The following is a 57,671-nucleotide window of genomic DNA, read 5'->3' on the forward strand; positions in this document are numbered from 1 at the left end:
GTATTTTGGAGGATTTCGACCGGAACCGACCGACGAGACACTTCAGGATCTGCAAGAGACCGTTTGCCGCGAAGGGGCACACCTTGGCCTGGCGACCGACGGAGACGGAGGCCGGTTTGGCATCGTAGATGCCGACGGCACCTTTGTTCAAGCCAACTACATCCTGGCCCTCTTGTTGGATTATCTCATTCGCAGTCGGCAATGGACCGGTGGAGTTGCCCGCTCGGTTGCCACCACCCATCTCATTGATGCCGTGGCAGCACACCATGGACTCACCGTCCACGAAACCCCGGTCGGATTCAAATACCTCGGCGAATTGCTTGCGAAAGGGGAAGTGGTGTTTGGCGGGGAGGAAAGCGCCGGAATGTCCATCAAGGGCCATGTACCGGAAGCAGATGGGATCTTGGCCGGGGCGTTGGTCGCAGAGATGGTGGCCTTTACGGGACAGACCATTCAGGAGTTACTGAATGACCTTTTTGATCGAGTCGGCGCTACGTTCACGACACGACAAGATCTGCCGATGGGCGACCACCTCAAGACACAGGTCAAGCAGGTCTTTGAACATCCACCATCGGAGTTTGCCGGAGCCGAGGTCATCCATGCCAATAAACTGGATGGCTGCAAACTCATCCTGCCGGATAACTCCTGGTATCTCATTCGATTGTCCGGAACCGAATCCCTCGTCCGTTGCTATGGCGAAGCCAAAACCCCTGAACGACTAGAAGAAATTATGCAGGCTGGGCGGGAACTACTGCATTCTCCTCACAATTGAATGTTCACGGGCTTAGAACCCATGGACCTCTCCTCCTCGATACACTGTCATGTTTAGTGAATCAAACTTTATGGACAGGTTATGGCCTGTAGCGTGAAACAGATTTGGTAAAGGGGAAATGAGGTGGGTCAGGCAATTGACCGGAGAAATCCAGACATAGGAGAAAAATTCCGTTTTCAATTCTCTTATGTAGAGGGATCAATAATTTTCAGCCTGGGCATTCCGGATCGATAAAATCCTCGGTCTCGAGTCAACAACGCATCCGCCTGGTGAAGAGCGTGAGCCCCAATAAGAAAGTCAGCCACCATACGATCTCGCCGTCCACCCTTTTGCCGATAATCCTTCCACAATCGCCCGGCAAAAAATGAAGCCTCAACCCCTAAGGGGGAAAATTGCACTCCCAAAGTTTGCAAAACCTCCTGGGCATCGCTCTCAGAAGGAAAAACAGCAGAAACCTCGGCCCACACGACCTCACAAGCGACTAAAGATCCTTGATTAATGCATGAACGAATAGCCTCTTTTGAGTGAACCCCATGAATGGGATCGGCCCCAAAAAGATCAATCAGGACGTTCGTATCAATGGCCGTAATCACTTGGGATCAGGTTTCCCTCGTAATGCCGTCATGGTTTGATCAGTGCGTTGCTTGGTTTTTAATATGCCAAACAATGCTCCCACCGGATCAGACATTTGAGCTTTTGTGGCTACCAGCCTCCCTTTCTCTTCTCGAAAATCCAACACTTGTCCGGGAAGAAGACCTAAACGGTCTCGAAGAGGTTTGGGGATCGTCACTTGTCCTTTTTCAGAGATGGTTGTTTTCATACTTTTATTGTAAGAATTCCTACTCATTTGGTCAAATTACAATACCCGTAGCAAATCCAGAAGAATCACCCTCATGTTCTTCTTCGTTCGTCCAAAATGGTACCGTACCTCACGAATTAAATCAGGGTTTATTCATATAATGGCGAAGGAAACTCCTCTTCGCTTGCTGAGGGGAGCTTCACTTTCTTTCAGCTATTAGAAAAATATTGATTCGAGTGGTATGGAGTAAAAAAGCGGGTGGGCATCCGCCCACCCGCTACGACTCGTTGTGATGAAGAGAAAAAGAATAGAGATGAAGATCCTACCCCGTCAGACGGCGGTTAGCGCCATGGCTTTTTCGATCCTTTTGGCTGTGGCCTTGGCATTGCGGGCTAACCGTTTTTCTTCAACTTTATCGAGTTCATGCTCTATGGCCTGAAAGGCTGAGCGAATGGCTTCTTCAAAGGTTTTTGATTCTTTTCTGGCAGTCACCGTTCGACGCCGGGGAAGCGTCACGACAACCAGCGCCTCCGCGTTATCAGCCCCTTTTTTATGATGGGCATTTTTCGTAAGAGTGACACGGGCATGAATGATGCGGATCGTATCCGTTTGCAACGCCTCAGTTCGTCTCTCAATTTCGGCTTTCCACCGAGGGGTCATGCCAACGTTTCGGCTCTCAATTTTTACATCCAGCGATTGTTCATCCATAGACACTCCTTCTTTGGCTGTTCGTTCAAGCTGTGAAACATCCAACACCTTCCGGCCTGTTTTTCGGATGACGAAATCCTGAGTCAACCCTCCTTTTCTTCTTGTTTCTTACAGTGTAAAAATTTCTCTTTCTTCAGTCAAAGGCCTCATCACGAAATCTGTAATTTTTTTTCTCATTGCAAGACTGATACAGTATATCAGGATAGGTGGAATACCAAGAAGTTTCCACCCTCTCAGCTCAGAGGAGGGCTAGCAGATGTCTATAAATGTAAACGTCAACAGGAGAAATCTTATGAAAATCGGCATGGCATTAGGGTTCGGCGTTCTCGCCAAAACTCTCGGCGTGGCATTGGCCGCTCCCTCGACCCCAACCGGGGGGTCGGATATCACCAAAATCACGAAAACGGATGAAGAGTGGAAGGCGCTGTTAACCCCCATGCAATACCGTGTCTTGCGGCATGAAGACACCGAGCCACCCTTTACCAATGAATATCATCAAAGTAAAGCCAAAGGTATTTACCAATGCGCAGGATGTGATCTGGCGCTCTTTTCTTCCGACACAAAATTCGACAGTGGGACGGGATGGCCCAGCTTTTGGCAACCGATTTCGGAAAAAGTGGTCGAAACCCGCACCGATTGGAAATTGATTTATCCACGAACCGAAGTCCATTGCGCCCAATGTGGTGGCCACCAGGGACACATATTTGACGACGGCCCACCGCCGACGGGATTACGCTATTGCATTAATTCTGCGGCGTTGAATTTTGTTCCGGCGTAGCAAAGCGTTGGTGCACTAACTGCTCGACTGCCGGAAAATGTCGCTCCGGAAGATTTCGAAACCGTTTTCGGCAGTCAGCCACCGCTTCTTCAGCAGACGTATAGTGTCTGGAAGAAGGAAGCAGGTTTTTTGAATACTCGCGCAGTCGCCTCGCGACCATGGGGGCCAAGGTTTCATCCCCGGCCAACGCCTGCGCCGCCGCTTCAATCTTTCCCTGATAGGTGACCAACGCCTGAAATCCAAGACCTTTCAATCGTTGGGTGACGGTGCTGCGATCCCACCCTAAAGCTTTAGCTGTCACCTGCATATCGAATCCATGACGTCGCAGGCATTCCAACACCATGTCATCTTCCAATCGTTCCAGTTCCACCCGACCGTGTCCCTCACCCTTCACTGACGGCAGGACGGGTCTACTGAGATGCAAATCTGCTTCGGTAATGAGGGAACCGTTGGCCAACGCCACGGCCTGGGCCACGGTTTGTCGAAGTTCTCGAATATTGCCTGGCCAGTGATAGGCCATGATCGAATCCAGTGCCCCTTGCGTGAACATCACATTCATTCGATCCTGTTGCCGGGAAAAATACTGTAGGAAGGATTGGGCCAACAAAAGATAGTCTTCCTCCCCTCGTTCCCGAAGAGGAGGCAGAGTCAACACAATACTCCGCAGTCGATAATAGAGATCTTCCCGGTATCGGCCGGCCTCCACATCCTGTTGAAGATTGCAATTTGTCGCCGCGATAATTCGCACATTCACCTGAGTGAGCCGGCTTTCTCCAACCCGGTGAAATGACCCGTCCTCCAGAAACCGCAGCAATTTTGCTTGCAAATCGGATGGGAGTTCGCCGACTTCATCCAAAAAGAGCGTTCCACCATTTGCCGTTTCAATATACCCCTCACGACCAACCGCGCCGGTAAAGGCTCCCTTCACATGGCCGAACAATTCTCCTTCAAATAACTCCGCCCGGATCGCAGCCATATTTACCGACACAAATGGCCCACGACGCCGGGGACTCAATGCATGGGCCGCTCGTGCAAACACCTCTTTGCCCGTACCCGTTTCTCCCAATAGAAGAATGGGGCCCTGGGTTCTAGACGCTTTTTTTAAATCCTGAAATACGCGAAGGACCGCAGGGGCACGGGTCAGAATATGAAGCGACTCACATTCTTGCAGTAATGCCTGATTCTCCCGGGATTCGGACATCTGATGCCCTGCATGCTGCATGGCCGGCACCTGCCGACGAAGATCCTTCAATTCAATCTGCAACCGGTCAATCTGTCGTCGGGTATCTTCTACCTCGGCTTGGGAACACTCCAATTGACGAGACACCCCCCCTTGCTGAGTTTCTAAACCTTCAATAACCGTTGCCGACCGGTGTACATGATCGTGTGCCACATGCAAGCAAGTCTCGAGTTCATGGACATGCTGTTGTCTCTCTGCCAGCTCTGTTTCCAATTGTTGTAGCTGCTGTCGCCCTTGAGTGATCCGCCGTTGGATAATCGACCGGGACCGGGACAACCGCCAAGCCAGCGTTCCCCCTACGGTCATTCCTAAAGCCAAACTTGTACTCAGGATCGGCCACACCCAACCACTATGAAGTCCCCACAGCAGAGCAAGCCCCGCAAGAAGAATAACGGGTAGGCCCATCATCCCAAGGCGGATCAGCGGAATTTCCCGAAGAATAAACCAGGCGAAGAACAGTCCTACGCACACTGTCAGCAGGAAAGCGACCCATACAGGAGTCGTGGAGACCCATCCCTTGGTCAGTACCGCATTGGTCAATAAGACATGAAGAAATTCAGCCGGCACCGCTGATTCCCACGGGGTTGAAAGAGTTGGATTCGTCGACACAGGAGAAAAAAACATCACCGCTTTTCCGCGAAACATCTTGGTTAATTGATCGCGATCTTTACTCTGAATGATGTTCCACACATCCGCAAAGACATACCTGGGAAAGGGTGAAGTGGCCCAACGTCCAACAAACCGGAATTGAGGGTCGTTGATCTTCGGATTAGCTGTGTCCGTTCCTGATAACAACGAGGCCATTACGAGACCGATCGGAGGATGTGGCGATGAACCTGCAGAAAGGGCATGGGACTTCACACCCCTAAACACCCCATCCGCATCAGGTATCACGTCCAGTGTCCCCAGTGCGGTTGCCGCATCGGCCAAGGCGGGAGGAACCGAATACGGGTAGACCACAGACCCGACTCGTTTAGTCACTTCAGCCAGTCGAACCAGTCCAGCCAACCCCCCACATTCCGAGGCTATCGGGGAGGACACATCAATTGAAGGAACGATAACCGCAGCGCCAGCCTCATGAAGGGACAGCAGTGTGGATTCCAACACGGAAAGATCCCATCGTCCTTCCCCACATAACGCGGGACTGGTGCTCTTTGTGACCGTCACCATGACCAGTGAAGGGTCGACAGGTCCAGGGGTCATGTGGGCCAGTTGCCAATCAGTCAACCAACGTTCTCCCTGGGGAAAAAGTGAGGAGACGCTAAAAGCCAACACCGTGCTCGCCAGTGAAAAGGCGAGGGCCAATGTCATGGTCTTGAAACGATCCGTCATTGAGGTCCTAATCATAGAAAATCCAGGAAGTTCCCACTCCCATACATGCAACCCACCTCAGAATTACAACCCCGGCATGACGGTCTGGTCCGGACATCCATTTGCCGCCAATTGCCAGTCTGCGGAAAAACGTTCAGACGATTCAGGAGCAACGGCTCGAACGACCTGACAGGAAAAGGGATCTCCTTCTTTCGCCGTTTGCAGAAAATAATTTCGGATCTGAGGATCTGCCGGAACCAAGCGACCACGCTCTCCATTCACATACCAGGCATGGAGGGTATGTTGGGCAGACTGATCACCGGCCAAGGCCTGGTCGATCACCCATGCAACAACGGGTTCATTCGGCGTCAGGTGGTCCCAGGACCCTTCATCATTGGCCACCTGATTGGACATGGGATGGGGAGGAGCCAACCGGTGAAGATCTTCTCGAATGAGACCAAAGCCGGTTAACACCTCCTGCCGGTCACCGGGCGAAAAGAGATGTCGATGCAGGCCGCGACGGAATTGTGAGAGCTGTTCTCTGGCGGTCTGGGTGAGCGAATCGGCCATCGTGGCCCGACTACTCCGAAACCACCATAACATCGCCAAGGGGATGTTGCGATCCACACCACTGCCATTGGCATACATCGAAGCCAACAGGCTTTGGGCTTCGCCCGATCCGCCTTCCGCCGCCAGACGAAGCGGCTCGACCGCTTCACCGGTCCGGTTCTGAGCACGAAGCACGACCCCCAAATGAAACCATGCATCGACAAATTGAGGCTCAACCTCGACCGCTCGTTGAAAGGCGGCAACAGCCTGAGACAAGTTCCCCGCTTCAGCCTGAGCTTTTCCAATGGCAAAATGGAGGTGTGCCCAGGCCGGTTGCAATCGAGAAGCGGATTGCAGGGCGACCACAGCCCTTTCCCATTGTCGGGTGGCCAGAAGCGCCGAGCCCAACTGAGACCACCCCGGAGCCCATTCAGGACGCTGACCCGTTACCACATCAAATTCAACCGCCGCCTCGTCGACAAGTCCCATGGCAGCCATGGCGACTCCCAAATTATAATGGAGCCATACTCCATCTTTGGCAAAGGGATCCCGGCGTAATGCCTCACGCCAGAGCGAGGCGGCCTGCGCCCAATTTCCCTGACGACTCCAGACAACACCAAGCAGCAATCTCGCTGAAGTCAATCGGGGATCGAGAGAAATGGCCCTTTCCAGTGAAGGAACACTGGCTGATTCGTCTCCTTTCGCAAACAACGCCACACCGATATTGTAATGCGCGGCTACAAGGTCAGGTTGAAGTACTAACGCCTTCCGGGAATGTCCGATCGCCTCGTGATAATTCCCCTCTTGCAAACGGAGTAATCCCAAATTGGCATAGACCTTGGGGAGTTCGGGCTCCAACGCCAGGGCACGCCTCCAGGCCTGTTCGGCCAGAGTATTTTCATGTGATGCATAATAGGCCAACCCCAAGGCTTCATAGGCATGCGCCCAATGAGTTGCGTCATGAATCGTCGCTTGAAAATGGGCCACAGCTTGCACAGGATCTCCTGCAGCCAAATACCCCAATCCCAACGCATAATGGGCTTCAAAAAAATCAGGCTGAAGGCGAAGGACCGCCCGCCATTGCGCCAGGGCCTGCGCAAGGCGACCATCTCGCACCAGAGAGATACCATAGTTATACGAAACCAGGGCTGACAGGTGATACCGCAAGGAGGCCGTGTGAAAATCCAACCGTTCCGCTTGCGACCAGGCCGCAATGGCCCCTTTTAAATCCCCCGTTTTGGCCAGGGCTACCCCAAGATTATGATAGGCATCGGCATAGCCAGGCCGTTGACGAGCAGTCTCCCGAAACTCATCAATGGCCACATCCAGTTCATTCGTGAGAAAAAAATCAATCCCTAACTGAAGATGCGCTTCCGCGGAATCATGAATGGTGGATGAATCCGCTTGGGAGGCATCAGTCACCTCTGCAGAGGAGGGGTAAACGAAAAAAAGCCCCAGCGAGAGGAAAAATCCCAACATCACCGCCCAGACCGTCAAGTAGGCAGGTACCCCTCGATTTACCATCAGTAAAAATTTAGCCATTAGAGATGGGTAAGGTTCAAGAAAACACACGACACCCTCATGAACACCAACTTCAATGTATTAAGAAATCAAGGAAAATGGAAGGGCGCACAGGGAGGATCAGGCCTTTACCGCCATCCCCTGAGAAAAATAGGCGAAAGGCTTCGGAACGCCGGGAAGATAAAAGTTTTCGAGTGCGGAAACTGTCCAACCCTGCGCCTGAATCATCTGAATCATTGGACGGTTTAAATGACAGCCATCGCCAAGATGTTTCCATGCCGGCGTAAGACCATCCTGCCACCGGCGAACCCAACGATCCGGACTTTGTCCATGCTCTAAAAACAACAATTGTCCTCCAGGTCTCACAACCCGATGCAATTCCTGCAGGGCCTTCGAAAGTTGAGGAACGCTGCATAAGGTCATGGTGCTCACAACCGTATCAAAGCAGGCTGAGGGAAAGGGGAGCGCTTCAGCCAGGGCCAGGGCAAGATGAACGGGAATCACCGCCTCAGCCTGAAGCGAGCGGGCCAACGGGATCATCCCGGGGTTGGGATCAATCGCCGTCAAGGAATGGATCTGGGAAGAATAGTAAGAAAAATTGGCGCCGGACCCAAACCCGATTTCCAAAACCATCCCTGACGCCTTTGCAACCAACGCCTGCCGAAAGGGGACAAAACCCGCTTGCCCCATACTCCAATGGACCAGCCTCGGAAACACTCGTCGTGCATACCACCCGCGTTTCATAAGAGACCTTCAGGGCAATTGAATTTGTCTTCTAATTTGCCTTTTCCTAAGCATCAGAATAACGTTTATCCTCCTACAGTAGTCCGACAGCAAGCCCATGTGCCGGAATCCAATAGACGAGATCTTTCAATTTCCCCCGGTTCCTCTAAGAATGAATGACCCGAATGCCAAAGGTCGTTGATAAAGTTTTTACCTCCAGAATGTATACGGTGACAGTGGCATACCTGACCCCATCGATAAGTAATCCAGAGGAAGGGAATGGAGCCTGAAGACCTGACTTGAATGAGTAGGTGCCGGAAGCCCGACTCCTGCTCTCACAAAGGGTCTGTTGAAAAAAGCCGCCAGCGGCGTTCTCGCCATTTTCCCGTGCTCACGTACTAAACGTACGCTCCGCGCGCAAAAACGCCTGCGGCCTTGCTGGACGGACTTTTTTGTACCGACCCGGAGCCTTTGATGAGTCATCTAATCCTGGGCAAATTTGCCCTTGAAAATCTTTATTATTCAACCCTCCCACAAAAGCCCTCACTCATGCCTTCGCTTCATTCCGGTCACCCAAATGAAGGAAGAACTCCCAATTCAGAACCCCAGTTCGAATCTCGACACAATTTTTTGTAAGGGTAGGACTCCTGACAAAGACGATTTAGATGTCGGTAGGATTATTGGTGCCGAAGGCGGGACTTCAAGTCGCAGGAGCGGAAGCCTGTCTCCTGCTCTCACTTAGGGAGCCAGCCCCCTCGTGCCTCCGCTACGCTCCGGTCACCCCATGAAGGGGGAATACCCCCTTCAATACCCCATGTTCAAGCCCCGCTTTTTACCCCATTGAGAGTAAGAAGAGTTTGGAAGTACGAGAAGTATATGAAGTCGGGGAGATTGTTGGTGCCGAAGGCGGGACTTGAACCCGCATGGGTTTCCCCACACGCCCCTCAAACGTGCGTGTCTGCCATTCCACCACTTCGGCACGAAGTAGGCAGATTATGAAACCTCTTGATGTCCTTGTCAACGCGTGAAACGCGGAGTAGAATCCCGGCCATTCTCATTAATTAATTGACCGCCCGAATTAGAGCTCATCATGACCCGCTCGACCTCTTCGCCCGCACCCCTGACTCATTCTCAACACTGGATCGGTGCCTTTTTCGATGTGGATAACACATTGATTCCCGGCGCCTCGATTGAAATCGGATTTTTCCGGTATCTCTGGCAAGACGGTGTCGTGGGTTGGCCGGAGGTATGGCACAGCCTGGAATATGCCATTCGTCACATGCCCCCCGTTTCGTTCAATCCTCTGCGACGGAGGAAGCTGTATCTGATGGGGCATGATGTCTCCCTCATTGAACAGATGGCCAGCGAGTACGTGGAGTTATATGTTGTTCCACGGGTCTCAGCGAGGGCTTTGAATCGATTATCCCGTCATCGGGATGCCGGACATGTCGTAGCCTTCGTCAGCGGATCACCTGAGTTTTTGGTGAAACCACTGGCCGAGGCACTTGGAGTCTCATTGGTATTTGGTGCGAGACCGGAATCCCAGGAAGGACTCTATACGGGCAAGGTGTTTGCCCCGTTGCCCTATGGTGAGGGAAAAGGGCGGTATGTGGAGCGCCTGGCCGCCCGCTTCAATCTGGACCTGACACGTAGCTATGCCTATGGCGATAGCCCTGGAGATTTCCACGCGCTCCAGCTGGTTGGCCATCCTTTTGTCGTAAATCCCATTCGCGGCATGGCGCGCATTGCCCGCGAGCGGGGTTGGCCGATTACACAATGGGCTTAGGAGGCCGCCATCCGGGATGAAACCGACCTGCGTGCTTACGCCAAATTGACCGCTTCTCCGGTCCTTGTTCATCAGAATAGACTTTCTATTCTCCGCACATCATCAAACATATCACTCAACCCGATCCAACCTTGTGACGATTACTCATCTCCGACAGCCACCTAGCGCACCCTTTTCTGTCCCCTCCCCCTCACCCAACTTTTTGAGTACAATGGTATCTGTTGTGTGCTGGAGTTGAGAGTGTTTATGGCCACTTTGCCTTCTTTAAAGATCACCGAAATCTTTCATAGCCTTCAAGGGGAATCCACCCGTGTGGGGCAACCGTGCGTATTTGTCCGGTTAACGGGTTGTCCGCTTCGTTGCACCTGGTGTGACACGGAATATGCCTTTTATGGTGGAAATACCATGCCGATTGAGACAATTCTGGCCCAGGTACAATCATATGGTTGTCCGCTCGTCGAGGTGACCGGCGGTGAACCATTGCATCAACCTGGCTCTCTGGTATTGTTAACACAATTATGCGAGGCTGGATTTCAGGTGATGCTGGAAACCAGCGGGGCGTTTGATATTGCCAACGTGGATGAGCGGGTTTCGATTATTCTGGATGTGAAATGTCCGGGCAGTGGAATGACGGACCGGATGCGGTGGGATACCCTTAGGCATTTGTCTGGAAAAGACGAAGTGAAGTTTGTTTTGAAGGACCGGGCGGATTACGAGTGGGCGCGCGATATCGTGAAGCAGTATTCATTGGGAGACCGCTGTCCCGTCCATATGAGTCCGGTCTTTGGCGTCCTCCATCTTCAATCCTTGGCTGAATGGATCCTGGAAGATCGACTGCCTGTTCGTTTTCAACTCCAATTGCATAAAGTGATCTGGGATCCCCAAACCCGTGGCGTGTAACACTACCACGGCAAGGGGATCTGTTTACGTTTGGGGCGATTTATTTATTGAGGAGGCGTATGAATATTCTTGTGAAGAGTGGTGAAGCCACCGCGACGACAACGGATGTGTTGGTGTGTTTGGAATATGAACAGGACAAAACCTGGAGCAAAGCCGTCCGGCCGGTCGACCAGAAACTCGGTGGACAGTTGAGCGCCCTGCGCAAAAGTGGAGAATTTTCCGGCAAGCCGAATAACACCGCCTTATTACATATCGATGGGAAATTGCCCGCAAAACGCGTGCTTCTTGTCGGCCTTGGAGCACGGGAGACGGTGACCTTGGAACGAATTCGTCAAGCAATGGGGACCGCTGCCAAACGCGCCCGCACCGCCAAAGCCAAAGGGATCGTTTGCGTGATGCCGGACGTGCCAAAGAGCACCGGCCCTATGAATGACGTGGCCCAAGCCATGGTGGAAGGGGTCGTTCTTGGGACTTATCGGTTTAATGAGTACCGCACGGACCGCACGGACGATACTCACTCCTTGCAATCCTGCACCCTACTCACCACCTCCAACGCTCACATGAATGAGGCCAAAGATGGCGCCAAACGTGGCCAAATTCTTGGGGAATCCACCTGTTTCGTCCGGGATTTGTGCAACCACCCCGCGAACGTGATGACGCCCTCCCGGGTCGTCACCGAAGCCAAAAATATCGCCAGGGAGGCCAAAGTCCGGCTCAAAGTGTTGGACCGCAAACAGCAGGAAAAACTCGGCATGGGCGGATTATTGGGGGTCTCTCGTGGCAGTATCGAACCGCCCCAATTTATCATTCTGGAATATATGGGTGGCCCTCGCACCCAAAAACCCATTGTCTTTGTCGGCAAAACGGTAACCTTTGATAGCGGTGGGATCTCCCTAAAACCATCGGAAAACATGGAACAGATGAAGGCCGACATGACGGGTGGAGCCGAAGTGTTGGCGACGATTCGAGCCGCCTCCCGGCTCAAGCTCCCGGTCAATGCGATCGGCCTCCTGCCTGTGACCGAAAACATGCCGGGAGGACGGGCAACCAAACCCGGCGATATCCTTACTATGCTCTCCGGAAAAACGGTGGAAGTCCAAAATACCGATGCGGAAGGTCGGTTGATTCTTGCTGACGGTTTGGCCTATGCCTCCCGTTTCAAACCCGCCTGCGTAATTGACATCGCCACACTGACCGGTGCGGCTGCTGTCGCCTTAGGACAGTTCGCGATTGGCATGCTGGGTAATGACGATCCCCTGAAAGCCGACATCAAAAAGGCCGGCAATCAGGCCGGGGAACGGGTCTGGGAAATGCCCCTGTGGGATGAATATTTTGAACAGCTCAAAAGTGACGTGGCGGACATGCGGAACATCGGTGGGCGGGGAGGCGGAATGATTACGGCGGCGATGTTCTTATCAAAATTCGTTGGGGACCATCCCTGGGTCCATTTGGACATTGCCAGCACCGATTGGGGTACAACCGAACGGCCGTATACTCCTAAAGGTCCGACAGGTATCGGGACCCGGTTGCTCATTCAATATTTGCTGAATCACGTCAATCGCTAGTCGGCAACACATAGCGATGTCTAGCGCTGAACTCGTAGGGCAATTGTGTATGATCGGGTTCGAAGGGACGGAGGTCACTCCGGACCTTCGAGCCTGGATGCAGGAATTCCGACCAGGAGGGATCATTCTTTTTTCCCGCAATTTGGTTGACCCTGCCCAAATCGCACACCTCACGAACGACCTCCAAGCCCTGGCCGATGACATCCCGCTGCTCATCGGCATCGACCAAGAAGGCGGACGCGTCTCCCGCCTTCCTGCAGGCTTTACCATCTTTCCTCCTGCAACCACCGTCGCCCACTCGGGATCCACGGAACTGGCTTACCAGGCGGCTGCCGTGACCGCTAAGGAGTTACGCGCCGTAGGGATTAATATGAATATGGCACCGGTTTTGGACATCCATACGAATCCCTCCAATCCTATTATCGGAGATCGGGCGTTTGGGACCGAACCGGAACAGGTGTGCATTATGGGAGCGGCCACTCTCGCGGGCCTGCACGATCATCGCGTATTGGCCTGCGGAAAACATTTTCCTGGTCATGGCGACACCAGTACCGATTCACATGTGGAACTGCCGGTGGTCCACGCCACACGGGAGCGGCTGGAGAGTGTGGAGCTCAAACCATTTCAATACGCCATTGCTCATGGCCTTCAAGCTATCATGACGGCCCACGTCCACTATCCCGCCCTGGACCCCACAAACCCCGCAACCCTCTCTTCCATGATATTGACAGATATCCTTCGGCAGCAGATGGGATTTTCCGGTGTCATCTTGAGTGACGACTTGGAGATGGGCGCCATTGTGAACCATTCGACAGTCGGCGAGGCCGCTGTGCACTCGTTGCAAGCCGGAGTGGATATGTTATTAGTGTGCAAAACCCGCAGGCTGGCGACCGATACGATTAAAGCCGTCAGTCGTGCTGTTGAATCTCACACATTGGATCAAAGCCGCCTTGAGACGAGTTTGGCCCGTATCGCCTCCGTCAAACAGCAATTTGTCTTCCCCTATCACCCAATCGACATTCCCTCCATCCCTATGACTGTAGGGATTTCCGCCCATCGCCATGTCTTAGCACAGATCCAAGGACAGTTTCGCACCCTGACCTGAAGGCACAGAACTGAGAAGACGGATTTCCGGACGGGCTCCAATAAGGAGTAGGAGGTTCGGCCCGCTTTAGGCCATGTTTTGGATGCCGGCTCCTCTCACCTTCTTAGGTGTGAAAAAGAAGGGCCTGGCCCAATTCTGGACATTCCCTACAAAGATTTGTTTAGCTATCAACCTTACTGCATAAATCGACACATCCAACCATCTATTCTTATTGTTAATGACAAAATTTCATGATTCATTTCGGAAGCAAGGAGCATGGCTATGGCATTGAAAAAAGGTGACATTATCGACGAACGCAAACGATATCCAGATTCTTGTGGACTGGTACTCAAGGTGATGAGCGGTGGGGAAGGGTTTGAAAAAATTCGATGTTGCGGACATGATTTGACCCTGGAAGACGTGGTTCCCTCGTTTAATCCAGAGCGTGGCCGCCGAGCGGGAGCCTTGGCAGTCGGCATGCCACTCGATGAAAAAATGGTTGCCACTGATTCCTGTGGACTTCGCCTAATGGTAATGGCGGGCGGGGAGGGATTTCAGGAAGTCATCTGTTGTGGCCATTCGTTTGGTGCGAAAGCGATTCAGAATTTAGAGTTTGGTCAGATGCGGGGAGAGGACATCAAGCAGGAGCCCCCCCCCACCACCCCACATCAAGGAACCGCATAAGAGGACACATCCAACATGTTAGGGTGGACACCAGATTCAATTAAACAATGGGTCCGATGGATGCAGTTCCTCGACCGGTGGGGCTACATCACCGCCTGCTTGAGTTTTCTTCTTGTGGGCATGCTGGTCTTCGGGTATAGTTGGGTAGCCTATGCTCAATCGGTACAAACCGAGTTTTTGCCAGCGACCATCACTTTACTGAATGACCTGTTGTTCGTCATTATTCTTTTGGAATTGTTTCGCACGGTATTAGGCTTCTTACAAAACGACCGCATTCGACTTGAACCATTCCTGCATGTGGGGATCATTGCTTCTGTCCGAAGAATTCTCACCGCTGGCGCTGAATTCTCGCACCAGGAATCTGTCCCTGAAGACATGTTTCGTCATTACCTCATGGATATGTCCCTGCATGTCATCGTGATTTTGGTCCTCATGATTGCGTTATATCTTCACCGAAAATCCGAGCTTCCGGTAGAACCTCTTCTCAACAAATAGCCCTTCCGAATTCCAGAAAAACTCTTTTTCGCCTTTCCCTTCTCCAATCATAGTATTGTCATACATTCCTGATGAACTTCTTCGGCTCATATTGCATACCGCCGGGGGCTGTGGCAGTATAGCCTCCTTTTTAGACGACAATCTGTAGTGTTGGTATCATGGATTCTCTTCCTGAATTAGTCGGCACAGTCCATATTATTCTGGGCCCTTATCGAGGAAATCCGATTGCACTGTACATGTGCCAGGATGAGTCTACCTGCCGGATTTCTCCTCGTATCTATCCGTGGAATCAAACTGTTGGAACTGGAGAAACCCCCAATAAGGCCGCCGCAGACTTTGAAGCCAGGTGGAAAGAGACCGACTTGGCCGACGATATGTATACCGGCCCTCATTGGGAAGGTGGCATCAAGCCGGAAAAACCTAAACCGGTGCCTGCTCCAAAACCTGCCACTCCTCCTGCACCCAAAACACAGGCCGCACAAGAGACCAAACCCCCTGCACCTAAATCACCGGCCTTGCCGGATCCACCACAACCAAGTCCCGAAGCCGAAGACGCGGCTAAGTAAGAACTCCCAGTCCTTTTATCCGTTTTGAGAGTTCTCTTTCGAATGGATTTTGTGTGAATCAAGCCATAATGCCCTGAACAGGCTATGTTCGTCTGTCGGCAAACTGTCTGGCGGATTGTATTAACGCGGTAAATAGACGTTTCTGAATGGCATCCTGCCGGTATAAAAACTCCGGATGCCATTGAACCCCAAGCCAAAATGGATGACCAGAGGCTTCAATCGCTTCAATGATTCCATCCGGAGCCATCCCAGTAACTTGAAAGGACGACGGAACAGATTTGATAGATTGATGGTGGGAGCTATTCACCGCAATACTTAACCGCTTGGCGATGCGCTGTAGTAGGCTGTTGGGTTCAATGTTAACCAGATGGGCTGTTTTCGTTGCCGATTTGATGGGTCGATGTTCAATTTTCGTCGACAATTGAGACGAAATATCCTGCACCAGGGTTCCTCCCAAGGCCACGTTCATGGATTGCATTCCTCCGCAGATTCCCAGAGTCGGCACCCCCTGACGAAAGGCCAGCTTGGACAGTCCAAGCTCAAGTTGGGCGCGCTCTTCGCTCATTTGCTGAAAAGGATACCGTTGCTTCTCCCCATACAACTCAGGGGCTAAATCCGATCCGCTCCCGGTCACCAGAAGACCGTCCAGCCGTTGTATAAGATATTTCTGTTTCGCCAAACCACGGACCAGGGGAAGCACTAAGGGCACTCCCCCGGCCTCCTGTATTGCCTGAAGGTACCTGGCCCGCAAAAAATAGGTGGGTTCTTTCCCACCCATGTCCTTCCGATTTCCAGGGTTAAAATCCGGTGTAATCCCAATGATAGGTTTGAGCATGCCAGTCGATTCAACTCGGGCGGGGTTGATATTTCGGTCTATAGCGCTTGATCCTCATATGCGGAGACCCCAAGGAATCGAACGGGCTCATTTCCCTTTAGATGGTCAGGAGTAATGACATACGTGCCGTAGAAGCTCGGCTCCCATACAGCTTTGGCGGTTTCAAGGTCACCACCTGTCAATCCATAGGTAAACGTTCCCACAACCCCGCCCAAGATGGCATAGGCAAACTTCACAGGAAAATAAATTACGGTCAGCAAAGCACTCCCGATCCCAAGGGCCGCTTCATTGGTTGGGCTCGATAATTCTTGTTCGGCAGCCAGACTTACCCCTGTGGCACCCAGGCATACTATCAGGGAAAAAGCCAACAACACGCACACCCCGGTCAATTGTTTAAGCACACCTCCCCCAAAAACCTTGGATTGCCGCATAAGGAAAACTCCTTCCTGTTTAATTTTTATGCAAACCTTCTATTTGGTATTTTAAACCTGATTGATGCATTAGTCTTCTGTTTTTAAATACGAAAAAATAAATTATAGCAAATTTGGTACCTTCTATAGTGACGGGGGTTCCTCTTCGGTTTCAACCAGATCCAACTCGATAAAAATCTGCCTCTTGATTTCCTCGGCCTCCCGCTCAACGACCTCATCTGTCTCAGCTATGAGAGCGTCTCCTGACACTTGGATATTCTCCTGCTTGATTCCCTGCTGAATAAAGGCATGAAGCTTATGAAAGCACAGTAACTGCACCAATAAATCATGGCTTTTCTCTCGATAACCTCCCTGCTTTTCAACTGGAACCCCCCTCAGAACACCTTCCAACCATGACGAATGCTGAAGGATTCCTTCGAGCCTGTCTATTTGGTTCCCTTTCATCACCACCTCGACTTGTACCCCTCCTTTCCAGCTGCGTTTTTTGACATTAAACACACAGTGTACTGAATCTGAGGCACCTTCAACGGCTTCAGGGCCGTAAAACAGCGTGATGCGAAAGAGGGGAATTTGGGGTGGTGAGAGTAATGACATTCCTGATCTACTCGTTTCTTTCAAGGGCACAACTAAAAATTAAGAATACGCAAAAACTTGGCTTGAGCATAGTGTTCCAAGCCTACCGCATTTAGGTTGACACTCGTCAATCTTGAAAGATAGAGTCTTTTAAGTCTTAAATTTTCACAGTGTTAAAGGGAGAGGTTTTATCTATGTTCGGAACCATGGGGTTCTCGGAACTCATGATTATTCTGGTGATCATCCTGATTATTTTCGGGGCAGGTCGGCTCCCGCAAATCGGAGAGGGTGTGGGGAAAGCCTTAAAAGGCTTTAAAAAAGAAGTCGCCGATATCCCCTCACCTGTAGACCCCAATGAGTCACTACCCAATATACCGCCAGAACCAGGACAGGTGCAGTCCCAACCAACTACCTCTGTGGGGACTCCGACAAATCAGCCATTTCAGCCTGGTCCTGAACAAACCCCGGGAACCACTGCAGCATTACTTTATAAGGGAGCGGGACCGGAGGTGGTACAGCCTTCGTCTAAATCTGCTGCAACTTCTGGTACTTCTGAAACGACGACAACTCCTCCGTCTGCCCCCCCGCCGATGTCCATGGAGGATAGGCAAGCGCAACCAGCCCCTATGGCTTCCAGGCAATATCCCGCTCTCCCGGCTAATGCACAAGCGAAGCCTGTGCTGAAGCGACCTGCAGCTGTTGTGAATAAACAAGCTGTTGCCCGCGTCCAAGCTCAACAAGCTGCAATGAAAGCCCAGGCTTCCCAGCAATCCGGATTAGCTCCCCGAGATATGCAATCATTGGGAGAAGGCCTTGGAAGTGCCGTACGTACGTTCAGGGATGCAGCGGCAGACATTAAAAATTCGATTGATCCTCAAATGCGCACCATTCAAGCGGAACTGGAGTCTGCCGAAAAAGAGATGCAAGACTCCATTGAAGTAGCCAAAGTGCCCCTAACTCCCAAAGAACCCTCTGGATCTGCATAAGCCTTTCTTGCTCACGTTCTCTACCAATTCTGCTACCGTTATTGGAGCAATTTGTTTCTTTGGACTCGTTGGTTGTGTTATTGAATCCCCACCTGAATCAGCTGAAACCGTCACCGCACGACTTATTCCACTTCTGACGGATACTCAGACTGATACTAGACGGACCGCAGCCTTATCACTTGGGAAAATTGGCGACCCTCAGGCCATCCAAGCCCTTGTTCTCGCGTTGTCCGATCCAGATGATCAGGTTCGACAATCAAGTGCTTGGGCCTTGGGAACCATGGCCGATTCACTATCAGACCGGGCTCTAGTTGCATTGGTTCAGCACCTTACGGACCCTTCCGATTCAGTCAAACAGGCTGTGGTATTGGCCTTGGGTCGGACAGCTGTGCAGAAAGAATTAATACTAGTGTTAACCGAAGCCTACGCTATTTCCACCATTGACACTCAAAGAACCATTATCCAATCTCTTGCTCACTTTGATTTCCCATTTTCCTATTCCGTGTACCTTCAAGCGCTGGAAAGTCCGGATTCTCTCACTCGACAATCTGCAATTGCAGGGCTCGGAGAATTAGGCGACCCCCGGGGACTCCCGTTGTTACGCACCCATCTTCTCCAGGATACAAGCGTGGGCGTCCGATCGGAAGCCGCATATCGTTTAGGCAAATTGGGAACCAACGCGGATGTGGTGGCTCTGAAGCAAGCCATGGAAACAGACCCGACTCCCAATGTGCATTTTTGGGCCTCCTGGGCCCTTAACCAAATTGGTCAGAATACCTAACCTCCACGAATTTTTTTGATCATAATTCACCTTCCTGGCGGATTTTCGTCCAACCACCACCCTAGATAAAAATTTTCCATGTTCCATGCGTTTGATTGAATACTCGTAATAAAATCATTACAATTCGCCTTCTTTTTTCTCCATAAGGCAAAAAATGAAGAAATTAAAAATAGAGGTGATCGTAGGCCTTCTGGCAATTCTGACAGGCCTGAGTTGCGCTTCCGCACCGGTGAAATGGTTCAAGCCCGGTACCTCGCAGGCGACCTTTTCCAAGGATAAAGCTGATTGCGAAGAAGCCTTGTTCTCAACAGGAACCACTCAAAGGACCAAAGAGGTTTATTCCTTAGAAGGGTGCTTGGAGACAAAGGGTTATACAGCCATCCCGCTTTCTTCTCAATAACGAAAAATCCAAAACTTGGTTTTATAAAAATCCTGGGGAGGATTAATTCTGGAGCTTTCGTTAGAAAGAAAAACGGCTAGTCTCTTAGGGGGGTGGACAATGTTTGGTTCTAATCATTTAAAATGAGAGGAAATCGTTCATATGTTAGGAATCGATTGAACAAGCGAACGAGAACATGAAAAAAGTTCTTTTAGTAGATGATGATCTCAATGCTCGTGAGGCCCTTCGCCTAGTCCTGGAATCTCAGAAATTAGAATGTATTGAGGTCGGTAATGGATCAGAAGCCATCGCTTGGCTATCCAACAACCGGGCGGATCTGATTATCTCCGACAATCAAATGCCGGTTCTGACAGGCCTGGATTTTATTGATCAAATCAAATTGCAAGCGAACGATCCCATCCAAACCCCCATCATTTTACTTAGTGGTCATCTCGACGAACAGGATAAACAGCGTGCGCTTCAGGCAGGAGTCTTTGCTATCCTGGATAAACCCTGCAATTTTAGCCAATTCCTGTCCATGGTTCAGCTTGCATTGGACCAATAAGTCTTGTTCTTTGTCCTCCTGGTCTTCTCCTTCAACAGCGTTCCTCTCAAATCCTCGAATTAAAAAACTTCCGTATCTCTAACTTTTCGTACTATGTGCTCATCGGCTAATCCATAAGCGGTATTTCTTCATTAATCCTTTTCTCGATATCTCTTCACTAGGGTGATGGATCTACTACCACTCTAAAAAAATCATTTCCCCATATTGGGAAGTGAGCGACCGAAGAAATCGAAAAATCCCCGTTTAACTTTCTCTTTAACAAAAGGAGTGCTCTCATGCTGAAAATATTCGGAGGAATGATTATTGGTTCCCTTATGACCATGATACTCCTTGGAGGGGTATCTGCGGCAGACAAAGTTCTGGCGAATGCGCAAACCTTATATTTTGATCAGATCCAGCGACCAGACACTACCACCACACTTCTCCTACTGGTCTTTTTAAGTATCTTCCTTGCTTCTCTGACTCTATGGCCTGCCAAGCCTGCTTTGGACACAAAGAAAATTACTAAACAATTGCGCCGGCACTGTTAAAAATCAAAATTTTTCAATCCCAAGACAACAAAGCAGTCGGGAGAGGAACTAATGGCAGGGGAGCATAATGCGGATTGAGACAGTCAATTAGGCACCAGACATTGATGCCGACAAAACTATTATTTTATGGGCCACCCAAGGTATTTCATTTGTCTTGCCAGTGAGTTTTAAAAGGGTGGCTGTATGGCCTCGACCCGTTCATGCTCCAAAATCCTGTGCATGAACGGTGGGTAAGGCTTTTGACCCAATAACGGTGTCGGAAACGATAATTGAAGGTGAATGTGACGCACGCCTACCGTTTCAAGGGTAAAACATTAATGACATTTTTCTGATTTAATCGTTTCTGCGCCGCCTCCACATAGAATCTTTCAGAAGAAATACTGCCATGATTTATCCATTCCGGTTTTCCAAAAAAAGCGTTAATTGATATCCCTAGAGTCCGAAGCTGATGAATTCAGGGTTTTCAAAACATATCTCCCCCTCACCCTCACCCCCATACTTCTCCAATAGGCCTCCAGAGGCATTCTGACGGACGAGGACGAACAAACATAAAAAACTCCCTCTATTTATTGTGGAACCTCAGAGTCGCGACAGTGAATTTCGAACTCACGAGCAGTCGCACATAGCATCAGCCGGAGTCCTGACCAAATGGAGCGATTTTTTGCTTTCCAGTAAGTCTGATGAAATACTTTATGCTGTTGGAGGAGAAGTCAGTATTGACATTTCCTTCTCTTGTCCCAATCCACAAGCCACCTTGCAAAAAGCCCAGCACATTCGGGCGGCAGCCCTAGTACCAGCAGACCCTTCAGCTCAGGATCGGGCGGTGGCCTTATCAGCCAAGCCTCTGAAGCAGCAGCTAGCCGGGATCTGAAACGAAAGACCAACGAAGAGAACTCTCCCTCTGAAAAACCAAACCATGTTTTCCCTTTCATGTTGATCTATTCGTTTATAAGTACATTATTTTAATCACTAAATAGTACAGCTGGGCATACATTTCCACTCCCAAGAATCTCTTGCCCATTGTCTTCTCCACATTGAATAAACTCCTTCGCTCTCTTAAAAAATATCTTTCACAAGCCTATCCTGAAAATTGTGATCCCAATATGCTGCCGGTACCATACCAAAAAAGTTGGCAACGGACTTGCTCAATCATATGTTCCAAGACAAACCATTGAGCACTCAAGCACACGCATATGGAAACAACATCAAAAATTGGCCCCACGGGCAATATCTCGAACTGATGGAGATGCGGAGACGTATGAACATTGTGGAAAAAATGAAACATGACTGGAACGAACGGGCCCAACACCATGCCAGATTTTGGATTGCCACCGAGGATTACCACACAGAAGAAAAATTCGCTCAATCGGGAAAAGACACTGCCCAGGCTCTGTTGGCAACCATTCCTGTCCCTCCCTTACGGTCGTGGAATGTCCTGGACATCGGATGCGGCATTGGCAGAGTCCTCAAAGCTCTCGCCTCCTATTTTGATTATTTAGTCGGGGTCGATGTCTCCTCCGCAATGATTGCCCAGAGCAAACAGTGGTTAGCCGACGATCCCCATGTTCACACGTATGAAACCTCTGGAGTGGATCTTCGAGAATTTCCTCACTCCTCCTTTGATCTTGTGTACTCCTATGTCACCTTTCAGCACATGCCCCGTTCTGTGTTTGAATGTTACCTGGGAGAAATCCACCGCGTCTTGACACCTAATGGCTATCTGGTCTTTCAACTGCCCATAGGCCATTATCTTGATGTGCCTCTCGAGGACACCATTGGGATACGGTCGTATTCCCATCAGGAAATTGAAGAAAGCCTTCGGCGGAACGGCTTAGGCTTCCTTCAACACCCATCATCCAATCCCGAATTCACAGAGATGTCTGATCCGCATAATCACCGTTTCCGGTTGGCACAAAAGATCGGTCCAATAAATTCCACCGTGTCAATGGACTGGGACGAATTGGAACAACCGCACTTTGTCTCTGAACTGGATAACCATCTTTATGGCATTTATGCCGACAATTGCGCATGTGCAGGGAACTATCAGGAGGGAATTCAGACGCTGAAAACCCTGATTAATAAGAATCCCGCAACTCTGGAAGGAAGATTACGGTTGGCAGCATTATTGATCGAGACCGGACAACTCCCACAAGCTTTGGTTACCATGAAAGAAATCATCACCATCCATCCTGGATATGAAGAAGGCCATCGAACGCTCAGGCAACTCCTCGAGAAATGTCCGAATCTACATCCTTCTAAGGTTCCTTCTCTCTCCACAACCAGCAAGTACTCTCCTGCCCACGCATCACGGAATACGCCTGGGTTGGCAAACAGGGAATATTCGACAACATAAAGTCTAAATAAAATACACTATCCACAGTGCCTCCGGTCAGCCAAGCATAGGTAATCAACATGCATGTGTAAATTTTGGCTTTCTAATAGCCTTTCTTTTGTTATAATCTCGTTCAGGGTCGTAAATCTAACCCTTTATCTCTCACTACTAAACTAGGAGGAAAGCATGGCAGAAAAACCATGGGTATTGGTGTCAACATTTTTTCTGGTCATGGGAATGTCGGGCATGGCGTTAGGAAGTCCGCCAAACAATGGCCCTGGTTGCGGATTAGGGAAATTAGCGTGGGAAGAAACCTCTGTCAGTAAAAGCAATATTGCTCCTCAGGTCATGATGGCCACAACCAACGGCACCTTTGGTTCTCAAACATTTGGAATTAGTTCGGGAACTTCCGGTTGCACCAATGATGGGCAAGTCTGGGCATCAGAGAAAGTTAATGTCTTTGCAGCTATTAATTTTGACAATTTGGCTCAAGAAATGGCTCAAGGAGAAGGCGAACATCTCACGTCATTGGCCACCCTAATGGGTATTCCTGTCGCCCAACAGCCTGCGTTCTTTGCCATGACCCAAAAGAAATACACCACTCTGGTTCAAGAGGGTGAAACCTCGCCAAAAGCGGTGGTAAAAGCCATTCACGATGCCATGGTCGACCATCCCGTTTTAGCTCAAGTCACGACATCGAAGTAAATTATTTCAGGCTCCGGCTGGTAAAGCCGGAGCCTCTCTTTTCTTTACTTTCCTGACATGTGGTAAACATTCTTTTTCTTGTACTTCTGCTTCTTCCCTTTGAGCTCAAGGCCCAAGCCTCCTCTTCTCTCTATCTGCAAGAACTCATTCAACAAGCCACCATGGAAAAACTTTACCAGGACCGCTACTGGCATCGTTTACTCCACTACCGACAAGATACTTTTGGGGGCCACACCAGCGAGGTCGATGATCCAGGGTTTTTCCTTTCACCGGATGGGAAAACCGATCCAGAAGCTGAATTACATGCAACACTGACATATTTTTTTTCTGACACTTTAGTTGGTCGCTCCAAACAGCCGGCACAATGTGCTTTTATTGCCCGGTATCACTGGCTGAAAAAGAAACTGCACTTTCAGGAATCTAAGCTTCTTCCACATCCCTGTGAACGTTTTGTCAGTTGGCTTAAAGAACTGGATCCTGCCTCGATTACCTTTGTTTTTCCTTCGGCCTATATGGATAACCCGGCCTCCATGTTCGGACATTCATTTTTACGAGTGGATCAAAAAGGCCAAACCGCAGAAACGAATATTTTGGCGTATACGATTAACTACGCTGCCGAGGTCCCGCCGGATGCGGGGATTGAATTCGCATATAAAGGAATATTTGGAGGATACAAGGGGTTCTTTTCGACCATTCCCTATTACATGAAGGTCAAAGAATACCGGGATCTTGAGAATAGAGACATTTGGGAATATCGCTTGAATTTTTCACAAGAACAATATCACAGATTGCTTATGCATGCGTGGGAATTAGGGAATGCCTATTTTGACTATTACTTCTTTAAAGAAAATTGTGCGTACCACATTCTCTCACTCCTGGAAGTAGCCGATCCCAATCTCCACTTGACCGACCAGTTCCACTTTGCGACGATTCCTGCCGATACCATTCGCCTTCTTACTCGACAGAAAGAATTGGTTCAAAAAATTTCTTATCGTCCCGCCCGGAGTACTCTCCTTAAACGCAAGAGAGAAGCATTAACAAAAGAGGAAGCTGCCTTGGTCCGAAAACTTCTTCACGATCCTCAGATAATAAGCCAAGCCGAATTTCATCAATTACCACAAAACCGCAAAATATTCCTTCTGGATTTCGCTTCAGACGTCTTGCGATATAAAGAAGTCACCGATCGAGACAACGCTGAAGACTATAAGTCCAAAAATCGATCTATCTTAGTGGCACGTAGTCATATTTCCATCCCATCCGGCCCCTTTCCGGTGAAACCTTTTTCTCTTTCTCCCGAACACGGACACCAAACGATCAGAGTCGGGGGCGGAGTCGGATGGAGAAACAATAAAACGTTTGAAGAAATCAACTTCCGAGGTGCCTATCATGATCTCCTAGACCCTGACCCAGGATACACCCAGGATGCCCAAATAGAATTACTTGATTTGCGGCTGAGGCATTATCAGCCCCAAAACCAATTTCGAGTGGAACGGTTCACCTTTGCCAATATCCTCTCCTTGGCCCCCATTGATTCGTTGTTTAGTTCGCCATCATGGAAAATCAATATTGGAATGAACACCGTCAAGACATCCACTTGCGACCTCTGTTCAAATGGGAATGCCAATGCAGGAATCGGTGGAGCCCTGGAAACCCAGGTGTTTCAGCGGGAAGTCTTTTTTCTCTTTGGGGAGATGGATGCCAATATCAGTGACGGGTATAAAGAAAATCACCGGGTGGGGGGAGGTGTATCCGGCGGCGTGATGGCCACCATTACTCCGAACTGGAAATGGCTGATGTCAGCAGGATATTTGTATTACCCCCTTGGAGATCGATCGCATGACATCCCTATTTCTGTTGGCCAACGATGGACCTTTGCCAAAAACTTCGCGGTGCGTGCCACCTTCACCCACCATGAACAGGATAATGAAGTCCTTGCTGTTTTTCACGGGTATTTCTAACTCTCCAAGAGACCAGGGAAGCCAAATCCTTACTTCTCAAACACTTTAACCAAAAACAAAAGCCCACGACTAAAACAAATAACCAATACCCCCCAAAAAATATTCACTCCTGAAATTTAAGGAAAGTTCCTTCCAATGGTAATTGGCAGAGAAATACTTGTATTCCCCAAATACAAACCACCTTTCAGTAATGACTAGGTGCATGCCTCCCAAAAACTGATATCCAGGAGCCGTTCCTGTTTCAAAACTTTTATCTTTTCTGCCAGGAATATCCGCATTTCTCAATATTCCATTTGAAAGCCCGCCTCCTATGCCCACATACGGCCTGAACATAGACCCTGGATATCGCGCTATAAGATTGACCATCGATTGAAGTGTGATAAGGCTGCTATCACCTTTTGTCGTCCCCAAATTATTGACTATGGGGAAACGAATTGAATTAGCATTTCCAAATGATTCCAATTCAAGGCCAAGATATCCACCGGCAATATGAGGGAACAACCCTACCTTAAATCCCAAACCAGGACCTCCATTCACCTTCTCGGCTGAAACCACTCGCCCTTTATACGAAACTCCCTTATTGAAGGGTTGGGAGCCCACGCCATAGCCTGCCAGATAAATCTCAATGTCATCCAAAGCCTCCACGCGACAGGGGAGTGAAAAGGCCACGATCCAGGTAAGGAGCACCACAAATTTTATGAAAAAATACAATTCCCTCTCCAAGGATGTCCTAAATCAAAAAATATTTAAAGCGCCGGAATTATATTCCAGGTGCTCTTGCCTACAATGTCAAGACAATTTTCCAGGCAATGAAGCCCGCCACTTGTATTACCAGTCTTTTTCGCCATCAAAATTGTCGGACAAAATAAACAACCCCCAAACGCCTTGTTGGAGGAAGGGGTGGTTGGGACCATGGCGGAGGCAACGTTCAGCATTGACAAAGACTACGACATAGAGCCTTAAATGCTTGGGGTGGGGTGTACATCCACTTAATGCGTTCGGCCAATTCGAAAGTTTTGCCTTGGCAAATGATGCGCATCTTCAAGAGTGTCGCGGATCGCTGTGTTTTGAGGAGATCTACCTTTCAAAAAAAGTTGGGGGACGGGATTCCTATGGCTATTAAGTGTAGTCAGTGGGGGAGAGAATTGGCAGGTTGTCCAATTGTTCTCTTAATTTAAAAAAGGCCTTTCCCCTTGGACTGGAAATAGCCTTTCTGACAAGGCCTAAGCGGTAACAATTACAATCACAATTTGAGGGCCAAGGGTTTGGCATACTTTTCCACGAAAAAAAAAATGGGGATTGCCCTAAAGTACTTTTAGGACAATCCCCCCAAAGAATTAAATTTACTACCCGATTACGAACCATGCACGATAGTACACCACTCACCCCAGATTCCAAGAATATTTTTTGCGGAATGATCAACGTAGGTAATCTGAGTTATTCCGCCATTCGCCATAGCCTTTTCCTGACTAGCATCACCTGTCGCAATCATTGCAAGAATTGATGTTGCACAGGCTGTTCCAGTTTTAGTCCCAGCAGGACCATCAGTAACTTGGTTGCCGAATTTGGCTTCAGTATAAGCCCATCCTGCAACGGGTGAGGCTACCCCCATACAACCGGTCAAATTGAGTAAACAAAATCCTAAGAAACCAGCCAATAGCAAATTTTTCATTTCCTGCCTCCCATTAAAGTTATTGGATTGTAAACTTTATCCCAGATAATTGTTTTTATGTAAGTAGCGTATTCCCATATTAAAGTCAAGGAAGAATGCGTACCCACTAAGATGCAATTAGGCATGTATATTTCCAAATCATCATGACTCGTGGAGGCATTGGCACACAAAAACTTTCCATCTTGGAGAAGTGCCTAATATAGAGCGCTTCTCATTCTCCGTCGCGAAATACCACCTTTTCACAAAACCGGATCGGATTATTCAAGCCAGGAATCGGAAATAGGCAGATACCCCTTTCCTCAGCCCCCACTTTTTTGCTTAGATGAAGGAGGTGGACAAGACATTCTTTTTACACCACTACAGCCAATTTCAATTATGAGTGTGCAAATGAGTTTAGAAGACGAATTTTGCGATATCATTAAAAAAGCGCGCTTTGGCCAAGGGCTGGGAATTGAGATCCTGGCGGAATTGGCAAAAATGGAGCAGGCCGAGGTGGAACACCTTGAGAAAGGCCATCGACCTCCGACCAAAGGCGAAATTCAAGGAATTAGCCAGGCCTTACACCTGCGCGTTGGTCCCCTGATAAGCCTGACTTTGGACGGATGGTTACCTCAGCCTCAACCGGAATGGACGACTGAACGCGATCTTGTTGAGACCATCAAAGGCGACATTGGCGGGTATGAGGTCAAAGGCTATCTGTTAACTGATCCAGCCACCAAACAGGCCCTCATGATTGATACAGGGTACAATGCCAAGCAGATGCTTGCGAGCATCTCCCGGCGTGATTTGACCTTGATCGGGGTTTGCCTCACCCATGGGCACACGGACCATGCGGGAGGGCTGGAAGAGATTTTGTCTCGATGGCCAGTGCCGGTCTATCTGGGTAATGGAGATTTCGATCTGCTCCCATGGAGACCACCTGACGCCTCCATAAAAATACCAGCCAACCATCAGGTGATTGCCCTGGGAGAGTTGACGGTTGAATGTTTGGCCACCCCAGGCCATACCCCTGGAGGATTTTGCTATCTGTTATCGCTCAAAGGCCAAGCCTTGTGTTTTGTGGGGGATACGCTCTTTTCCGGTTCGGTGGGGCGTTCAAACCCCTTTTCACTGTATCCCCAGCATTTGCAATCCGTTCGCCATACCCTGTTACACTTACCAAAAGACACCGCCTTGTTTCCTGGCCATGGTCCCTCCACAACAGTGACTGAGGAACAAGCGCACAATCCATTTGCCTGATATTGCATGTCAGGCCATTTACTGGCTTGGCATTTAATAAGGACGTGTTAATGGATCACGAATCGCCTGAACCTTCCACTCCTTCAGAGAATAAGCCAACTCCCCCGCCTTCTCTGTTGAATCCAATTGCCCCCACCGATCCACTGCCACGGACCAACCCACCCGCTCCTCCGCCCCTAATCAGGTCTATCTCTACAAACGACATACGTCAAGACCACACAACCCAAACATCCTCCCGCGGAATGGATCATTGGCAATCACTTGAACCTGAACTACTCGAAACTGAAGATGAGGTGGACGAATTCTCTCCTCCACCTCCCAGCGCTTTTTCTCAATGGGGACTTCCTATTTTGCTTTTTGGGCTCACCGTATTCACCACACTCTGGGCAGGAGCATTTCAAGTGAATACGAAACCCGTCAATGGGGCCTGGGATTTTTTAATGCGCTATCCTGGCTCTTTAGTCAATGGGATCCCCTTTGCCGCAACTCTTTTAGGTATCCTCGTCACCCATGAATTCGGGCATTACCTCCTCTCCCGCATTCATCGTGTGCCCGCGTCCTTACCGCTGTTCATCCCTGGTCCTCCACACTTCATCGGTACCTTTGGGGCCGTAATTCGCATGCGATCGGCCATTATGAATCGGCGGGCACTTTTTGATATTGGCGTTGCGGGTCCCATTGCAGGCTTTATCGCAGCAGTCGTGGCTATTATAATCGGACTCTCCCTTTCCCATATCGTCCCACGTTCACAAACCTACGGCTTACAGTTGGGCGAACCACTCCTCCTGCAATGGTTTGGCTGGCTCATGTTTGGCCCTATTCCACCTACGCACGATATTGTACTCCATCCCATTGCCTTCGCCGCATGGTTCGGATTTTTCGTCACCGCAATTAATTTACTGCCTTTGGGTCAATTGGACGGCGGCCATGTGGCATTTGCGGTGTTAGGCCGTCGGCAACGCTCACTGGCCTTGGGAACGATTCCCATACTTATTTATTTGGGACTCACGGGTTGGCCTGGATGGATTCTCTGGGTTGGCCTGGCCAGCCTTGTCGGGATTGGCCACCCCCCGGTCATTGACCCTGACATCGTTTTGGGCAAACACCGCCGATGGGTGGCTTGGGCGGCCTTGGCTATTTTCATTGTGACTTTCGCCCCAGTGCCGTTTTCCGTTGGCTGACAGACATGTTAGCCTTGCCTATGCCCTTGGTGTTCACGGAACATCATCCGTTTTCTCCACCATCGTTTCCGGGCTGGGATTACCATTCCGGCCACGAAGAGGAACCGTGATCTCATGAGTGACTATCAATCCCAATTACGCACCTACATTCAAGATCACCGCGCCAGCTTTGAAGACCTCCTGGGTCAAATGGTGGAAGTGCCATCAGTGAGCTCAGACCCTGAACATGCCCCCGATATGCACCGGATGGCGCAGTTAGCCGTTCAGTATCTGGAACAATTTGGAGCCAAGGCCTCTATTGTGAACACCAGTGGTTTTCCCAGCGTGTCCGGAGAATGGATGGCCGGGCGCCAATACCCCAGCCTGACCATTTACAATCATTTAGACGTCCAGCCTGCTCAGGAACCGGAATGGCGGCAGCCTCCCTTTGCCTTTCATAAAGATGGTGATCGGTACTGTGGACGTGGAGCGACAGACGATAAAGGCCCGGCGTTAACCGCCCTCTTTGCTGCAAAATTTGCCAGAGAAGCCGGCATCCCCCTGAACATCCGGGTCCTCTGGGAATTGGAAGAAGAAATTGCCAGCCCGAATTTTTCAGAGGTCCTTCAGAACCGTAAAGCGGTCCCTGCGTCCGATTCGGTTCTGGTGTCTGATACCATTTGGGTAGCGAAGGATCGCCCGGCTCTCTCCTGTGGGCTTCGCGGTTTGTTAGTCGCCAAGTTGGTGCTTCGCACAGGGGAGACCGATATTCATTCCGGTCTCACGGGCGGCGGGGCCCGCAACCCCTTGGCCGAATTATGTGAAGCCGCCTATTCCTGCTTGGACGCGAAAACCGGGCGCGTGAAAATACCAGGATTCTACGATGATGTCGTCCCCCCCACCCGAACCGAATTGAAAAACTTTCTGGCATCAGGATTTCAGGTTCGGCTTTTCAAAGAAGCCTATCAACTGCGATCGCTGCGAACATCCGATCCTCAGGATTTACTCAAACGAATCTGGGCCTCTCCCACCTTTGAAGTTCATGGGTTAGCAGGTGGCCATATGGGCCCAGGCGTCAAAACCGTTGTGCCGGCCTGGGGTGAACTCAAAGTGAGTATGCGATTAGTTCCCAACCAACATCCCTCAAAAATTTTCCGACTCCTGAAAAAACACCTCCGTGCTCGCAATCCTGATATTGAGGTGATTAATGATGGAGAACTGGAACCCTATCGTGGAATTTCCGATGGCCCTTATGCGGAGGCATTACAAGAATCGGTAGCCCAGGCCTTTGGACGCCGACCAGTGTTTGTACGGGAAGGTGGATCTATCGGGGCCATTGCTGTGTTACAACGTGCCTGGAAGGTCCCGATTCTGTTTATGGGTCTCAGTCTGCCTGAACATGGGTATCATGCACCCAATGAATATTTCGATTGGAGACAAGCTTCAGGGGGGATACAAGCCTTCGTCCACTATTTCGATCACTTGAGTCGGATGCGATTAGAAAATCCCAAAACCCGATCCAAGCCAATTACACGCTAAGGTCCAAAAGAAGGTACCTGAGCTGAAGGTAGGTCTTGAAAATGTACGAGGGTTCGGATATGGGCGAGAATATTGCGCCGCTCATCGGCCGACAATTGGTGACTCCAGCCATCCATTGCCGTCCGGGGAATTCCCTCAGCAATAATTTCAAGGAGTTCTGTATCAGTTTTGGCTGAGGTGGCTGCCGAAACTAAATTTCCTGGGCGAGGGGCTAATAAGGCCGCCCGTGGACCATCCCCCCGTCCTTCCGCCCCATGACATTCCAGACAATGAATACGATAGAGCTCTCGCCCCTGCTCCCCTCCTGGTTGCGCACCAACAGTCCCTAACGTACAGGACAGGCCTAAACCTGAGATGATCAGGCTGTTCAGTAGAACCAGGACACCCATCCATACCAGGCGATTCATGCCTTTAATTGTACTGCGTGAATGGCGTATCTTCAAAAATTCGCCCATCAGGCAATATTTTAGATGGGAATCCGTGGCAGTTGCAAAAACTCGTTACTGACTGCGCAACAATATCCGGAGCGGAATTCCCTCAAAACCATATTCCGTCCTGATGGAGTTTTCTAGATAACGGAGGTAGGACGCTGAGACTTTTGGTGCGGATTTGACAAATAGCGCAAAGGTAGGCGGTTTGGTCGCCACCTGAGTGATAAATACGGATTTTTTCGGATTGCCCCTGACCAACGTCATGGGATTTTTTTCCAGGAGTTCCTGAACAAATAGATTCAGCTTACGGGTTTGAATGCGTTTGGAAAAATCGGCCACAACCTGATCAATTTTAGGAAAAAGCCGCGTGAGCGTTTCCGGTTGGATTGCGGCACCAAAGACAATCGGCACATAGGTAAAAAAAGGAAATCGCCGAGCTAATTCAAGATTGTAGGCGGGGTACGCCTCACGATCCCCTTCCCGCATGTCCCATTTATTCACAAGAATGATACAACCTCGCCCTTGCTTACTGATTAAGCCAGCAATTTTCGTATCTTGTTCTGTGACTCCCTCTACCCCATCCAAAACCAGCACGGCAACATCAGATCGTCCCAACGCTCGAATGGCTCGCACGACACTATAGCCTTCAATCCCCCGCTCGATCCGCCCCCTTCGCCGGAGACCTGCCGTATCTGTAAAGATATACTTCCGTCCATGAAGACTGACCATAGAATCAATCGGATCGCGGGTCGTTCCTGGAATATCACTGACAATGAGTCGTTGTTCACCGAGAATGGCATTGACCAAGGTCGATTTCCCCACATTGGGTCGGCCCACTACCGCGATTCTTGGGGTCTCTTGTTGGACCTCATTCTCCGTAGCATGGGGAAGAAAGGGCAAAAGGGCTTCCAGTAGTTCATCCACCCCTAATCCTCCCTCAGCCGAAATAGGAAAAATCGTCTCTATCCCTAATTTGTAGAATTCCGCCAAGAGCGGTTCAGCCTGAGGAGTATCAATCTTGTTGATCGCCAGAAAAACCGGCTTTGTCACCGGTCGCAACAGCTTAACGAGATCGGCATCTAACGAAGACAACCCCACCCGGCCATCCATGACAGCAATGATGAGATCCGCTTCTTCAATAGCCGCTTGGGTTTGAAATTTGATCTGCTCCACAATGACATCGTCAGTGGTCAGATCCAGTCCACCGGTGTCGACCAACGTGAATATCCGATTCTGATAATCGCACTCTGCGGTGTTTCTATCCCGAGTGACTCCGGAAACATCATCGACAATTGCCGTACGGTGACCCACGATCCGATTGAACAGCGTGGATTTTCCTACATTTGGTCGTCCCACAAGGGCAACCAAAGGTTTGTAGGATTTGGGGTCTGGAGGAACTTCGAGAGGCAAGTCCGACGGACTTGGTGGCGTATCAAGAGATGGTTTGCTGCGAGAGCGAGTTGTGCGAGAACGGGAAAATCGAGTCATTGGGCAGCAAAGTATCGGCTAAGGGTGTTCAAACTGGTAGGAAAATTCGTTTTTGGACGTCAGGTCGTCTACCAGATCAACAAGACGATTAATCGAAATAGTCCGTCAAGTGATAGCCTGGATAAAGCCCCCCAGTCAACTATCGGCGGATAAAGCGTTATTAAGACACAGAATTTAGCGTAGCCACCAGCTAAATTATCGAGAAGGGGTCGGTTGAAAAAAGCCGCCAGCGGCGTTCTCGCCATTTTCCCGTGCTCACGTACTCAGCGTACGCTCCGCGCGTAAAAACGGCTGCGGCCTTGCTGGACCGACTTTTTTGAACCGACCCGGAGCCTTTGATGAGTAATCTAATCCTGGGCAAATTTGCCCTTGAACATCTTTATTATTCAACACTCCCAGAAGAATCTTTCCTGCAGTTCTACTGGTTTATAAAAAATGAATCCATGCGAATTATTTACCCATCGAGTAACAACTTTGACGGGTATGCGAAAATGTTAAATATTTTTGTAACCCACCAGCCATCCACACCGGTGAAATTCAATTTTTGAATGGACTCAGAGATTGAGGCAGAGGAAAAGGCTGGGACAATTGATTAACACAGTGAGTTACACATGGAGATGTTTCATCGCTGCTGCACAAAGAATGATAAATACTCCCATCCACAATGCTACACGCTGAAATGGAACCGGCTCTACGGCCATCTCTTCCAATTCTTCGCTTGTTTCACCACCTGTAGGTTCATTTTTAAAGATAATGGTGTACAGAAAAATGGTCAGAATTCCCAGCACCAACGCCAATTTGATGAAAAAGACTGTGAGGTATTTTGCATGATGGGCGACGTTTTCCCCCGACTGCATAACCATCCCCTCACTCACATAATGGAGATTGACTCCTCCAGTGAAAAGGATGACCACCAAAAGAATCCCGACCACCCGTTTATATTGCCGATAGAAGGTTTCAGATATTGGTCGGATAAATTGTTTCGGGACAGCGGTTTTAAGACTTGGCGTCACAGCCATCACGAGAAAGGCCAACCCCCCAATCCACACCACGGCAGACAGGAGGTGCAGCCAATGCACCAGGATGGGAATAATCTGATTAAGGTCGGTGAGAACTCCGAGGAGGGATTCCATTAGAACTTAAACACAGGTTTTTCATTCCCGAACCGACGCTTCCGAAGTTCTTCCATTAATTCAATCGTCACGGTTGAAAGGCCTTGTTCGACAGCATGACGCTCGACGCCTTTTTTAACCATCGCCCGTAAAAAATAGGGGATGCGACTGAGCCGTTCTTCCGCAGCAGCTTCCCATTCCACAGACGAGACTTCCGGCACATTGAAAGCCACTTGTATTTTCTCTCCCCCTTTGGGAGTATATAAACACCATTCGTCCTCATCCATCGCATCCCCGTGGTCCACGTAGGGACGAGCACGACACCCTCCGCAAATTTCACTGTATTCGCAATCCCCACATTTGCCCTTAAGGTGTGGATAACGAAATGCATTGAAAACTTCCGAATTTTCCCATAAATCGACAAAGCTGGTCTGACGGATGTTTCCTGCGGACAAGGGCATATATGGGCAAGGCGTGAGGTCACCGTTTGGCGTCACCCTCGCATAATTGGTCCCTGCCAGACATCCTCCTCCCATGTAGCCCTGGGCTTTGGTGATGGGAGAATTTGGGTCCTTTTCATAGGCCAGGCGTTTGAAATGTGGTGCACAACGCGCCCGAACCAACATGTCCTGGTATTTATCTTGGCTCTCCACCAAATAGCTCAAGACCTCTTCATATTGTGAAGGAGTGATGTCAGTGAGCTCTTCACCGCGTCCTGTGCACACCATGAAAAAGACATTTAAGACTTTGGCTCCCAAATCGTGCGACCAATCGATGACGGCTGGCAATTCCTTGTAGTTCATGGGCTGTGCACTGAAATGTACTTGGAATTGAAGGCCATTTCGTTTGCAGGCTTCAATACCAGCCATAGCCCCTTCCCACGCACCAGGTAAACCTCTAAACGCATTGTGTGTTGCTGGATCCAGAGAATCAATACTAATTCCTACGCCCATCACACCAATGTCTACCATGGCCTTCGCCATCTTGTCGTCAATCAGCATTCCATTCGTGCCGAATACGACCATAAATCGCTGCTCAACTGCGTGACGCGCGATTTCAAGAATATCGGGACGGACCAACGGCTCGCCTCCGGTAATCACAAGAAGGCTCCCGGCATTGACTTGGGCAATCTGATCAATAAGACGGAAGCATTCTTCGGTGGTTAATTCATCATGCCCACCGCCCATTTTGGTCGTGGCATCCAGATAACAATGTTCGCATTTGAGATTGCATCGCTTGGTTAAATTGAGAGCCACCAGGTAGGGCTTAAAATCATCCACAGTTCGGCCGTCTCCAGGCCCTCCTGACTCTGGACGAAAATTTTCAAACTTTGTTACTGCGCTGGACCCTAACGAGCTCAGCGTATTGAAGAATGAACTGATGACAGGGAGTGACTTACCCATTGTGGCCGGCTCCGGATTGCGCCTCAGAGGGAGCCCCTGCGCCGGTTAACTTGGCCACGATGTCCTTGACGTTTCCTGTTTTCATGGCTTCTTCCATAGTGGTTTTAGCTTGCTCAATGCCCTGGTTCGCTACTTCCAGAGTTATAGTTGTGGTCCCAATTTTTTCAGCATGCTTAATAATTAACGCTTTTGTACAATCCCGCATAAATCCAGCAGGAGCTCTTTCTAATCGTTGGAGGGCATCCGGCTCCCATTTATACGGGTCGGCTCCATTAGTGTCGCCAGTACTTTCCTTATTAGATTCAGAGACCATAGTTGCCGTCTCCCCAGCCGTTTTATTGGCAAAAATTGGTGTGTAGTCTTCGCTTGCCGCTTCCTGAATCATCGCGCCTGAATATTCCAAGGTAATGGTGGTCATTCCAAGTTTCCTGGCGGTTTTTTCGATTTTCGCTTTTGCCCGTCGGCGTTGGAAACCAGCGGGAACGGCTCGAATTGCTTCACGGGCATCTTTCGTCCACTGCATAGGGATATCGTCATATGCCACTTGTGTTTCCAAGCCACCTTCGGCTTTTGCAGCCGCATCAAAAATAGATTTATCGACTTGTTTAAATTGCGCTCCATCCAACCCACAAACAGGACACATCACCGGGTGGTCGCCTTTCCCAATATATCCACACCCACCACAGACGTAATAGTCTCTCGACATTCGAGCCAGATACGATTTATTTCCTGCGCTCATAGGCTCAGAAACCTCCGCCGGTTTTTCCTCCACCACCTGGGACATCATACCGCTCAAGGTTGAGCCCATTAAGTCCTGCGCAACTTCATCGCCTGCCTGCATAGTATTCCGATCGACTCCGGCTGCATCGAGAGTACCACCTAGCGTTTTCATAGCGTCCATCGCACCCTTTGGTAAAATATCCCCAACCGCATCATCAATGACTGAATTACTGATGATGGTATGACCCTTTTCGATGGCATATCGATGTATCGCTGTCTTGGCCACTCCCCGCGCAAAGACCGGTATCTTCTCCATCCGTCTTAGGGCCTCCTCCGTCCAGGCAATTGTGTACTCGGCCTGTGTGTCTATCGGAGGAACAAACTTCTTATTGGATATTAATATATTACAAGGAGCTGAACGCAAAAGATTTTCGGCATTGCTGCCGATATCCATATCATCATCGCTATGCACCCCGATTCGGCCAACGATAAGCAGCCAGGGCTGCTCTTTTCGAACATACTGAATGATTTTCTCAAACGCTTTGCCGTCAAGCAGAGTGGTCTTAATATCTTCCCCCTCATCCTGTGCTACATCCCGAGAGACATCCAGATGAGACTGGTAAATTTTCGCGAGTCCGCTGTCGATGACTTCCTCGTGAAGCTTTTCCTGCTCTTTAAATCGAAACACCTTCCCAGCCTCTTCATTCAAGACACCGGAAATACTGTGAAATGCCGCATAATGAAAATAGGGATCGAATGCTGATATCGCTTCTACCGGCTTATTAAGAGCCTTTCCCAAGGCGAGCGCGGTCTTCAGTCCGCCAAAGGAGTAATGGCTCCCATCCACAGCTACCACAATTTTCCCACCATTCATGGGTTTGGTATCTTTCACAATGAACATGTCCGAATTACGAATCCGACGGATCACACGCTCCGTGTTGCTCCCGATCACAGAGTCCTTCACCGCACCAACTCCCAGGGCTCCCATAATGGTCAAGTCATATCCATTTTTGGTGATATCTTCCGCAATTGCTTTCCAGTTTCGCCCCTCAAGTGAACGTCGCTCCAGAGGAATGTTTGCTTCCGCGCATTTCTGATCGACAAAATCCAAATACGAATCTGTAATGATTTGCAAGCCTCTGGTGATAAGGGAATCATGGATTTGGCGCTGGCGATCCAACTCTTTTTCGTCGTGATATTCCTCAGGAAGACCTGCCTCCATTTGTTTAAACCGCTTATCATGCATCTTGGCCGCATATACATGGCTTCCCACAATTTTCGATCCGAAAATTTTCGCGAACTGCACTCCCAGTTCCACAGCCATATTCGAATGGTCTGAATTATCAACCGGGACATATATTGTCTTGTACATCAACAAGCCTCCTTACAGATTTCCGCCAAAAAAAAAGCGGCACCAAGCCCTCGTCTCAATCGCCGGGAAATTTTTATAAACAGATGTTTTTTCAAATGAAATAAGAGCGGATCTTACCACTGGGAATTCTAGGTGCGCAACCCAATGACCATTTCCATCTTGGCATGAGTGAAATATAAAAAATCATATATTTATCAATGGCATTTATAGCCTCATGTTAGCATTTACCCAGTCAAATACAAATTCATGGAAAGCACGTCAAAACCCTCACCATTTATGGTGCGGAGCCCTTTAGGTTACACATGGACAAGTACTTGGCGCTTACAAAACTTTCAATAAACGAACTTCTTCATTGAGGCGACGCTTGAATTAATCATCCGAAAAACGAGCCTCGAATTGCCAAAGATGGCAACTTATACTGCAAACCCCTCCTTTGAGTTATTAACGACCTGGGCTATGGGTAAATCAATCGAAATAATGAGGAAAGCCATTTATTATTTCGTCTCACTTTTATAATTTTCTTATATGAGAACTTTGCGTTATGAGGATTTTATGTTTTACTAACACTTAGCCGAAAAAAGAATGAAACCAGCGAAAGCCTCAATTTTTTCCGGTTATAGCCAGACCTAAATTGCGGACAGAGGTTTAATTGCGCTAAATTAAGTGTTTTGTGCTTTGCTTTATTCACCAACTGAGACCATGTGGGCTCAAGCAATTGGTTAGGGGGAACTCTTGATGAGACAAACCAATTTTCTCTTTACTTCCGAATCGGTTACGGAAGGGCATCCGGATAAGATTGCCGATCAGATTTCCGACGGTATACTTGACGCAATCATTGCAAAAGACAAGAACTGCAGGGTTGCCTGTGAAACCATTCTGACTACAGGAATCGCCTTTGTGGCCGGAGAAATTTCCACCAGGGCGTATGTAGAAATTCCTGAGATTATTCGGGAGACAATTCGTGAGGTGGGATATACCGATGCGACATGGGGATTTGATTACAGCACCTGCTCGGTGTTGACCGCCATTCATAACCAATCGGGCGATATTGCCATGGGTGTGGATTCAGGTGGCGCTGGCGATCAAGGGTTAATGTTCGGATATGCCTCGAATGAGACCCCTGAACTCATGCCAATGCCCATAATCCTGGCCCACCGTTTAACCAGAAAACTGGCAGAAGTTCGAAAAAAGAATATTCTCCCCTGGGTCCGGCCTGACGGAAAATCACAGGTGACGGTCGAATATAAAAACGGGAAACCCATTCGCATTGACACCATCGTCCTTTCCACCCAACACAGCGATGCAGTCACCTCAAAGAAAATCGAAAAGGATGTGATGGAAAAAGTAATTATTCCCGTCATGCCTAAGAAATTTTTCAATCAAAAAAATATCAAATTTCACATAAATCCCACTGGACGATTTGTCACCGGTGGCCCCATGGGAGACACCGGACTGACTGGACGAAAAATCATCGTAGACACTTATGGTGGAGTTGGCAGTCACGGAGGAGGAGCTTTTTCCGGGAAAGACCCCAGCAAGGTAGACCGATCAGCCTCATACATGGCGCGATATATTGCGAAAAATGTCGTTGCCGCCCAATTGGCAGAAAAATGTGAAGTGCAATTGGCTTATGCCATCGGTGTGGCAGAACCAGTTTCTGTTTTGGTTGATACAAAGGGCACAGAAAAAGCGTCAGTTGAGCAGATCGAAAAGCTCATCATCAAACACTTTCCGTTGACTCCAAGAGGCATCATCGAGCATCTCAAGTTGCGCCGCCCGATTTACAAAAGAACTGCAGCATACGGACATTTTGGGCGAAACGAACCAGGATTCACCTGGGAAAAAACCGACATAGCGAATGTACTCAGAAAAGGGGCAGGCCTATAATTTTTAAGCGCCTCGGCCTTTTGAGTAAGGGGGATTTCAAGTCCCCCTTCTTCTGTCCAGCATCTTCAATCACTCATCCTGAGAAGGGGAAGAAATTCCATGAGCACTGCAACTATAACTAAAGCCGCCGCAACTGACTATAAAGTTGCAGATATCCGTCTTGCCGATTGGGGACGAAAAGAATTATGCATTGCCGAAACAGAAATGCCGGCATTGATGGCCCTTCGAGAGAAATATCATGAATCCCAACCATTAAAGGGTGCCAAAATTCTGGGCTGCATTCACATGACTATTCAGACCGGGGTGTTAATTGAAACGCTTATCGAACTGGGAGCTGAAGTTCGCTGGTCTTCCTGTAATATCTTTTCAACACAGGATCATGCTGCCGCTGCCATCGCCGCAAAGGGAATTCCTGTATTTGCCTGGAAGGGTGAAACAGAAGAAGAATATGAGTGGTGCCTGGAACAAACCATTTTAAAAGATGGCCAACCGTGGGATGCCAACATGGTTCTGGATGACGGTGGGGACTTGACGATGATGCTCCACCAAAAATATCCAACCATGTTAAACCGTATTCATGGAATTACTGAAGAAACAACCACAGGGGTTCATCGGCTACAGGAAATGTTAAAAAATGGCACGCTAAAAGTTCCAGCCATTAATGTAAATGATTCAATCACCAAATCAAAAAATGATAATAAGTATGGTTGCCGACACAGCTTGAATGACGCGATCAAACGCGCGACTGATCACCTCCTGTCAGGGAAAAAGGCCCTCGTGATTGGGTATGGCGACGTCGGAAAGGGCTCGGCACAATCACTCCGACAGGAAGGCATGATTGTCAAAATTGCAGAGGTTGATCCCATCTGTGCCATGCAAGCCTGCATGGATGGTTATGAAGTGGTCTCTCCCTATAGGGGTGGGATCAATACAGGCAAGGTCGAGGACACCAACTACGACCTTCTCCAAAACACAGATATAGTCGTCACAGCTACCGGCAACTTGAATGTCTGCGATTCGGCCATCCTGCAATCCTTGAAATCTGGGGCGGTCGTTTGCAATATTGGACACTTCGACAATGAAATCGATACTGCCTTTATGCGAAAGAACTGGCAATGGGAAGAAGTAAAGCCTCAAGTGCATACGGTCTATCGTGACAAAGCCAGCAATGATCACCTCATTTTGCTGTCCGAAGGGCGCTTGGTGAATTTGGGAAATGGGACCGGGCATCCATCCCGAGTCATGGATGGTTCATTCGCCAATCAAGTCCTCGCTCAAATTTATCTCTACGAGCGGAAATTCGCCGACCAGAAAAGTGGACCGATTACAGTGCAGGTTTTACCGAAACATCTCGACGAAGAAGTGGCAGCCCATATGGTTCGAGGTTTTGGAGGGGTTATCACTAAACTCACTCAAACACAGGCTGATTATATTCACGTACCAGTCAACGGACCGTTTAAAGACGACAGCTACAAGTACTAACATTTACCCTAGGGTAGTTTCGATATTTTTCCCAGCACCTCTTCACAGTGCACATAACAAAAGATGACAATGTCTCTACAATATTGATTGCGAATTCAAAAATAACCACAGATAATAATCTTTAGGGGGCCCTGGTCTGACAGGGTCCCCTAGCTTTTTTCAAACAATCTGGTATTCTGTTCATATGAATGGTATCAAGATTGGCTACTGCTATAGTATTGCCTCTTCCCAACTAAATTGGTACATTAAACTCTCAAACCACTCTTTTACACGGGAAAATCAAGTCCCGTGTTAGTCGGTTTCAATAACCCACTTTCGTATATGTAAAAGAGATTTCAAGCCTAAGGTTTTTATTTCACCAACAAATCTATCACCGTTGAATTTCCCATCTAGTCATGGGGAACATGCTCTTAGGTGACTAGAGATATAAGAGGACTTAGACAGCTATGTCACGAACGTTAGACCCCTCATTAGCCGGAACTCCACAACGAGATTACCCCACAATGATTCTATTTGGGACAATTGTATTGACCACACTGGTCGGGCTCCCATTGTATGCCTATTTTTACGATTTCTCCTGGGTAGACTGGACTATGTTTGTCATGCTTTACCTATTTACAGGATTAGGAATTACTGTAGGCTATCACCGGTTAATTACCCATAGGAGCTTTAAGTGCCCAAATTGGATCAAAGCCACATTCTTAATCGCAGGCGGTATGGCGTTGGAAAACTCAGCGTTAAAATGGGCCAGCGACCATATTAGGCACCATGCTCGGTGCGACCAAAAAGAAGACCCCTATAACGCCACACTGGGCTTTTGGCACAGCCATTGTGGCTGGATTTTCTGGAAGGATCCCAATCGTGACCCCAAATATGCCACCCGCCTTCTGCAGGATCCTCTGATATTGTGGCAGGACAAATATTACCTTCCCATTCTTTTGTCTGGACTTGTGCTGCCATTCGTCGTAGGATTTTTATACAATGGGTGGATTGGAGCTATCGGGTGCTTCCTCCTGGCTGGACTTGCACGTACGTTCTTTGTTCTCAATTCAACATTCTTCATTAATTCCATTTGCCATATCTGGGGTGATCAACCCCATGGAACAGCTGATTCGAGCCGAGATAGTTGGTGGATATCATTACTCACATTTGGGGAGGGATATCACAACTATCATCATATGTATCAAAGTGACTATCGAAATGGGATTCGCTGGTACAATTTCGATCCATCCAAGTGGCTTATATGGACGCTGAGCAAATTAGGCTTAGCCTATGATCTTCGGCGCCAGTCTCCTAACCAGCCGTAACGACATTTAGCATATAGAGGCTCCTCCGGTCTGGATTAGACTCTCGGACGGAGCCTCCTCTCCTGCTTTTTAGTTATCCGGCCAATCTCTCACACATCTCATTATTGCGCACCTGAGAAGTCGTGTGATAAATTCGCCTGCATTCACGCGGGTTTTTGACAATATGATTACAAGTGAACTTCAACAAAATACGGGTAGATTTCTGATGAATACCTATACCCGACTACCCATTTCCCTTGTTCGAGGAAATGGATGTCTGGTGTATGATGCCGAAGGCCGGGAATATCTCGATTGTCTCGCGGGGATTGCCGTCAATATCCTAGGCCATGCCCAACCGGATCTTGTGGAGACCATCACGCGACAAGCCCGGCAACTGATTCATACCTCCAACCTGTTTTATACCGAACCCCAAACCAGACTAGCCGAAAAGCTGGTGAAACTGTCCTTTGCGGACAAAGTATTCTTTTGTAATAGCGGGACAGAGGCCAACGAGGCCGCTATAAAGTTAGCCAGGAGGTATGCACACAACACCTTTGGTCCGGAACGGTTTGAAATTTTGACCATGGTGAATTCCTTTCATGGACGAACATTGGCGAGTCTCACTGCAACCGGCCAGCCAAAATTACAAGAAGGGTTTGGACCGCTTGTTCCTGGCTTTCGATACGTTCCATTCAATGATCTGGAAGGCTTGAAAGCCAATATAACTCCCCAAACGGCAGCTGTGATGTTAGAACCCATTCAGGCTGAGGGTGGGATTATGGTTCCCCATCCCTCCTATCTGAAGGCACTTCGAGAGTTCTGCACAGACAAACAAATTCTTCTGATTTTTGATGAAGTCCAAACCGGAATGGGTCGTACAGGGACGTTATTTGCTTATGAGCAGTTCGGAATTCGACCCGACATTATGACGTTGGCCAAAGGCTTGGGGGGGGGTCTCCCCATTGGAGCCTGCCTAGCTACCGACAACGTCGCAGCGGCATTTGAACCAGGCACCCATGCCTCCACATTTGGAGGCAACCCTTTAGCCTGCGCAGTAGCCTTAAAAGTCTTAGAACTCCTCATTGAAGGCGGAAAACTTGAACAAGGGCTGGTTGCCGGTCGCTATTTAGCCAAAGGACTTGGCTCCCTGAAAGAACAATTCTCCTGCATTCATGAGGTCCGCGGCATGGGCCTCCTCCAGGGTTTAGAATTAACCATTGACGGAAAACCTCTCGTCCTGGAATGCCTTGAGCGACGGGTCCTAATCAACTGCACTATGGGAAAGGTCCTCCGATTTGTGCCTCCCTTGATTATCAGTAATGCCCAGATTGATCGACTCCTGTCCGTCCTTTCGGACGTTCTTTCCAAACATCGATAAATCATGTCGTCACCAAGCCAGCCTTCTCGTACCCGAAAATCCACCCCTTCCGCACCGCGCAAGAAGAGGACGGCCCTTCCCAAGGACCTGCTTACCGTGGCCGATATTCCCAGGGATACGATTCACCATTTAGTTGCTCTTGCGCAAAAGATGAAGGCTGCCCGAAGACAGGGGCGCTCCACCTTTCCTTTGAAGGGCAAAACGTTGGGTCTCATTTTTGAAAAACCCTCTACACGAACTAGGGTTTCCTTCGAAGCCGGGATGAATCAACTTGGTGGACAAGCCATTTTTCTAGCGTCAGAAAAAATCCAATTGAGCCGTGGAGAAAGTTTAGCCGATACGGCAAAAGTTCTCACGCGATATTTGGATGGACTCGTCGTAAGGACATTCAACCAAGCCTCCCTAGAAGAATGGGCCCGACATACCTCAATTCCTGTCATCAATGGATTAACGGACGATTGTCACCCCTGCCAGGCATTAGCTGATCTTTTGACTATTGTCGAACACAGGGGCCACGCGAAAGGCTTAAAGCTGGCATACATTGGAGACGGAAACAATATCACACACTCCCTCATCGAGATCGGGGCAAAGGTCGGCATGCACGTGATCGTAGGATGCCCAAAAGGCTATGAACCTGATCCCCGCATCGTTGAGGCGGCACAAAAAGAAGGCGAACAAACAGGTGCCAGAATTGAAATTACCCACGATCCTAACATTGCCGCAACGGACGCTGATGTGATCTATACAGATGTGTGGATCAGCATGGGCCAGGAACACCAGCAGGAACCACGCATGGAAGCTCTGGCGCCCTATCAAGTCAACGGGAGACTCATGCAGCAGGCAAAACCCGATGCCCTCCTCATGCATTGCCTGCCGGCCCATCGGGGAGAGGAAATAACCGAAGACGTGCTGGACGGCCCACAATCAGTCGTTCTGGATCAAGCCGAAAACCGCCTACACATCCAAAAAGCTATTTTGCTTCAATGGTTAGGAAGATAGCCTTCATGAAGAAACGCGCCGGCGCGACCTCTCTCAACACCCGATCCCGTTCTTCAGGATCTCCCCAACCAAAGCCGCAACAAAAACCCGGAGATCAAAAACTCTGGGGAGGGCGTTTTCAAGGTCAAACACATCAACTAGTGGAAACGTTCACTGCCTCGATCAATGTTGATCGTCGCCTATATGAATACGACATTGAAGGCAGCATTGCCCACTGTAAAACGTTACAACGGGCTAAGGTCTTGCCACAGCGAGAATGCCAAACCATTATTCGAGGACTCCTGACCATTCGGGATGACATTCGCGCCGGCCGCCATCAATGGAAGACCGAAGATGAAGATGTGCACATGAGCATTGAACGGCGTCTGACTGAGCTCATTGGGCCAGTTGGCGGGAAACTCCACACCGGCCGAAGCCGGAATGATCAAGTCACCCTGGATCTTCGACTCTACCTCAGGGATACCCTCCAACACTTGAGCAATGATCTTCGTGTACTTCAACAATCGCTCGTGGCGCTCGCTGAGCGGTATATGGGCGTGATGATGCCGGGGTATACACATTTACAGAGGGCCCAGCCTGTTCTCTTTTCACATCACGCCCTAGCCTACGTGGAAATGGTTGAGCGGGACAAAGGACGTCTCCAGGATGCCTTGGTTCGAATTAACGTTATGCCGTTAGGTTCCGGTGCACTAGCCGGAAACAATTACCCGATCGACCGACACTATACCGCTTCCTTATTACATTTCCCTTGCGTGACCCAGAATAGCCTGGATGCCGTGTCTGACCGAGATTTCGTAATTGAAGTGCTTAGCGCTTGCGCCATCGTAATGATGCACCTCTCTCGTTTAAGTGAGGAGCTGATTTTATGGTCATCACAAGAATTCCACTTCATAGATCTTCCCGACGGATTTTGTACAGGCAGCAGTATGATGCCACAGAAAAAAAACCCAGACGTCCCTGAACTGATCCGAGGAAAAACCGGCCAGGTCTATGGGCATTTGTTCAGCCTCCTGACCACTTTAAAAGGATTGCCTCTCAGTTACAATCGGGACCTTCAGGAAGACAAAGAACCGTTGTTTGACACATTGGATACCGTGACGATATCGGTTAATATTTACGCGGAACTCCTGGCCCAACTATCTATACGACCTGAGCCTATGAAAGAAGCGGTGTCTCAGGGTTTTCTGCTTGCCACGGAATTGGCGGACTATCTGGTGAAAAAGGGGATGCCTTTCCGTGAATCCCATCACGTGGTGGGAAGTCTGGTACGGGAGTGTTTAGCGAAAGGGAAGGATTTGGGACAACTCACCCAACAGGATTTACTGAATGCCTCCTCATCTTTTGACGCCAAGGCATTTCAGGTTTTAACTCCCGAAGCTGCGATTAACAATAAAAACATTATAGGTGGCACCGCTACAGCCCAAGTCACAAAACAGATCAAGGGTTGGAAAAAATCATTACAGGCCGAAATGAAACGTTCGATGAAGAAATAGTGAACGGCATGAGACAAATCTTTAGGACGCCTACCAGGTATTTCAATATTTTTTGCATACTGGCGCTTTTCTTCTCCTCAGGTTGCGGAGCAGTAGGCCCTCCCATTCCCCCAGAAAAAGTTGGCATTGAAGCCAAGAGACTCAAGCAACAGCAAGATCAGGCCAAAACAGAGGGGGACTTTGCCCAGGACCCCCTGAATGTACCACTGGAAGAGGCAGTGGAATTACCCACCGTGTATCCTATCGATACCCGATAATACACAGGGATTTGTCCAGGGAGAACCTCACAAGGTACAATGAGGTCCTCCACAGTCTCTCTAACTGTTTGTGGAGGTTAAAAGAATGGATACCTCTCTCACTCACGGTGAAATTCGTCCCAAACTTCTGTTGCTTGATCCCTATCCACGAAATAATCCCTATCGTATGACGGCTAGCGAACGCCGGTCGATCTGGTTTCCGAAACTCAGCCTACCAGCGATTGCCGCCTATACTCCAACAACATGGGATGTCGAAATCGTGGACGAAGCCGTAAGGGATATCGATTTTGAGACTCCCTGTAATGTGGTTGGAATATCCATCATGACATGTTATGCCCCGAGAGCCTATGAAATCGCGGATGAATTTCGTCGACGTGGGAAACCCGTTATTCTCGGAGGAGTGCACCCCACCTATTGCCCGGATGAAGCCCTTCGCCATTGTGACGCCATTGTCTGCGGGGAAGCTGAAGACCTTTGGCCTCAAGTCATCACCGACATCGAAACCGGGTCCTTGAAACGAATCTATCGCATGGACCAATTTCCAACCTTGAGTCATTACAAACCCCCGCGTATTGAATTGCTCAGCCCGGATTCTTATATGACCAGGCTTTGCACCTTCACGACGCGAGGATGTCATTTTGATTGCGAGTTTTGCAGCGTTTCCCCATTTAATGGCAAAACAACTCGACGCCGACCCGTTCCCGAAGTCATTGAAGAGCTGAAAAGAGCCAAAGAATGGCTGCGATCGGACATTATTGAACGAATGACCCGTGGGTCACTGTTCCACGCCTTAACAACCTCCCTGAAAATTTGGGTAGGGCTGGAAGAAGGTTCGATTGTTGCTTTTGTGGATGACCTGCACAATAGTCATCGTGCCTACTGCCGTGAGTTATGGCAGGCCCTGAAATCCCTCAACATTAAATGGGGCTGTCAGTCCACTCTCTTTCTTGGGGATGATCCTGAAATGGTACGATTGGCTGCCGATAGCGGTTGTGTATCGGTTTTTGTCGGAATGGAATCGTTGTCGGATGATTCGCTCGATGAAACGAACAAAGGATTCAATCAGGTGCGGAAATTTGAAAATCAAATTAAAATGTTTCATGACCATGGCATCATGGTGAATCCCGGCCTCGTGTTTGGATTTGATAATGATGACGAATCGGTATTCGAAACCGCCGTAGAATTTTTGACAAGAAACAAAGTCGAATTGGCCTATTTTAATGTGTTGACCCCCCTTCCAGGGACGGCTTTATTCGAACGCTTTAAGCGGGAAGGCCGGATCATTGATCAGGACTGGTCGAAGTATGACGGCAAGCATGTGGTATACACACCCAAACGCATGTCAGCGGAGCAATTACAGGAAGGGTTTTTCTGGGCCAACCACCAGTTTTATTCCTGGCCCTGCATTTGGAATCGCATGGGGCATAAGAGCCAACGACTGATTCCCCGGCTTGAAATGAATTGGGAATTTCGAAAATTGATCTACCGCACCACACCCAAAGGCGCTCTATCCCCTCTGGCTAAAGTCTTAAAAAATCTGCAAACCAAACTCCCGACCTGTGAAACGCACCAACTCGTTCCTAACGCTCTTCACCCTCAACTATCTCCTGATTCCAAACCCCAGGAGCTCTGTTTGAAAATGAAAGCTCGTCGTCACGATGCCTTTGCGGCTTTGTTCATTGATCTGGAGGGAACATTAGACCACCTCAATGCCAAAGAGCTCTTGAAAAGGATTACACAAGCTGGACGTGAGGCCAAAATGGACATCGTAGTCAACTTTGAGCATATAAAACATGCGACTCCGAAAGCTATTTACACGTTATTTGATGGGGAAATTCTTCGAGCCATCACCCCACACACAAAATTACGATATCGAAACTTAAAAGAAGCCTTTCAATCCATTGTTTCCGAAATCGCTCTTGAAAATTTGGACCTGTTTGATGAGGATACCCAGCATGCATGACTTTCACTACCAGGGAGACGAATTATTCTGTGAGGAGGTCTCCATTCGCCACATTACGGAACAGGTAGGGACTCCCTGTTACATTTATAGCCATCGGACATTGATTCGACATTTTCATGCTTTTGATCAAGCCTTCAATGCCATTCCACATATCGTGGCTTTTGCCATGAAAGCCAATTCGAATCTAACCGTCTTACGTCTCCTCGCCAAGGAAGGGTGTGGCGCAGACATCGTGTCTGGTGGAGAACTTTTCCGCGCGTTAACAGCCGGAATGGCGCCCAACAAAATTGTCTTTGCCGGGGTCGGCAAATCCAAGGAAGAAATTCAATATGCATTGGAATCAGATATTCTGATGTTCAATGTTGAATCTCCAGGTGAATTGCAGCAGATCAATGAGGTCGCTGGCTCCATGGGTCTTCGCGCCAAAGTGGCGTTACGCATCAATCCGGATATTGATCCCAAAACCCATCCGTACATTTCTACCGGATTAAAAAAAAGCAAATTCGGAATTGGAGCGGACCGGGCACTTGAAGAATTTGACGCAGCAGGGAATCTTCCTCACATTGAAGTAGTAGGCGTTCACTCACACATTGGTTCCCAATTAACCCAGGTCACCCCATTTGTTGATGCCTTAAAAAAAGCGATCACCTTAATTCAAACACTGCAATCCAAAGGTGTCCACATTCAATATCTCAACATCGGCGGAGGACTTGGTATTACCTACTCGGACGAAACGCCTCCCCATCCCAAAGAGCTGGCTGAAGCTATTTCCCCGTTGCTACAATCCGTCTCATGCCAGATTATTATGGAACCGGGCCGGTCTATTGTAGGGAATGCGGGCATCTTGGTGACGAAAGTGCTGTATAACAAGGAAAGCGCGGACAAGCATTTTGTGATTGTCGATGCCGCAATGAATGATCTGTTACGACCAAGCTTATATGATGCTCACCACGATATTCAGCCGGTCTTAAAAAAAGAGTCATCCGCAGTCAACACTGTTGATGTAGTTGGACCCATTTGCGAATCAGGAGATTTTTTAGCAAAAGATCGAAAAATGCCCCATTCTCAACCTGGAGATCTCCTGGCCGTTATGAGTGCCGGAGCGTATGGATTTACAATGGCTTCAAATTATAATTCCCGGCCACGCGTCCCCGAGGTGCTTGTAAAAGGGAAGGACATTACAGTCATTCGAAAACGAGAAAGCTATGAGGACCTCATTCGAGGCGAAACCATTTCAGAATCCTTCTCGAATTGATTTTTCCATTTAAAGTCTTGTATTGATTCGCCAAGGCGTTCGCCGGTTTGTCGTGACAAACACAAAAATTCCCTACACCAAAAGATTGAGGTCAGAATTATGTTCAGCGGTTCGTTAGTCGCTATTGTCACTCCATTCTCGAAGGGAAAATTTGATGAAAAGGCCATGGCCGATCTCATTGAATCCCAAATTTCTTTTGGGACCCATGGCATTGTACCTTGTGGGACGACAGGCGAATCAGCCACCTTGACCCCGGAAGAGCATGAACGGGTCGTTTCATTCACCGTGGAAGTGGTGAATAAGCGGGTTCCTGTCATTGCCGGAACAGGTTCAAACTCTACCGATGAAGCCATTACTTTTACGAAACATGCCAAAGCCGTGGGTGCCGATGGGGCTTTGCTCATCACGCCGTATTACAATAAGCCCACACAGGAAGGGCTTTTTCGTCATTTCTCCGCCATCGCTAAAGCCGTCAACTTACCCCAGATTCTTTACAATATTCCAGGGCGGACCAGCATTAACATGTTACCGACCACGGTGAGCCGCCTGTCGGAAATTCAAAATATTATTGGCATCAAGGAAGGCAGTGGATCTCTCCAACAGGTGTCCGAAATTATACAACAATCCCGACCTGGCTTCCTTGTGCTCTCAGGCGATGATCCCTTGACACTCCCGATGATCGCCCTCGGCGGGAAAGGCGTGATCACCGTCACCGCCAACGTCGCCCCGACTGACATGGCAAACATGGTGAACGCCGCACTAAAAGGTGACTACGAAACAGCTAGACTCCTTCACTACAAACTTTCTCCTTTATTTGGAGCATTATTTTTGGAGACTAATCCCATTCCTGTAAAAGCGGCTCTGGCCATGATGGGAAAAATGTCAGAAGAAGTTCGACTGCCGCTTACACCACTTGCTGCGGAATTTCGACCAGCACTCCAAGATGCTTTGCAACAAGCCGGAGTACTCTGAGGAAAAGAACGCATGATTCGAACGATCATTACCGGCGCGGCCGGTCGAATGGGCATGCGATTAGTCGCATTAACTCAGGGCACCCCTGGACTACAGCTTTCCGGAGCAGTCGAAGTAAAAGGGCATCCCGCTATTGGAAAAGATGCCGGCGAAGTCGCCCAAATCGGAAAAGTAAACATTCCGATCACCGACGATCTCCAAACCTGTCTCTCACAGGGTGATGTGGTGGTCGACTTCACGGCTCCTTCATCCTGTCTGGCCAATCTCCAGCATGTCGTCAAATCCACCAAGGCTATGGTCATTGGAACTACCGGATTCACTGATCAAGAATTGGCCCAACTTAAAACATTCGCTCTCAAAATCCCCTGTGTGTTTTCCCCAAACATGAGTGTAGGGATCAATGTGCTCCTCAGCACCATCGGGAAAATCGCCAGATCTTTAGGTGAGCAGTACAACATCGAAGTAATCGAAGCCCATCACAATAAGAAAAAGGATGCCCCCAGCGGAACCGCTCTAAAACTGGCTGAAGCTCTGGCAGAAGGCATGGAATGGGATTTACAAGAAGTAGGCGTCTATACACGACACGGTATGACCGGCGAACGGAAAACTCGTGAAATTGGCATGCAAACCATCCGCGCAGGAGATATTGTTGGCGATCACACAATTTTATTGGGGGGACCAGGAGAACGCATTGAAATAACCCACCGGGCCCATACTCGCGATACCTTTGCCCAAGGCGCGCTCCGGGCAGCTGAATGGGTAGCCCAAAAACCACCTGGCCTCTATTCCATGGCCGACGTTTTAGGCTTATCCTAAAACAAATCAACTTCCTGAATTTATCCGCTATAAAGGTATCCCTCCTCAACAACAATTGCATGAGACCTCTTCTCTCCCATGTCTCCAAGCCATTCAATCGAGCACCTACTTATCCTGGCCTAAAAGACTCCATTTTTCCTATCGATACACAATTCTTTCATTGACAAAGCCGAAGAGCACGTGGTCTTATCGAAAGAGATTCAAGGACCACATTCACTCATCGCACTTCGCTTTGAATCTCATCGGACGAGGTAAGGGATTAGCGTAAATATATCAGGTAAATGTAAAAAGGAGACTGGCTATAATGGATATTTTTGGAAAGATTCCTCTGGTGGAGATTCCGGTTCATGTGACCCCGGATCAGAAAAAATGGTTGGATAAAATGGTGGAAGAAGGAAAAATTGCCATTCCTCCAGGTGGAACGCTGGAAAAAGGCTCAGTTATTTCTATGTTTCTCAGGATGCTCATCCACAATGCCATGGAAGAACAGATGCGCCAAGCCGCCATCGACGCCGAAGACGAAGAAGACGATGATGAATAGAGAGCCAATAAATGTCCCATTTAAGACCTTTCTATTGCCAACGCATCTAGTTTCTTATATTGATGGTCAAAATCTTTCAATTGTTCATCAATATTGAGTTCGAAAAGCTTATTAATAAACAACATCCCATAAATTAGGTATCTTGAGGCTTCCAGTAATTCAACCCGCAAGCTTACGTCTCTGTTTGGCCCCCATTCAAAACCAATGACTTCACTTCCTTCGCTTTTCATGAATAACTCATCAAGAGATCCAGGGGATGAGTGAACGTCCTGGGAAAACGATCAATAAGCACCAACATAAAGATGGTGAAGGTTTATATCTCTTGCCCATTGCTCTTTATTGCTAGTACATTCTTTTCCCTCTAACGCCTCTTCAATTTTCTTTATGAGTTCATCCGTTAGTTCCAGTTTAATGTCATGGAATACATTCGTAGATGCGCTTCTAATCGACCGAACCAGCTTCAATCTGTCCTTTTCACCAATTTTGGCATATGCATGAACAAATTCATAAGATTCACAAATCTTCCCCAACACGATTAGACTTTCCAGCGCAACTCTTAACATCGAACATCCTTGCGATACCAATCCTTTTTCAAAAAGAATCACTGCTGCTTGGACATCATTGAGTAATTTGATCAACAAACAAGCGGCAAAAAGCTCTTGCCCATCACGATTATGGATTTCCAAACGATATTTTGTTTGCTGACCAAACCCATTGAGGTCTTCGACTAATTAAAAAGAGAGATGATTTTTTGCCCGAATCTCCTCGCGATATTTCTCTATTTCCGGTGAGAGAAAACCTGATCGTCAAGGCTCATCAAGCGACCCTCCCGTAATAATTCACCATCTACTTCCCTTCTAATTTCGATAATTTATCCAAGGGCTTTATTGGAAAACTCCGCGAAGTTCAAGCAGATTATATGGCCCGGATTTTAGGCAAGTTTGGCACAGACGGATTTAACTTCGGTATAGAGATCCAACGCCTCGTGTCCCATTTCCCGCCCCCAGCCGGATTGTTTGTATCCGCCAAACGGGAGTGACGCATCAAAAACGTTATGACAATTAATCCAAACTGTTCCAGCCCGTAATTGCGCGGCAATGCGATGCCCCTTACTCAAATCTTTCGTCCAGACAGCTGCTGCCAAACCATAGATATTATTATTAGCCTTGGCAATCACATCTTCCACGTCGGCAAAGGGTTCAGCACACACCACAGGGCCAAAAATTTCTTCTTGAATAACCTTCATGGTTGAGTTGGTATTGACCAAGACGGTCGGTTCAACGAAATACCCTTTGTCTCCAGACCGTTTCCCCCCCGCAACCGCTTGAGCACCTTCGGCAAACCCCGACTCCAAATATCCCAGGACACGGTGTTGTTGTTCATCAGATACTAACGGCCCCATTTGAGTGGTAGGATCAAGTCCCGGTCCTATCTTAATTTGTTTGGCTTGATCGGCAACCCCTGCCACGACCTTATCAAAAATGCTCTTTTCTACATACAGCCGTGAGCCGGCAGCGCAACATTGCCCATGATTAAAGAAAATCGCACTCGCTACTCCGGGTATTCCCGTTTCCAGATCAGCATCCGGCAAGACGACACTTGGTGACTTGCCACCAAGTTCCAATGTGACTTTTTTAAGATTCCCTGTTGCAGCATTCACAATAAGTTTGCCAACTTCGGTCGATCCAGTAAATGCAATTTTATCCACATCTGGATGCGCAGCTAAGGTCGCACCTGCGGTTTCCCCATAGCCGGGAACAATGTTCACGACTCCTTCGGGAAATCCTGCCTCCATGAACAATTCTCCCAAACGCAACGCGGACAAAGGTGTTTGTTCGGCCGGTTTCATCACTATAGTACATCCCACAGCCAACGCCGGGCCAAGTTTCCATGCCGCCATTAACAGAGGAAAATTCCAGGGAATAATTTGGCCGACAACACCAACCGGCTCACGAAGGGTATAGGCCAGGAATTGAGACCCAGGCATATAGGGAACCGAAATGGGAATGGAATTGCCCTCAATTTTTGTTGCCCATCCCGACATGTATCTAAACAAATCAACAGCCAATGGCACGTCTGCTGCCCGCGCAATGGTTAACGGCTTGCCGTTATCCAAAGACTCTAATTGAGCAAATTCTTCTATATTCGACTCCAGAAGGTCCGCCAACCGCCATAGGAGTTTGCCGCGGTCAGACGGCGTCATCTTTCGCCATGGGCCTTGTTCGAAGGCCTTTCTCGCAGATTTCACGGCAAGATCAATATCAGCCTTATCGCCTTCCGCCACCTCCGCCATTACTTCACCCGTTGCAGGATTAAACGTGGAAAATGTTTTGCCTGATTGGGCGTTAACCCACTGACCATTAATCAGCATTTTTCGTGGATGGGACACATAAGAATGGACAGCCGGATGAAGCCGTTCAGTTGAAGTCGCCATACTCATTGGGTACCTCCTTTTTTTCAGAAAAAATCATCTGTATCGGATTTCAAGAACCAGGCCTATGAGTTGCCTTAAAAACATAAGGGGGTTGAAAATCTGATATCGTCGCTGGCTTCCTTCTTGACGTCGACTTCACCCATGACTCCAAGAATTCAGAACTACCTCCTATTATGACGACGATTCAATATCTAGCGCAAACCTTAGTCCGTTAGGTTGTCCTTCGGTGTCTTAGAATAAACCACTTTTCAGCAGGCTTTTGAAATGGGTCGTGATACGATGCCGTGCCTATTATGCGAACTTTTCCACAAAATTCCATTATTTCCGATAGAAGGGTATAGACAGGTAGTAGGGTTAAATATACCTGCTAATTGTTTCCAGAATTTGCAATCACGGACTGTTGAATATGTTTTTAATTAAGTGACAGAACTCCCCCACGAGGAAAAATAATGAGGTGCTCAAAAAGACTCATCCCGTAAGCCCGTCGCGGTTTTGGCAAACAGAGGGTACGGCGGAATACGTGAGCACAACCAAGAGCGAGAAGCACGCCGGCAGGATTTTTTACCATTCCCGATCAGGACAATGGATAAAAGGCATCCTTCCGCCATTGGTTGCAAAGGCTGTTAGGTAAACCAGGAGGAGGATTGGCTTGGCAACCAATAATACAAACGCCCGACCAAATTATGGCTATGCAATAATAAAGAGATTATTTTAGTGTAGGAAAGACCTTTTCTGCGGCAGCAATCGTCTGATGAATGTGCCTATTGGTATGAGCCGTTGAGAGCAACATGGCTTCAAATTGAGAGGGAGCTAAATATATTCCATGATTGAGCATTCCATGAAAAAATTTTGCGTATCGCACGGTGTCTGACTTTTTGGCCTCGGCATAATCAGTGACAGGTCCTTCGGTAAAGAATCCACCCAACATGGAGCCAACTCGAGTTTGATAGTAGGGAATCCCTGTTTCCTTAGCTGCTTCTCCTAATCCCTCGGCCAACATTTTGGATCTTTTTTCTAATTCTTTATAGACTCCAGGTGTTTGAAGGATTCGGAGTGTCTCTAATCCAGCAGCCACTGCCACTGGATTTCCGGAGAGAGTTCCGGCCTGATACACCGGACCAGCCGGGGCAATCATTTGCATAATGTCCTTTGTGCCTCCATATGCTCCAATGGGCAAGCCTCCCCCGATGATTTTCCCTAAAATCGTGAGGTCAGGTATAACTTCATAGAGGGCTTGCGCTCCACCAGGATCAACTCTAAATCCAGAAATGACTTCATCGAAAATCAAGAGAATATCGTACTTTTCAGTGATCATTCGGAGCCATGGCAGAAATTCATCCGATGGAGGAATCACGCCCATATTTCCTGCAATAGGCTCTACAATAATTGCGCCCAAATTTTGTGCATGTTTATGAATGAGTTTTTCGGTGGTTTTAATGTCGTTATATGGCGCGGTCAGTGTATGGCGGGCAAACGATTCTGGTACACCAGGGCTATCAGGTATCCCCAGAGTAGCCACGCCTGATCCGGCTTTAACGAGCAAATGGTCGGCATGTCCATGATAGCAGCCCTCGAATTTCAATATTGAATCCCGTTTAGTGTAGGCTCTGGCTAAACGAATGGCGCTCATAACGGCTTCCGTCCCCGAATTTACGAGACGGACTTTTTCAATTGAGGGAACCATCTTGATGATAATTTTGGCTAACTCCACTTCCCCCTCGGCTGGGGCCCCAAAGCTCGTCCCGCGTTTCGACGCACTGATGATAGCCTTTAATACCCGCGAATTTGCATGCCCAAGAATCATAGGCCCCCAAGATAACACATAATCCAAAAATTCATTGCCATCCACGTCCTCTAACATTATTCCTTTAGCTTGCTTAATAAATAAGGGATCTCCTCCGACTGAGCGAAAAGCTCTGACGGGACTGTTAACGCCCCCTGGAATAAATGAATTCGCTCGTTGAAATAATGCGCGGGACTTTGTTGTCTTCACGAATTTTTTTCCTCTATCTTTAAAATCAATTTAATAGGTTATTTGAGCCGTCTTCTCAAAAGCAAAACCTACCCAAGCACTTTCAAAAATTCTTATCTTTCCAAAGAATTCACAAATTAATTAACTTATTGTTTTAAACATTCATAACTCCCAAAAATCATTAAGAATCGTTTATTTAATCTCCTTCAGTCTGACTCCAACTTTACAAAGCTTCAACCATTCCACTACTTTTTTCCCAGAGAAACAACCAGCTATCCAATTTCCCCCATCTTTTACTATTCAAAACTTAGAAAGATTTCGAGACCAGTTCCAATTATATATTTTCTATATAGCTTCAAATTCCTTACCTGCAGTGCAAAATTTTCCTATTTATTTTTTAAACATTTGACCGAAAATTTTAGAATACCGTCAACAATCAACAATTTTTAATCATATTGGGATGAACCGATGTATTGTGAACAACGGAGAAAGAATGAAATAACAATTCTTGATTGTTTTGGAAGATTTGATGAGGGTGACACAAAACAATTTATTCAGTGGCTTGAACAATTACAAAACCATGGTATTCAACATTTAATATTGAATTTGACTCCCTTGTACTATTTGGATCCTAAAGTGGTGAATCTCATTTTTTTTGCGCAGCAATTTCTTCAAGCGAATTCAGGTACATTTTCATTGGTAAGCCCACTTAGTTCGGTAAGGAATGAACTTGTTCGAGGAAAAATTCCTCATACCATACCCACATTTGATACCATGTATGATGCTATGCATCGCCCACACTGTGCCTATAATGAATGTTCAATTTAGTATGGACTTCTTTGAAATAGAAAAGCCCAGGGATGATAAATCCCTGGGCTTTTCCTATTTTAATCTCGGCAACGACCTACTTTCCCACAGCCTCACGGCTGCAGTATCATCGGCCCTGGAGGGCTTAACTTCCGTGTTCGAAATGGGAACGGGTGGTACCCCTCCGGTAAGGTCACCGAGAAAGTGTTTGCGAATAGTGAATAATTTAAAAATTTTTAATTGAGCTGATTTTTTAAATAAAACTCACATATTCCCTTAGACCATGTCTATCAAGAACAAATGTTGTTAAGTCGCACGGCCGATTAGTACTGGTTAGCTTCAGGCCTCACAGCCCTTCCACACCCAGCCTATCAAACTCGTAGTCTACAAGTGGCCTTTAGGGAGGTTACCCTCCGTGTGATCTAATCTTGAGGCTA

Annotated in this window: 54 protein-coding genes, 1 tRNA gene and 2 rRNA genes (2 of these 57 running past the window's edge); 34 read left to right on the forward strand and 23 right to left on the reverse strand. The window is 48.5% G+C overall.

Annotated elements, in window-relative coordinates; translation table 11 throughout:
* On the forward strand, positions 1–772 hold the 3' portion of the coding sequence (locus tag PQG83_RS14595; protein WP_312742482.1) for a phosphoglucomutase/phosphomannomutase family protein. It extends 656 nt beyond the left edge of the window; 772 of the gene's 1,428 nt are visible here — the last part of the coding sequence; its start codon lies off the left edge, out of view; its stop codon occupies positions 770–772.
* A 185-nt stretch (positions 773–957) separates the two neighbouring features.
* Here the strand turns inward: PQG83_RS14595 and PQG83_RS14600 are convergent, their stop codons facing one another.
* The 3 genes from PQG83_RS14600 to PQG83_RS14610 form a co-directional block, all read right to left on the reverse strand.
* Positions 958–1,365 (reverse strand): type II toxin-antitoxin system VapC family toxin, encoded by a 408-nt coding sequence (locus PQG83_RS14600; RefSeq protein ID WP_312742484.1) that lies wholly within the window; start codon positions 1,363–1,365, stop codon positions 958–960.
* Complete coding sequence (locus PQG83_RS14605) at positions 1,362–1,592, reverse strand: AbrB/MazE/SpoVT family DNA-binding domain-containing protein (RefSeq protein WP_312742486.1); 231 nt, start codon at positions 1,590–1,592, stop codon at positions 1,362–1,364. Before PQG83_RS14605 ends, PQG83_RS14600 begins: the two co-directional genes overlap by 4 nt.
* A 309-nt stretch (positions 1,593–1,901) precedes the next feature.
* Entirely contained in the window at positions 1,902–2,366 is a 465-nt protein-coding gene (locus PQG83_RS14610) for an HPF/RaiA family ribosome-associated protein (RefSeq protein WP_312742487.1), read from the reverse strand.
* A 205-nt stretch (positions 2,367–2,571) separates the two neighbouring features.
* Here PQG83_RS14610 and msrB point away from each other — a divergent pair, with 205 nt between their 5' ends.
* Positions 2,572–3,057 (forward strand): peptide-methionine (R)-S-oxide reductase MsrB, encoded by a 486-nt coding sequence (gene msrB / locus PQG83_RS14615; RefSeq protein WP_312742489.1) that lies wholly within the window; start codon positions 2,572–2,574, stop codon positions 3,055–3,057.
* On the opposite strand, the gene PQG83_RS14620 is transcribed toward msrB, so the two are convergent.
* The 4 genes from PQG83_RS14620 to PQG83_RS14635 form a co-directional block, all read right to left on the reverse strand.
* Complete coding sequence (locus tag PQG83_RS14620; protein ID WP_312742492.1) at positions 3,023–5,644, reverse strand: sigma 54-interacting transcriptional regulator; 2,622 nt, start codon at positions 5,642–5,644, stop codon at positions 3,023–3,025. The two genes, msrB and PQG83_RS14620, sit on opposite strands and share 35 nt — an antisense overlap.
* Positions 5,645–5,692: 48 nt before the next feature.
* Positions 5,693–7,699, reverse strand: coding sequence for a tetratricopeptide repeat protein (locus tag PQG83_RS14625; protein WP_312742494.1), 2,007 nt, complete (start codon positions 7,697–7,699; stop codon positions 5,693–5,695).
* Positions 7,700–7,798: 99 nt separating this feature from the next.
* Positions 7,799–8,422 carry a class I SAM-dependent methyltransferase gene (locus tag PQG83_RS14630; protein ID WP_312742497.1) on the reverse strand — a complete coding sequence of 208 codons (624 nt, stop codon included), beginning with the start codon at positions 8,420–8,422 and terminating at the stop codon, positions 7,799–7,801.
* 874 nt (positions 8,423–9,296) lie between these two features.
* Positions 9,297–9,380: transfer RNA gene (locus PQG83_RS14635), tRNA-Leu, on the reverse strand.
* A 111-nt stretch (positions 9,381–9,491) separates the two neighbouring features.
* Between PQG83_RS14635 and PQG83_RS14640 the strand changes: the two genes are divergently transcribed.
* The 7 genes from PQG83_RS14640 to PQG83_RS14670 all read left to right on the forward strand — a co-directional run bounded on the left by PQG83_RS14640 (position 9,492) and on the right by PQG83_RS14670 (position 15,481).
* Complete coding sequence (locus PQG83_RS14640) at positions 9,492–10,187, forward strand: HAD family hydrolase (protein ID WP_312742498.1); 696 nt, start codon at positions 9,492–9,494, stop codon at positions 10,185–10,187.
* Between the two features lie 246 nt (positions 10,188–10,433).
* Positions 10,434–11,087, forward strand: coding sequence for a 7-carboxy-7-deazaguanine synthase QueE (queE, locus tag PQG83_RS14645; protein ID WP_312742501.1), 654 nt, complete (start codon positions 10,434–10,436; stop codon positions 11,085–11,087).
* A gap of 59 nt (positions 11,088–11,146) precedes the next feature.
* The gene (locus PQG83_RS14650) at positions 11,147–12,652 is read left to right on the forward strand and encodes a leucyl aminopeptidase (RefSeq protein ID WP_312742504.1); all 1,506 of its coding nucleotides are present in this window, start codon (positions 11,147–11,149) and stop codon (positions 12,650–12,652) included.
* Positions 12,653–12,668: 16 nt separating this feature from the next.
* Positions 12,669–13,757 carry a beta-N-acetylhexosaminidase gene (nagZ, locus tag PQG83_RS14655; protein WP_312742507.1) on the forward strand — a complete coding sequence of 363 codons (1,089 nt, stop codon included), beginning with the start codon at positions 12,669–12,671 and terminating at the stop codon, positions 13,755–13,757.
* 261 nt (positions 13,758–14,018) lie between these two features.
* Complete coding sequence (locus PQG83_RS14660) at positions 14,019–14,420, forward strand: hypothetical protein (RefSeq protein WP_312742509.1); 402 nt, start codon at positions 14,019–14,021, stop codon at positions 14,418–14,420.
* A 15-nt stretch (positions 14,421–14,435) separates the two neighbouring features.
* Entirely contained in the window at positions 14,436–14,915 is a 480-nt protein-coding gene (locus tag PQG83_RS14665; protein ID WP_312742512.1) for a phosphate-starvation-inducible PsiE family protein, read from the forward strand.
* A 158-nt stretch (positions 14,916–15,073) separates the two neighbouring features.
* On the forward strand, positions 15,074–15,481 hold the full coding sequence (locus PQG83_RS14670) for a hypothetical protein (RefSeq protein ID WP_312742515.1): 408 nt from the start codon (positions 15,074–15,076) through the stop codon (positions 15,479–15,481).
* Positions 15,482–15,563: 82 nt separating this feature from the next.
* Here the strand turns inward: PQG83_RS14670 and PQG83_RS14675 are convergent, their stop codons facing one another.
* The 3 genes from PQG83_RS14675 to PQG83_RS14685 all read right to left on the reverse strand — a co-directional run bounded on the left by PQG83_RS14675 (position 15,564) and on the right by PQG83_RS14685 (position 17,341).
* On the reverse strand, positions 15,564–16,316 hold the full coding sequence (locus PQG83_RS14675; protein WP_312742516.1) for a gamma-glutamyl-gamma-aminobutyrate hydrolase family protein: 753 nt from the start codon (positions 16,314–16,316) through the stop codon (positions 15,564–15,566).
* A 38-nt stretch (positions 16,317–16,354) separates the two neighbouring features.
* On the reverse strand, positions 16,355–16,747 hold the full coding sequence (locus tag PQG83_RS14680; RefSeq protein ID WP_312742518.1) for a hypothetical protein: 393 nt from the start codon (positions 16,745–16,747) through the stop codon (positions 16,355–16,357).
* 123 nt (positions 16,748–16,870) lie between these two features.
* Positions 16,871–17,341, reverse strand: a complete 471-nt coding sequence (locus tag PQG83_RS14685) for a hypothetical protein (RefSeq protein ID WP_312742521.1) — start codon at positions 17,339–17,341, stop codon at positions 16,871–16,873.
* A 173-nt stretch (positions 17,342–17,514) separates the two neighbouring features.
* Between PQG83_RS14685 and tatA the strand changes: the two genes are divergently transcribed.
* From tatA to PQG83_RS14730, 9 genes are all read left to right on the forward strand, one after another.
* The gene (gene tatA / locus PQG83_RS14690; protein WP_312742523.1) at positions 17,515–18,306 is read left to right on the forward strand and encodes a twin-arginine translocase TatA/TatE family subunit; all 792 of its coding nucleotides are present in this window, start codon (positions 17,515–17,517) and stop codon (positions 18,304–18,306) included.
* Positions 18,307–18,313: 7 nt separating this feature from the next.
* Complete coding sequence (locus PQG83_RS14695; RefSeq protein ID WP_312742525.1) at positions 18,314–19,087, forward strand: HEAT repeat domain-containing protein; 774 nt, start codon at positions 18,314–18,316, stop codon at positions 19,085–19,087.
* A gap of 154 nt (positions 19,088–19,241) precedes the next feature.
* On the forward strand, positions 19,242–19,487 hold the full coding sequence (locus tag PQG83_RS14700; RefSeq protein ID WP_312742528.1) for a hypothetical protein: 246 nt from the start codon (positions 19,242–19,244) through the stop codon (positions 19,485–19,487).
* A gap of 175 nt (positions 19,488–19,662) precedes the next feature.
* The gene (locus PQG83_RS14705; protein ID WP_312742530.1) at positions 19,663–20,031 is read left to right on the forward strand and encodes a response regulator; all 369 of its coding nucleotides are present in this window, start codon (positions 19,663–19,665) and stop codon (positions 20,029–20,031) included.
* A 275-nt stretch (positions 20,032–20,306) separates the two neighbouring features.
* On the forward strand, positions 20,307–20,561 hold the full coding sequence (locus PQG83_RS14710; RefSeq protein ID WP_312742533.1) for a hypothetical protein: 255 nt from the start codon (positions 20,307–20,309) through the stop codon (positions 20,559–20,561).
* Between the two features lie 571 nt (positions 20,562–21,132).
* Positions 21,133–21,432 carry a putative metalloprotease CJM1_0395 family protein gene (locus PQG83_RS14715; protein ID WP_312742536.1) on the forward strand — a complete coding sequence of 100 codons (300 nt, stop codon included), beginning with the start codon at positions 21,133–21,135 and terminating at the stop codon, positions 21,430–21,432.
* A 387-nt stretch (positions 21,433–21,819) separates the two neighbouring features.
* On the forward strand, positions 21,820–22,914 hold the full coding sequence (locus PQG83_RS14720; RefSeq protein ID WP_312742539.1) for a methyltransferase domain-containing protein: 1,095 nt from the start codon (positions 21,820–21,822) through the stop codon (positions 22,912–22,914).
* A 165-nt stretch (positions 22,915–23,079) separates the two neighbouring features.
* Entirely contained in the window at positions 23,080–23,598 is a 519-nt protein-coding gene (locus PQG83_RS14725) for a DUF3015 domain-containing protein (RefSeq protein WP_312742542.1), read from the forward strand.
* A gap of 59 nt (positions 23,599–23,657) precedes the next feature.
* Positions 23,658–25,556, forward strand: coding sequence for an Lnb N-terminal periplasmic domain-containing protein (locus tag PQG83_RS14730; protein ID WP_312742545.1), 1,899 nt, complete (start codon positions 23,658–23,660; stop codon positions 25,554–25,556).
* A 69-nt stretch (positions 25,557–25,625) separates the two neighbouring features.
* On the opposite strand, the gene PQG83_RS14735 is transcribed toward PQG83_RS14730, so the two are convergent.
* Positions 25,626–26,192, reverse strand: a complete 567-nt coding sequence (locus tag PQG83_RS14735; protein ID WP_312742548.1) for an outer membrane beta-barrel protein — start codon at positions 26,190–26,192, stop codon at positions 25,626–25,628.
* Between the two features lie 718 nt (positions 26,193–26,910).
* Positions 26,911–27,228, reverse strand: coding sequence for a TRL-like family protein (locus PQG83_RS14740; RefSeq protein WP_312742550.1), 318 nt, complete (start codon positions 27,226–27,228; stop codon positions 26,911–26,913).
* Positions 27,229–27,615: 387 nt separating this feature from the next.
* Here PQG83_RS14740 and PQG83_RS14745 point away from each other — a divergent pair, with 387 nt between their 5' ends.
* The 3 genes from PQG83_RS14745 to PQG83_RS14755 all read left to right on the forward strand — a co-directional run bounded on the left by PQG83_RS14745 (position 27,616) and on the right by PQG83_RS14755 (position 31,166).
* Positions 27,616–28,467, forward strand: coding sequence for an MBL fold metallo-hydrolase (locus PQG83_RS14745; RefSeq protein ID WP_312742552.1), 852 nt, complete (start codon positions 27,616–27,618; stop codon positions 28,465–28,467).
* A 50-nt stretch (positions 28,468–28,517) separates the two neighbouring features.
* Positions 28,518–29,648, forward strand: coding sequence for a site-2 protease family protein (locus tag PQG83_RS14750; protein WP_312742554.1), 1,131 nt, complete (start codon positions 28,518–28,520; stop codon positions 29,646–29,648).
* Positions 29,649–29,762: 114 nt separating this feature from the next.
* A complete protein-coding gene (locus PQG83_RS14755) occupies positions 29,763–31,166 on the forward strand; it encodes a M20/M25/M40 family metallo-hydrolase (protein ID WP_312742556.1) in 1,404 nt (467 codons plus the stop codon).
* Here PQG83_RS14755 and PQG83_RS14760 read toward each other — a convergent pair.
* The 5 genes from PQG83_RS14760 to PQG83_RS14780 form a co-directional block, all read right to left on the reverse strand.
* Positions 31,163–31,573, reverse strand: a complete 411-nt coding sequence (locus PQG83_RS14760) for a c-type cytochrome (protein ID WP_312742557.1) — start codon at positions 31,571–31,573, stop codon at positions 31,163–31,165. The two genes, PQG83_RS14755 and PQG83_RS14760, sit on opposite strands and share 4 nt — an antisense overlap.
* A 93-nt stretch (positions 31,574–31,666) precedes the next feature.
* Entirely contained in the window at positions 31,667–32,953 is a 1,287-nt protein-coding gene (der, locus tag PQG83_RS14765) for a ribosome biogenesis GTPase Der (RefSeq protein WP_376753531.1), read from the reverse strand.
* Positions 32,954–33,690: 737 nt separating this feature from the next.
* Positions 33,691–34,218, reverse strand: a complete 528-nt coding sequence (locus PQG83_RS14770; RefSeq protein WP_312742562.1) for a hypothetical protein — start codon at positions 34,216–34,218, stop codon at positions 33,691–33,693.
* Positions 34,218–35,600 (reverse strand): radical SAM/SPASM domain-containing protein, encoded by a 1,383-nt coding sequence (locus tag PQG83_RS14775; RefSeq protein ID WP_312742565.1) that lies wholly within the window; start codon positions 35,598–35,600, stop codon positions 34,218–34,220. The genes PQG83_RS14770 and PQG83_RS14775 overlap by 1 nt, the downstream gene beginning before the upstream one ends.
* On the reverse strand, positions 35,593–37,692 hold the full coding sequence (locus tag PQG83_RS14780; RefSeq protein ID WP_312742568.1) for a universal stress protein: 2,100 nt from the start codon (positions 37,690–37,692) through the stop codon (positions 35,593–35,595). Before PQG83_RS14780 ends, PQG83_RS14775 begins: the two co-directional genes overlap by 8 nt.
* A 735-nt stretch (positions 37,693–38,427) precedes the next feature.
* Between PQG83_RS14780 and metK the strand changes: the two genes are divergently transcribed.
* The 12 genes from metK to PQG83_RS14840 all read left to right on the forward strand — a co-directional run bounded on the left by metK (position 38,428) and on the right by PQG83_RS14840 (position 52,021).
* Complete coding sequence (gene metK / locus PQG83_RS14785; protein ID WP_312742571.1) at positions 38,428–39,579, forward strand: methionine adenosyltransferase; 1,152 nt, start codon at positions 38,428–38,430, stop codon at positions 39,577–39,579.
* Positions 39,580–39,678: 99 nt separating this feature from the next.
* Positions 39,679–41,061 (forward strand): adenosylhomocysteinase, encoded by a 1,383-nt coding sequence (gene ahcY, locus PQG83_RS14790; RefSeq protein WP_312742575.1) that lies wholly within the window; start codon positions 39,679–39,681, stop codon positions 41,059–41,061.
* 446 nt (positions 41,062–41,507) lie between these two features.
* Entirely contained in the window at positions 41,508–42,368 is an 861-nt protein-coding gene (locus PQG83_RS14795) for an acyl-CoA desaturase (RefSeq protein WP_312742578.1), read from the forward strand.
* A gap of 163 nt (positions 42,369–42,531) precedes the next feature.
* Positions 42,532–43,725, forward strand: a complete 1,194-nt coding sequence (locus tag PQG83_RS14800) for an acetylornithine transaminase (protein ID WP_312742580.1) — start codon at positions 42,532–42,534, stop codon at positions 43,723–43,725.
* 3 nt (positions 43,726–43,728) lie between these two features.
* Positions 43,729–44,724 (forward strand): ornithine carbamoyltransferase, encoded by a 996-nt coding sequence (argF, locus tag PQG83_RS14805; protein WP_312742583.1) that lies wholly within the window; start codon positions 43,729–43,731, stop codon positions 44,722–44,724.
* A gap of 5 nt (positions 44,725–44,729) precedes the next feature.
* On the forward strand, positions 44,730–46,217 hold the full coding sequence (argH, locus tag PQG83_RS14810; RefSeq protein WP_312742586.1) for an argininosuccinate lyase: 1,488 nt from the start codon (positions 44,730–44,732) through the stop codon (positions 46,215–46,217).
* An 8-nt stretch (positions 46,218–46,225) separates the two neighbouring features.
* Entirely contained in the window at positions 46,226–46,474 is a 249-nt protein-coding gene (locus PQG83_RS14815) for a hypothetical protein (RefSeq protein ID WP_312742589.1), read from the forward strand.
* Positions 46,475–46,559: 85 nt separating this feature from the next.
* Complete coding sequence (locus tag PQG83_RS14820; RefSeq protein ID WP_312742592.1) at positions 46,560–48,437, forward strand: B12-binding domain-containing radical SAM protein; 1,878 nt, start codon at positions 46,560–46,562, stop codon at positions 48,435–48,437.
* Entirely contained in the window at positions 48,430–49,692 is a 1,263-nt protein-coding gene (lysA, locus tag PQG83_RS14825) for a diaminopimelate decarboxylase (protein ID WP_312742595.1), read from the forward strand. Before PQG83_RS14820 ends, lysA begins: the two co-directional genes overlap by 8 nt.
* Before the next feature lie 99 nt (positions 49,693–49,791).
* Positions 49,792–50,664 (forward strand): 4-hydroxy-tetrahydrodipicolinate synthase, encoded by an 873-nt coding sequence (gene dapA / locus PQG83_RS14830; protein WP_312742598.1) that lies wholly within the window; start codon positions 49,792–49,794, stop codon positions 50,662–50,664.
* A gap of 12 nt (positions 50,665–50,676) precedes the next feature.
* The gene (dapB, locus tag PQG83_RS14835) at positions 50,677–51,480 is read left to right on the forward strand and encodes a 4-hydroxy-tetrahydrodipicolinate reductase (protein WP_312742600.1); all 804 of its coding nucleotides are present in this window, start codon (positions 50,677–50,679) and stop codon (positions 51,478–51,480) included.
* Between the two features lie 304 nt (positions 51,481–51,784).
* Positions 51,785–52,021 carry a hypothetical protein gene (locus tag PQG83_RS14840; RefSeq protein WP_312645330.1) on the forward strand — a complete coding sequence of 79 codons (237 nt, stop codon included), beginning with the start codon at positions 51,785–51,787 and terminating at the stop codon, positions 52,019–52,021.
* A 20-nt stretch (positions 52,022–52,041) separates the two neighbouring features.
* Here PQG83_RS14840 and PQG83_RS14845 read toward each other — a convergent pair whose 3' ends face one another.
* The 4 genes from PQG83_RS14845 to hemL all read right to left on the reverse strand — a co-directional run bounded on the left by PQG83_RS14845 (position 52,042) and on the right by hemL (position 56,448).
* Positions 52,042–52,251 carry a hypothetical protein gene (locus PQG83_RS14845; RefSeq protein WP_312742602.1) on the reverse strand — a complete coding sequence of 70 codons (210 nt, stop codon included), beginning with the start codon at positions 52,249–52,251 and terminating at the stop codon, positions 52,042–52,044.
* A gap of 51 nt (positions 52,252–52,302) precedes the next feature.
* Positions 52,303–52,707: a DUF5677 domain-containing protein gene (locus tag PQG83_RS14850; RefSeq protein WP_312742605.1), complete on the reverse strand. Its 405-nt coding sequence runs from the start codon at positions 52,705–52,707 to the stop codon at positions 52,303–52,305.
* A gap of 245 nt (positions 52,708–52,952) precedes the next feature.
* The gene (locus tag PQG83_RS14855; protein WP_312742608.1) at positions 52,953–54,461 is read right to left on the reverse strand and encodes an aldehyde dehydrogenase family protein; all 1,509 of its coding nucleotides are present in this window, start codon (positions 54,459–54,461) and stop codon (positions 52,953–52,955) included.
* Positions 54,462–55,161: 700 nt separating this feature from the next.
* Positions 55,162–56,448 carry a glutamate-1-semialdehyde 2,1-aminomutase gene (gene hemL / locus PQG83_RS14860; protein ID WP_312742610.1) on the reverse strand — a complete coding sequence of 429 codons (1,287 nt, stop codon included), beginning with the start codon at positions 56,446–56,448 and terminating at the stop codon, positions 55,162–55,164.
* A gap of 447 nt (positions 56,449–56,895) precedes the next feature.
* Here hemL and PQG83_RS14865 point away from each other — a divergent pair, with 447 nt between their 5' ends.
* Positions 56,896–57,255: an STAS domain-containing protein gene (locus PQG83_RS14865; protein ID WP_312742613.1), complete on the forward strand. Its 360-nt coding sequence runs from the start codon at positions 56,896–56,898 to the stop codon at positions 57,253–57,255.
* Positions 57,256–57,318: 63 nt separating this feature from the next.
* Here PQG83_RS14865 and rrf read toward each other — a convergent pair.
* Together rrf and PQG83_RS14875 are read right to left on the reverse strand one after the other, a co-directional pair.
* Positions 57,319–57,435: ribosomal RNA gene (gene rrf, locus PQG83_RS14870) — 5S ribosomal RNA — on the reverse strand.
* Positions 57,436–57,536: 101 nt separating this feature from the next.
* Positions 57,537–57,671, reverse strand: a 23S ribosomal RNA gene (locus tag PQG83_RS14875); it runs 2,875 nt beyond the window's last position.

It is taken from the genome of Candidatus Nitrospira neomarina (assembly GCF_032051675.1).
In the GTDB taxonomy this organism is placed as follows: domain Bacteria; phylum Nitrospirota; class Nitrospiria; order Nitrospirales; family UBA8639; genus Nitrospira_E; species Nitrospira_E neomarina.

Excerpts from the sequence above, each read along its gene's own strand:
- PQG83_RS14605 (WP_312742486.1), bottom strand. The coding sequence starts at position 1,592 with ATGAAAACAACCATCTCTGAAAAAGGACAAGTGACGATCCCCAAACCT.
- msrB (WP_312742489.1), top strand. The coding sequence starts at position 2,572 with ATGAAAATCGGCATGGCATTAGGGTTCGGCGTTCTCGCCAAAACTCTC.
- PQG83_RS14620 (WP_312742492.1), bottom strand. The coding sequence starts at position 5,644 with ATGATTAGGACCTCAATGACGGATCGTTTCAAGACCATGACATTGGCC.
- PQG83_RS14625 (WP_312742494.1), bottom strand. The coding sequence starts at position 7,699 with ATGGCTAAATTTTTACTGATGGTAAATCGAGGGGTACCTGCCTACTTG.
- PQG83_RS14630 (WP_312742497.1), bottom strand. The coding sequence starts at position 8,422 with ATGAAACGCGGGTGGTATGCACGACGAGTGTTTCCGAGGCTGGTCCAT.
- PQG83_RS14640 (WP_312742498.1), top strand. The coding sequence starts at position 9,492 with ATGACCCGCTCGACCTCTTCGCCCGCACCCCTGACTCATTCTCAACAC.
- queE (WP_312742501.1), top strand. The coding sequence starts at position 10,434 with ATGGCCACTTTGCCTTCTTTAAAGATCACCGAAATCTTTCATAGCCTT.
- PQG83_RS14650 (WP_312742504.1), top strand. The coding sequence starts at position 11,147 with ATGAATATTCTTGTGAAGAGTGGTGAAGCCACCGCGACGACAACGGAT.
- nagZ (WP_312742507.1), top strand. The coding sequence starts at position 12,669 with ATGTCTAGCGCTGAACTCGTAGGGCAATTGTGTATGATCGGGTTCGAA.
- PQG83_RS14660 (WP_312742509.1), top strand. The coding sequence starts at position 14,019 with ATGGCATTGAAAAAAGGTGACATTATCGACGAACGCAAACGATATCCA.
- PQG83_RS14665 (WP_312742512.1), top strand. The coding sequence starts at position 14,436 with ATGTTAGGGTGGACACCAGATTCAATTAAACAATGGGTCCGATGGATG.
- PQG83_RS14670 (WP_312742515.1), top strand. The coding sequence starts at position 15,074 with ATGGATTCTCTTCCTGAATTAGTCGGCACAGTCCATATTATTCTGGGC.
- PQG83_RS14675 (WP_312742516.1), bottom strand. The coding sequence starts at position 16,316 with ATGCTCAAACCTATCATTGGGATTACACCGGATTTTAACCCTGGAAAT.
- PQG83_RS14680 (WP_312742518.1), bottom strand. The coding sequence starts at position 16,747 with ATGCGGCAATCCAAGGTTTTTGGGGGAGGTGTGCTTAAACAATTGACC.
- PQG83_RS14685 (WP_312742521.1), bottom strand. The coding sequence starts at position 17,341 with ATGTCATTACTCTCACCACCCCAAATTCCCCTCTTTCGCATCACGCTG.
- tatA (WP_312742523.1), top strand. The coding sequence starts at position 17,515 with ATGTTCGGAACCATGGGGTTCTCGGAACTCATGATTATTCTGGTGATC.
- PQG83_RS14700 (WP_312742528.1), top strand. The coding sequence starts at position 19,242 with ATGAAGAAATTAAAAATAGAGGTGATCGTAGGCCTTCTGGCAATTCTG.
- PQG83_RS14705 (WP_312742530.1), top strand. The coding sequence starts at position 19,663 with ATGAAAAAAGTTCTTTTAGTAGATGATGATCTCAATGCTCGTGAGGCC.
- PQG83_RS14710 (WP_312742533.1), top strand. The coding sequence starts at position 20,307 with ATGCTGAAAATATTCGGAGGAATGATTATTGGTTCCCTTATGACCATG.
- PQG83_RS14720 (WP_312742539.1), top strand. The coding sequence starts at position 21,820 with ATGAACATTGTGGAAAAAATGAAACATGACTGGAACGAACGGGCCCAA.
- PQG83_RS14725 (WP_312742542.1), top strand. The coding sequence starts at position 23,080 with ATGGCAGAAAAACCATGGGTATTGGTGTCAACATTTTTTCTGGTCATG.
- PQG83_RS14740 (WP_312742550.1), bottom strand. The coding sequence starts at position 27,228 with ATGAAAAATTTGCTATTGGCTGGTTTCTTAGGATTTTGTTTACTCAAT.
- PQG83_RS14745 (WP_312742552.1), top strand. The coding sequence starts at position 27,616 with ATGAGTTTAGAAGACGAATTTTGCGATATCATTAAAAAAGCGCGCTTT.
- PQG83_RS14750 (WP_312742554.1), top strand. The coding sequence starts at position 28,518 with ATGGATCACGAATCGCCTGAACCTTCCACTCCTTCAGAGAATAAGCCA.
- PQG83_RS14755 (WP_312742556.1), top strand. The coding sequence starts at position 29,763 with ATGAGTGACTATCAATCCCAATTACGCACCTACATTCAAGATCACCGC.
- PQG83_RS14760 (WP_312742557.1), bottom strand. The coding sequence starts at position 31,573 with ATGAATCGCCTGGTATGGATGGGTGTCCTGGTTCTACTGAACAGCCTG.
- PQG83_RS14770 (WP_312742562.1), bottom strand. The coding sequence starts at position 34,218 with ATGGAATCCCTCCTCGGAGTTCTCACCGACCTTAATCAGATTATTCCC.
- PQG83_RS14775 (WP_312742565.1), bottom strand. The coding sequence starts at position 35,600 with ATGGGTAAGTCACTCCCTGTCATCAGTTCATTCTTCAATACGCTGAGC.
- PQG83_RS14780 (WP_312742568.1), bottom strand. The coding sequence starts at position 37,692 with ATGTACAAGACAATATATGTCCCGGTTGATAATTCAGACCATTCGAAT.
- metK (WP_312742571.1), top strand. The coding sequence starts at position 38,428 with ATGAGACAAACCAATTTTCTCTTTACTTCCGAATCGGTTACGGAAGGG.
- ahcY (WP_312742575.1), top strand. The coding sequence starts at position 39,679 with ATGAGCACTGCAACTATAACTAAAGCCGCCGCAACTGACTATAAAGTT.
- PQG83_RS14795 (WP_312742578.1), top strand. The coding sequence starts at position 41,508 with ATGTCACGAACGTTAGACCCCTCATTAGCCGGAACTCCACAACGAGAT.
- PQG83_RS14800 (WP_312742580.1), top strand. The coding sequence starts at position 42,532 with ATGATTACAAGTGAACTTCAACAAAATACGGGTAGATTTCTGATGAAT.
- argF (WP_312742583.1), top strand. The coding sequence starts at position 43,729 with ATGTCGTCACCAAGCCAGCCTTCTCGTACCCGAAAATCCACCCCTTCC.
- argH (WP_312742586.1), top strand. The coding sequence starts at position 44,730 with ATGAAGAAACGCGCCGGCGCGACCTCTCTCAACACCCGATCCCGTTCT.
- PQG83_RS14815 (WP_312742589.1), top strand. The coding sequence starts at position 46,226 with ATGAGACAAATCTTTAGGACGCCTACCAGGTATTTCAATATTTTTTGC.
- PQG83_RS14820 (WP_312742592.1), top strand. The coding sequence starts at position 46,560 with ATGGATACCTCTCTCACTCACGGTGAAATTCGTCCCAAACTTCTGTTG.
- lysA (WP_312742595.1), top strand. The coding sequence starts at position 48,430 with ATGCATGACTTTCACTACCAGGGAGACGAATTATTCTGTGAGGAGGTC.
- dapA (WP_312742598.1), top strand. The coding sequence starts at position 49,792 with ATGTTCAGCGGTTCGTTAGTCGCTATTGTCACTCCATTCTCGAAGGGA.
- dapB (WP_312742600.1), top strand. The coding sequence starts at position 50,677 with ATGATTCGAACGATCATTACCGGCGCGGCCGGTCGAATGGGCATGCGA.
- PQG83_RS14840 (WP_312645330.1), top strand. The coding sequence starts at position 51,785 with ATGGATATTTTTGGAAAGATTCCTCTGGTGGAGATTCCGGTTCATGTG.
- PQG83_RS14845 (WP_312742602.1), bottom strand. The coding sequence starts at position 52,251 with ATGAAAAGCGAAGGAAGTGAAGTCATTGGTTTTGAATGGGGGCCAAAC.
- PQG83_RS14855 (WP_312742608.1), bottom strand. The coding sequence starts at position 54,461 with ATGAGTATGGCGACTTCAACTGAACGGCTTCATCCGGCTGTCCATTCT.
- PQG83_RS14865 (WP_312742613.1), top strand. The coding sequence starts at position 56,896 with ATGTATTGTGAACAACGGAGAAAGAATGAAATAACAATTCTTGATTGT.